Below are 57,671 nucleotides of genomic sequence, written 5' to 3'. Positions count from 1 at the left end.
CGAAAAAATCTTACGATGAACCTGTAATGATTGTAACACAGGCAGAAGCAGAAGTTACCGAGAAATCTAAAAGTAAAAATAAAAAAACATGGAAACTGTCTGCACAGATGGTTCGTGATTTTGGTTTTGCAACCTCTCGTAAGTTTTTATGGGATATGATGGCTGTGAAATTAGAAGAAAAAGATGTTATGGCCGTGTCTTTATATTCTAAAGAAGGAAATCCTCTTTGGGAGCAATGGTCAACGAAGTCTGTTGCGAGTACGTTAAGAACATACTCAAGAATGACATTTGATTACCCTTACCATAAAGCAATCTCAGTACATGCGCCAATGGGTATGGAGTACCCGATGATTTGTTTTAATTTTGGTCGTCCTGATAAAGAAGGAAATTATTCAGATAGAACAAAATATGGAATGATTGGAGTTATTATTCATGAGGTTGGGCATAACTGGTTCCCAATGATTGTAAATAGTGATGAGCGCCAATGGACATGGATGGATGAGGGTTTAAATACATTCACACAATATGTTGCCGAACAAGATTTTGGAAAATGGTATCCTGGTGCTTTATCACCTAATGATAAAGCATTTCCATCACGACGAGGGCCTGCTAAAAACATCGTAAGGTATATGGGAGGAGATCAAGACTATATTGCACCTATAATGACCAAAGGTTTAAATACATATCAATTTGGAAATAATGCTTACAGTAAGCCAGCTACAGCCTTAAATATATTGAGAGAAACGGTAATGGGACAGGACCTATTTGATTATTCGTTTAAAGAATACGCAAACCGTTGGAAATTTAAACACCCAACGCCAGAAGACTTCTTTCGAACAATGGAAGATGCATCTGCGGTAGATTTAGATTGGTTCTGGAGAGGTTGGTTCTATACCACAGATTATACAGATATTGGTATAAAAGAAGTAAAGCGTTTTGCTGTAACAGGAACTCCAAATGAAAATGGTAAACGATTAGCTGAACGTTATAATAGAGATCCTAAAAGCTTAGTGTATTTTATTGAAGAAGGTGCTGAAGGATATGAAGATGCTATAAAAACAAATGAATCAATAGACGATTTGCCTACAGTAAAAGAATATATCATGGATAATTTTACGCCAAAAGAACAGAGGGACATAAAAATTGCTCCGAAGTATTTTTATCAAATTACATTTGATAAGCCAGGTGGATTGGTAATGCCGCTAATCGTAGAATTTACGTATGCAGATGGTACTACTTCTAGAGAAACTTATCCTGCGCAAGTATGGAGGTTAAATGACAAAGAAGTTACGAAGGCTATTGCTAGCGATAAAGAAATTGTATCAGTTCAAGTCGATCCAGATTTAGAAACAGCTGATGTCGATACAACTAATAACGCCTGGCCTAAAGAAGTTAAAGAAAGTGATTTCGATAAATTTAAAGAAACGGTAAAGGATTAATAATTAGAATATTATATATTAAAGCCGACTTTATTTGAAGTCGGCTTTTTTTTTATTTTTAATTTGAAGTGTATAATCCACAAACTCACTTTATATTTGCATTGTGATACATCAACTTATAATATTGTTTATCGGAGCTGCCGAAATAATGGTAATACTATTAATAGTGGTATTAGTATTTGGTGCAGATAAATTACCTGAAATTGCGCGTGGTTTAGCTAAGGGTATGCGTCAATTAAAAGATGCAACCAACGATATAAAGCACGAAGTGACTAAAAGTGCTAAGGAAAGTAACATTATAGATTCAGACGTAACTAAAAATATTACCGACGAATTAAAAAAAGTTAAAGACGACCTCGAGGACTTTACGGGATCGTTAAAACGCAATAAGTAATTGTGTACTTCTTACAAATAGACCTCGTTTTTTACAATAACCATAAATTTAAGTCGTTATTTGTGCGTTTTATTTAATATATTTAGAGGATTAATAATCTTCTAAATTTTATTATATGAAAAAAACGTATACCTTAGTAATGCTTCTAATAGCAATTACCACAATATCTTGTTCTAAAGATACGGTTATTGAAAATCAAACAGAAGTCACTGAACCCTCTGAAAACCCTTTAACTATAGAGCAAATTAATCAACGAATTAGCGAGAGTATTAGAACTACGGGAGATTTTGATTGGAATACTGAAAATGCACACTTTTTATGGAGTGCCTTAACCCATGGACGAAATGTACTGACTGTGGGTTACGGAAAGGAAGGTCAGAGTTTTGGTGAAGCAGGTGATACTGATCTTCAAATTAAAAGAAATGATTTAATTGCTACGATTCTTAATAGGGAGGAAGTTACTAAAGGGGACTTAAGATATAAAGCAGATGATGTTTTAACTGTTTTTGATGCAGAAGTAACCAAGCTTGAAACTATTATTGCTCTGAGAGAAAGTGATTATGTCAGATATTTAGAGCCTAATGGTTATAACCATTATACTGATAACGCTGAAGAAAAGTCAAGCTCAGGATGTGATACCAGCGGAGATGCAATTAATTCGACACATTATTCAACAATAGCTCCTAATAATGCACAAGTATCTTGGCACTTTAATGAACACAACATACCGAGTGCTTGGAATTATTCTACAGGATCTGGTGTTACCATTGGTTTAATAGATACAGGGGTTTCAAAAACACAGTCTTTATTAAATTCCACAGGGATCAATGATGGCTATTCCTCTGGTCGTTTTGTTCAGAAATATGGGACCTTTATTGATTCTAATTGGTGGTGGTCTAGCAATTATGATGGACCTGATGATAAATGTGGTCATGGCACTGCAATGGGCTCATTAATGGCATCTCCAAGAAACGATAACGGCATGCCAGTTGGTGTTGCTTATAATGCAAATTTGGTAGCGTACAGAGCAACTGAAGATGTGTTATTAAATGATTATCATGAAAGAAAAGGAGTGTCACAGGCTCTAAAGGATTTAGGTAATAGAAGTGATGTGAAAATTATCTCTATGTCAATAGGTTATGTGTGGTCTATCGGTAATATTAAAGATGCGGTGAAGTATGCTTATAGTAAAGATAAATTGATTTTTGCTGCGGGTGGAACTTCTACAAGTTTTACAAATGGATTTGGAGTTATATTTCCTGCAACCATGAGCGAAACCGTTGCAGTTACAGGTGTAAACGATGGTAGTAGTTATGAGCGTTGTGAGACATGCCATAGCGGTAGTAAAATAGACTTTACCATTATCATGGAAGGAGATAATAATACAAGTAAAGCACCTCCTGTTTTAGGATTCTATGATGGTGAACGACGCTATACAGGTGGTTCTTCTGCAGCTACAGCAACTACAGCTGGTATAGCCGCTTTAATCTGGTCGAGATATCCAAGTTGGAGTAGAACACAAGTTTTAAACAGATTAAAACAATCTGCTGAATTTTATCCAAATAAAAATAGCAGTTTTGGTTATGGTAATATTGATGCTTTGCAAGCAGTACAGTAATTTATTTTTTTTAATTAAAATATAATTTAAAGCCTCATTAAATATAGTGAGGCTTTTATTATATAATGTTAATCTGCGTCTAAAACATATTTTTCAAAAATAGATTGTAATTCAAGTTCTGGATTTTCCGTTAAACCAGAATGTGTTTTTGAACTTTGTATAATAGTGCTACGTGACGCTGCTAACCATCTAAATCGATCTGACAATTCGAATTTAGCAATAGCACCTCCTGAGACCTCTCCTTTAGAAATTAATTCCCAAGATTTTAAATAACAATTTATGGCGTCTAGGTCTAACTCGCAAGAAAAGGCATTCAACTTATCGTCGGCGACTTTAAATTTTACACCTAAAAATTTTTTTCGCTTAGAGAATAAAATCACTCCGATATTGAAAAACTCTTCGCGCTCAACTCTAGGAACAAGTCTAATAATGGCATATTCAAAAGTCACTCTATCTTGCATCTTTAGCTTCTTTTACTAAGGTATCTATTTTTAAAAGTCTTGAATTTAAGTATTCAATATAGGCTTTCCGCATTTGGTCTGGTGTCAGAGTATCGGATTCATTTATGAGCCAGTCTTTGGGTATATTGTAAATGATATCTTCAATTGTCCTTTTGTTAAGTGCGTTAACAATGCTTTTAGAGGCCTCACTCAAAAGTGATGCGCGTTCTAAAAGTACATGATCTTTAATAAGAGGAAAGGTTCTGGTTAAATGATTTTTCCACGTATCCCAATTATGGTGAAAATAGAAACTGGCTCCATTATCTATAACCCATAATTCTTTATTCCAATTTAATAGATTCGTGTTTTTTACGGTTCGGTCAATGTTACTAATGATACTGTCTAAAAGCACAATTTTAGAGGATGTCATAGCATCAGCAACAGAAACTAAAGGATCAAAAGTTATAGAGCTACTTAAGTAATGTAAGCCTAGATTTAAACCAATACTAAATTTAAGTAGGTCTTGTATTTCTTCATCAGGTTCTGTTTTACTAAACGAATCATCTAAGTTCATAAAGACCAATTCTGGCACTTTTAAACCAATGGCTCTTGCTAATTCTCCTCCAATAAATTCTGAGATTAATGCTTTTGTACCTTGTCCGGCTCCTCTGAATTTTAAAACGTAAAGAAAACCATCACTAGCTTCTACAATAGCAGGAAGTGAGCCGCCTTCTCTTAATGGAGTAATGTACTTAACAACATCTACGGTCCTTATATCAATTTCACTCATGTTGGGTAGATTATAATTTTCTACTAATGGTTAAGCCGTCTCTAATCGGTAGCACAACGGTTTCTATTCTTTTGTCTGATTTTAATAATTGATTGTAAACTAAAATAGATTGTGTTGAGGTGTCTTTTTCGCCAACAGGCTCCACTACTTTTCCATGCCACAGTACATTATCTGAAAGTATAATGCCTCCCGCATTTAACTTATCTATGATTAAATGGAAATAATTACTATAGTTGGGTTTATCGGCATCGATAAAAACTAAATCAAACGTTTGGTTTAGTTCTGTGATGATATCTAATGCACTGCCTGTATGCTGAATAATTTGTTTTCCGTAATCGGATTTATCAAAATATTTTCGTTGAAAATCAACTAATTCTTCATTAATATCAATGGTGTGAAGTTGACCATTTTTTTGAAGTCCTTCAGCTAAACATAACGTTGCATAGCCTGTAAAAGTACCTAGTTCTAAAATTGATTGAGGTCTAATTAATTTTGATATCATACTCAAGACACGACCCTGGTAAGGACCACTAAGCATAATAGGTTGTAATATTTTTTGATACGTTTCTCTAGTGAGTTGCTGTAGTAATTCTGGCTCCTGCTCAGAATGGGCAACGATGTAATTATCTAAATCCTCAGGTAAGAAATACATAAATAGTTCTATTGTAAAAGTGCTGAATGAATCAACTTACACTTTTGTAGTTATTATTGTTTGTCAGTTGTGAATTTGTCCATAAAAAAGAGAATTACACCTATGATTATAAGACCAATTTTAATAGTTAAAGCTGTGTTTTGGCCTAATTCATCAATTTTACTTAAAAACATAATTGTAAGATTAAAGTAGGGTAATACGATGAGTAGGATGCCAGCCAAAGCTATGTAAGCGCCAATTCTTTTCATAATTATTAAGGTTGAAGGACTTTTAACATAAATTATTTAAGATAGGATACGTGAAACTAATTTTTGCTTCGAGTCTTCATTATCTCCGCACAACCATTGAATGACGTTATCTTCCCAAATGGCATCACATTCGGTTTCGGTTATAATTTTTCTATCTACCGCTAAATCCAGTATTTTTCCGGGGTAAGACGATTGTTTTTCGCTCTCCATTTCGCCAAGTGGGTAAGGATCATCTAACCCCATTAAGACTTGTTTGGAACCTTGATTTCTAATTAATAGTTCTAGACCACCAGTATCGTGTACTAGCGTATCAAAGAATATATTTTTATGACCAACTGCTTTTCTAGGATGACTTTTACCTTCAAATAAATCTGGTCGCCCGTCAAAACCCTGAATACGTCTACCTAAGTTTATTTGTGCCAATTGTCCTCCGTGTGCAAAACACGTGCGCATATTTGGGTATTTGTCTTGGTAACCATTTAAAGTTAAGAAATGGTACGCATCGGCACATTGTGCCAGCATCCAAATTAAGTGAAACCTCCAAGAGGTATTTTCTAATTTTATGAATTTTTCTCCATCGTAAGGATGAATTTCAACAGCAAGATTGTATTTGTTTGCTAACTCAAAAATAGGTTCGTTTTCTTCATCAAAAATACAACGCCAAGTTCCGATGGTATCCATGTAATGCGTCGGTAAACATAAAAGTTGAAGGCCTAAAACTTCAACACAGCGCTCAATTTCCCAACAAGCCCCACGGACAAACCCAGGATGAACAACAAAACCACACGTAAATTTACTCGGGTGATTGTGTTGAATTTTGGCGTTAAAATCATTTTGAAAACGTAACGCTTGTTTCATTTCTTCAACACGTAACCCGTTACCATAAAGTTGAGACAGGTTTAAAACAACGGCGTGGTCAATATTAAAACGCTCCATCCATGCCAATTTTTCATTTAAGAAAAAACTAGAATCTGTAATGGGGCGATTCCAATCTTTTTGAAGCATGAATTTTCGGTCTTTATCTACCCAAAAAATACCTTTGTCTTGCATAAACTGAGGTATTTCCTCTGGATAAGGAAGTAAATGTGAATGACCGTTTATTCTAAGTTTTCTTTTTGTCATATTTAGTTGTCATGCTGAGTGCAGTCGAAGCATCTCGTTTTATCATTCCTGCGAAAGCAGGAATCTTATTAATTGGAATTCAATTTAATCTTGAATTCTTTTGTAATTATTTTTTACTTCTTGTAAAGGCAATTATCTATTGCTTAATAGTTATTTAAAGCTCACAGATTACTCCTTTCACAGAAATTAGTCTTCAATCTGAACCTTCTTAGGGGGTTCCATTACCGCACCACAATTCGGACACTTACGTTTGTCCTTGTCTCCGTAATATTTGTCGAAAATTACAGGCATATCCGTTTCGATATTTTCAACGGTAAAATCCTCTTCGTACAATTTGGTAGTACAGTTTTCACAGAACCAAAGTAAGGCATCTTGCACTCCTTTTTCTCTCGGGTATTCTATAACCAATCCAACCGTGTTTGCTCCACGTTGCGGTGAATGCGGAACTTTTGGTGGTAAAAGAAATATTTCACCTTCTCTAATGTGAATGTCCTTTGGTGTGCCGTTATCAATGATCTTAAGCACCATATCACCTTCGATTTGGTGAAAAAATTCTGGTGTTTCATTATAATGATAATCCTTTCTGCTATTAGGACCACCAACAACCATGACTATATAATCTCCATCTTTCCAAACCACTTTGTTACCAACTGGTGGCTTTAATAAATGACGATTTTCATCGATCCATGCTTTAAAGTTAATAGGAGGATATATTTTGCTCATGGTTATATTGTTTTGTCGTCATTCCTGCGAAGGCAGGAATCTATGTTATTATTGTTTTTATTTTGGATTCCTGTATTCGCAGGAATGACAAGTCATAAAGTTACAAAGATTTTGTTCGTCCGCCATCAACAGGAAGATTAATTCCATTAATATAAGCAGCGCGTTCACTTGCTAAAAACGTTATTGCATCAGCTAATTCTTCTGGTTTTGCAAAACGTTTTGCAGGCACAGCATTTTTCATGGCATTAGCTGCTGCTTCTTCTGTGCTTCCAGATTTCGCCGATTTGTTTTTAATAATTTGGGTTAATCGCTCAGTACCTGTTGCTCCTGGTAAAACGTTGTTTACTGTAATACCAAATTGCCCTAACTCGTTAGCTAAGGTTTTACTCCAGTTGGCTACCGCTCCACGAATCGTATTACTGACTCCAAGTCCATCTAAAGGCTGTTTTACAGATGTTGAAATCACATTTATTATGCGTCCGTAATTTTCAGTTTTCATAAAAGGAACAACATTTTGAGCCAATACATGGTTACATTTTAAATGCTGTGTAAAAGCCGATTCAAATTCTTCTACGTCAGCAGAAAAAACAGGACCACCTTTTGGACCTCCTGTATTATTCACCAAAATATGAAACCCATGATGTTTAGAAATATAGTCTGAAACTTTGGCTCTCAATTCTGTTGGATTCGAAAAATCAGCCACAATATAATCGTGTGGTCTTTGTTGAGGTAATTCTGAAAGTGTTGCTTTTAACTTGTCTTCATTTCTAGCGATTAAAGTGACCTGAACACCTTCTGCAGCTAAAGCCATTGCTGTTGCTTTTCCTATGCCTGCTGTGCTACCACAAACTAATGCGTATTTGTTATTGAGGTTGAAATTCATTTTCTTTTTCGTTTTTATTATAATTACTTATTTTACTATTTAAAATTATGAGTACTAATACTATCGCTTTAGGTTTGTCTTCAAACCAGAAATGATAAATTAACGCCCCTAAAATAAAAGGAAGTATATAACTTATGATTTTACTGAAGATTTGTAATATCTGTTTAATAGAATCTGGTAGTATTAAATATATTTTATCTCTAATTAATTCTATAAATATGTTTAAAAAGTATATCGAAATGTAAATTAATACCATTAGGATAATTAATTTTCCAATATTTATAAAATTATCGAAATTACCTTCTTTAAAAACATCAATTAGAAAATTGACACAAAAGATTATGGTAAAAATAAATAAGACTGGTCTTAAAAATTTTGTCCAAACAAGTAATAAAAATTCTCTTCTGTTCAAGGTGCTTTTTGGATACGGTTAATACTTTATACAAACATTCTTGGCTTCCGTAAAAAAACGCAAAGCTTCAAATCCACCTTCGCGTCCAACACCAGATGCTTTAACACCCCCAAAGGGTGTTCTTAAATCGCGCATCATCCAAGTGTTCACCCAAACAATTCCGGCTTGTAGCTGGTTACTTAGTTTCAGAGTTCGTTTTAAATCATTCGTCCAAAGTGTTGCTGATAAGCCATATTTTACTTTGTTGGCCATTTCTAAAACGTCATCTTCTGAGTTGAATGGCATTATAGTAACGACAGGTCCAAATATTTCTTCTTGGTTTACTCTGCAATCATCATTTGGTACTTCAATAACTGTAGGTTCTAAATAATAACCATTTTCATATCCATTTACTGTGACTTCGTTTCCACCACATAAAATAGTTCCATTTTCATTTTTAGCGATTTGAATGTAATCTCTTACCTTTTCTAAATGCGATTTAGAAACTAAGGCTCCAATATTGGTATCTGCTTCAGATGGATGTCCAACTTTTAATGCTTTTACTTTTTCAACAAAGTCTTTTTTAAATTTTTCATAGATAGAAGCTTCCACAAAAATGCGACTGCCACACAAGCAAATCTGCCCTTGATTAGCAAAAGACGAACGAACCGTTGTTGCTAACATATCTTCATAATCACAATCTGCAAAAATGATATTTGGGTTTTTCCCACCTAATTCTAAGGATAATTTTTTGAATAGTGGTGCAGCGACTCTCGCAATATGTGCTCCTGTTGCTGTGCCTCCTGTAAAACTTATGGCTTTAATGTCTGGATGCTCAATTATGGCTTGTCCTGTTGAGGTTCCTAATCCGTGAACAATATTTAAAACACCTTTTGGTAAACCTGCTTCGTTACAAATTTCGCCTAGTAAATAGGCCGTCATTGGTGTGATTTCACTTGGTTTGGCAACTACGCAATTTCCTGCCGCTAAAGCTGGTGCAATTTTCCATGTAAATAAATAGAGTGGAAGGTTCCAAGGCGAAATACAACCCACAACTCCAATAGGTTGACGCAAGGTGTAATTAATGGCATTTTGACCTATAGATTCATGACTTTCACTCGCGAATTGTGTAATCGCATTTCCAAAAAATCGAAAATTACTTGCTGCTCTAGGAATATCAACGGCTTTAGCTAATGAAATAGGTTTGCCATTGTCTTTACTTTCGGCTTCTGCAAAACGGTCTAAGTTGGCTTCTAGTAATTCTGAAATTTTAATTAGAATTCTGCTGCGTTCTTCTAAGGTTGCGTGACTCCAGCTATAGAATGCTGATTTTGCACTTTTGTATGCGCTTTCTACATCTTCTTTTGATGAGTTTGGAATTTGTCCATAGATTTCTCCATCAGAAGGGTTGTAGTTATCTATCCAATTGCCTTGAATTGGATTTTGGAATTTTCCGTTTATGTAGTTTTTGATGTTCATGTGTTATCAGATGAAAGAACCAAGAGAAAAGAGGTAGGAAGTATCTGTATATTTCTTGGCTCTTGGTTCTTTAATCTTTCTTCTTATAAGCCATAACCTTAATCTCCACCACCAAATCCGGATGCGGTAACTGATGCACTGCAACTGTTGTTCTGGTTGGTCCTGTTTCTTTTTCAAAGAATTCTCCGTAGGCTTTATTATAGTCAGCAAAGTCATTCATGTTGACTAAAAAAGAGGTCACATCTACCACATCTTTTAAGCTGGCTCCAACTTTTGCTAAGTTCTTTTCTATGTTTTTTAGAACTTCTTGGGTTTGGGTGTATGCGTTTAAACGCTTTGTTTCCATGTCGTCGATGAGGTCAACGCCTGCAATGGTGTTATCTGCGCGTCTAGAACTTGTACCCGAAACGAATATGAAGTCTCCGACTTGTTTTACGTGTGGATAGGCTCCTCTTGGTGTTACACCTGTTCCTTCGGAAGTAGGTTTTGTATTGTTACTCATAATTTTGTATTATCGGTCATTGTGAATCACGTTTTTTCGTGATGTGACAATCTGCTTATTTTTATTATGTTCATTTGCCTTGATGCAAACGAACCAAAAATCACAATCAATCTGAGGAAATTCCTTCGGAACATTCGCTTTCAGAATTCCGTGCTTAAAGCTTCGCTTCGCATCTACATTCCTTCGCTCTTTATTTCTGCAGATTGATGTTCAATTCTTTGAATTGATTTGGGACATTAGTATTTACTAATTACTGTTTTCAATCCCAAGTTTGTTAGTTGTTTGCTAGCATCTAATGTAACCCAGCAATTCTATCATCTTCTAAAATAGCTTCAGTTTCTGCTTTTACTTTTTTTAGAATATCTTTTAAACCGTCTTCGGGTGAAATAATTTTATCCGTTAACATATTTAAAATCGCTTTATCCTGAGCTCTTCCTCTTAACATGGCTTCTCTGTAGCCTACCGCGGCGTTGAAAGTTACTAAACTATATTTAGAATCGTATTCCGTTGGAAACTCTTTTTCTAGAGCCATTTCTATTTTTCGTTTTTCTTGAAAAATAGGATTTGATACGTGACCTTTCATTTCGTGGAAATTATCTATCGCTAAATCGGCAATAGCATCTGTGTCTTTCTTTCTATTTTTTTCGTAAGCTGTAAAAGTAGCTTCCCAGTTTTCTAAATTTTCGTCTAAAACTTTATCAAATTCAACCACATCTTCAAAAGAGGCATTCATACCTTGACCATAAAAAGGCACAATAGCATGTGCAGAATCTCCCATCAGTAGTGTGTTTCCTTTATAATGCCAAGGTGAACATTTTACGGTTCCTAATGCAGCTGTGGGGTTTTCGAAAAAATCGTCCACTAAATTGGGCATAATTGCTAAAGCATCTGGAAATTCTTTTTGGAAGAATTCCGTAACTAATTCTGGTGTCGTTAAATTATTGAAATTGTATTCGCCTTCAGCATAACTTAAAAATAGTGTGACTGTAAAACTACCATCTAAATTTGGTAAGGCAATTAGCATAAAACTACTTCTAGGCCAAATATGTAATGCATTTTTGTAGGTTTTATAGTCGCCGTTTTCTGTTGGTAGAATGCTTAATTCTTTATAACCATGACTTAAATAATCTTGCGAAAAGCTGAATAGAAATTTCTTTCCAAGGTAATAACTTTTTCTAAGTGCAGAACCTGCTCCGTCTGTTGCTATGATACAATCCGCATCTTCTATGAATTCTTCTTTAGAATTGTAATCTTCAAATAAAGCAGTAGTTTTTTCAAAATCTACAGATTTACATTTTCTGTTGAAATAAATTTTTACATTGTCATGCTTTTCGGCTTCATTTAAAAGTAATGCGTTTAATTCCCCTCTCGAAATTGAATTAATATATTGATGCTCGCGTCCACTATAATTTGATAAAAAAGTGTTGCCGTCTTTATCATGAATCATTCTGCCATTCATTGGTATGCAAAGTTCCTTTACTTTGTCTTCAATGCCAACAAGTTTCATGGCTTTGTTACCTCTGTCTGAAAATGCTAAATTTATAGAACGACCTGCAGAGATATCTGTTTTTCTTAAGTCTGGACGCATTTCGTAAACAGTAACGTTGTAGCCTCTTTGTCCTAATCTTAAGGCTAGTAGGCTTCCGCAGAGTCCTGCGCCGATAATTAATATGTTTTGTTTTTTGTTAATCATATATTTATTTTTCTGTTCATTTGCCTTGATGCAAACGAACCAAAAATCACAATCAATCTGAGGAAATTCCTTCGAAACATTCGCTTTCAAAGCTTCATGCTTGAAGCTTTGCTTCGCAGTTCCGCTTTTTCGCTCTCTATTTCTGCAAATTGATGTTCAATTATCCGAATTGATTTAGGACTTGATAGTTTAATTATTCCGTTCTTAATTCAATCAGTATTCTATTTGTGTTAATAAATCCATTCCAGTTCCTTTTTTGCTAAATAACTAAGATGGGCTTTTTAATATTGTTTTCATTTTTTCAACCATCAAATACACATCTTCAAATGAATTGTACAACGGAATTGGTGCACATCTAATCACATCAGGTTCTCGCCAATCGCTAATAACTCCAGCTTCGGTTAATTTGTCGTGTAATGATTTATCTGCATTTAATACTTGAATAGATAATTGGCAACCGCGTTCATCGGGATTTTCTGGAGTGATAATTCTAATGGTATCTTCGCCTAATTGCTTCAGTAAAAACTCGAAATAACCAGTTAGTTTTTTCGATTTTTTTAGAATTTTATCAAATCCGACTTCATGAAACATATCTAAAGAAGCTTTTATAGCTGCCATGGATAAAATTGGTGGATTACTGAGTTGCCAACCTTCGGCTCCTGGTAACACATCAAACTCATGTCGCATATTAAAACGTGTATCTTTATTGTGGCTCCACCAACCTGTAAATCGGTTTAAGGTTTTATCATAGGCATGTCTCTCATGAACAAAACAACCCGATAAACTTCCTGGTCCAGAATTCATGTATTTATACGTACACCAAACGGCAAAATCGGCTCCGGAATTATGTAAATCTAAATCGACGTTTCCGGCTCCATGTGCGCAATCAAATCCAACTTTACAACCGTAACTGTGACCAAGCTTTGTAATCCGTTTAAAATCGAAAAATTGACCGGTGTAATAATTGACGCCTCCAACCATAATAAGTGCAATTTCATTTCCGTGCGCTTTGAGAATGGTTTCTAAATCTTCATAATTTAGTAATTCTTCGCCTTCTCTTGGTTTCCATAAGATTAAACCTTCTTTATCATCGTAACCATGATGACGTAATTGTGACTCTACAGCATATTTATCGGAAGGAAAAGCATCACTCTCTATGAGAATTTTATAACGTTCCTTTGTTGGTTTATAAAAGGAAGCCATCATAAAATGCAAATTTGCAGTTAAAGAGTTCATAGTGACCACTTCAATAGGTTTTGCGCCAACAAGCTTTGCTGTAGCCTCCGTTAAAAATTCATGATAAGGTAACCAAGGATTTTTAGCATCAGTATGACCTTCTACTCCGAGATTTGCCCAATCTTCTAATTCTTGATCGATATAAGCCTTGGTTGATTTTGGCTGTAGGCCTAATGAGTTGCCACATAGGTATATAAGATCGTTTCCGTATTTGTCTTTTGGAATATGAAATTGTGCTCTGTAGCTAGATAATTCGTCTAATTCGTCTTGTTTTTTTGCATAGTCAAGACCTAATTTGTAGTTGGACAATTTGAAAGGTTTTTCGGTTTGTAACAAAAATAGCATAATTATATGATATTTCCTTTAATCGATTAATGTAGAAAGTAGTAGGGAATTAAAAAGAATTAAATAGTTTTACGTATCTTTTTCAGACTAAATTTATAGTTATTAATTATTTTATAGATGCTAAAAAAACTTTGGTTGTCCTATCGCCAATGGTATATTAAATATAGTGGTTTTTCTAATGATCAAAAAGAAAGAGACGACTTATCATATTTTAGAGATAAATTGTTTATTTCAATTTTAATATTAACACTTGCGTTAAGCTTAATTTCTTATATCCCTAGTGCAGGTATGGCTATTGCATTAGAAAAATGGTTTGTTTTTGTCATAGATACTGTAGCTGTTTTGGTTATGATGTTTTTGATTTTGAATAAGCACATGCGGCTAACCACAAAGAAAACTATATTTTCTATTAATCTCTTTGTGTTGTCTTTTGCTTTAATCATTGATTTAGGACTAAATGGTAATGGAACTATTTTATTATTTATGCTAAGTGTTTTAATAACGCTTTACAGTGGAAAAAAAGCGGGTGTTAATTCTGTTTTGTTATCTGCTGTATTTTATATTATTGTATTATTCATTGATTTAACTAAGTGGATCGATATTCGGTTTTTTTCAGAATCTCCAATAGAAATATTATTTGTTGTTTTTATTAATAATATAGTTTTTGGACTACTTACTGTACTTTCCGTTTCGTTTTTAATAGATCGTTTGCATAATGCCTTGTTAAAAGAAAATGAATTACAAGAAGAGCTTCTTGAGAAACATAAAAATGTGGTCATTGCAAAAGAGCGTGCAGAGCAATCGGATCAACTGAAATCTGCTTTTTTGACGAATATGAGTCATGAAATCAGAACACCAATGTATGGCATTTTGGGGTGTGCAGAGCTTTTAAAGGAATACCATCAAGAGGACAGTGAGTACCAAGAATATGTTAAAGTAATAGAAGGTAGTGGTAACGAATTATTAGATGTTATTACAGATATTTTAAATATATCTAAGATTGAAACCGGACTTATGACGATCAAAAAAACATTATTCAATGTTAATAATCTTATTGAAGAGGTTTATAAAATGTTTGCACCAGAAGCAGAATTAAAGAATGTTGAGTTTATTTTAAATAATTTCATTTCAGAAAAGGACAGTCAAATATATTCAGATAGCGATAAATTCTCCACTATATTAAAGCATTTAATAGAAAATGCTATAAAATATACTTCAAGAGGAGATAGTATAATATTTAGCTGTAGTTTAGATAGGACGACCTCCCAATTAGAGATTTTTATCCAAGATACAGGGGTTGGTATTCCTAGAGATAAAAAAGACACAATTTTTAATCCTTTCTATCAAGTTGATGTCGGTAATGAAAAAGCGCTTCATGGATCTGGTATTGGCTTGTCTATATCAAAGGCTTATATTGAGATGTTAGGAGGAGGTTTAATTTTAGAAAGTGATATTGGTGTAGGCACATCTTTTAGGTTTTATATATCAGTTGATACGTAAACATTAGATTTTATTTCAAAAAAAAAGCACCCTAACATAATTGTTAAAGTGCTTTATATATAATAGACGCCAAAAGGCGGAAAATGTAAGCTATGCGCTTTAAGTTAAAACTTAGAGCACGAATCTTACATTATAGGATGCAAAAATACAGTGTTATTTCTCATCATCCAAAGCAATACTTATATCTGTGAACTTCAGATTCCAATTGCTACTTTCTTGTTTGTGATCTGTCGCAATCTTAATACCGTTGTAATCTTTATAATTTTCAAAAGTGGTTATTAGCGTAGGTTCTTTTGAATTTCCATTTCTGTAAATCCATTCTTTAATTATAAAGTCATCATCATAAAAAATATCATAAGCATCTCCAGGGGTGTAGCCACCTTCGTCAGAGTAGGTAAGAGTTATCATATGTAATTCTTTTTTGCTAATTGGAGCATGTGCTTTTGTTGATTCAGAAATTGTCGCAGAGGTATCCCATACCAATTGAAAAGGAACGAAGAGCCAGAATTTATCATTAATAAAACCGCGGTCATTGGCCATTTGCGTACTGTCCATATTGTTTCTTGAATATCTCTTTTCTCCATATAAAGATTCAAAGAGGACTTCGTTGCTCTTAGGAAACCAAGACCAAGACCTTCCTTTGCCGTTTAAAGCATCGGTATTTACTTGAAATGTAAATTTGACTTCAGATACATTTTCCCAATGGCCAAAACCATGGGCGTTTGCAATTTTTTCAGCTATGGATAATAGTTGCTTATTAACTTTTAAGGTCGTCTGTTCTGGGTCAGATTTACAGCTTGAGACGATTAACAGACTGATTAAGCCAATATATAATGATTTCATAATAAAAGTTGTTTTAAATTACATGCTAAATTAATCAACCATGAAAGATGAGGCCAATTATTTTAAAGTTAATAAAGAGACTTGGAATAAGAAAGTAGGTATACATGCACAAAGTGACATGTATAATATTGATGCTTTTAGGAAAGGAAAAAGCTCTTTAATGCCTTATGAATTAAATGCTTTAGGAAATGTAAAAGGGAAGAAGTTATTGCATTTACAATGTCATTTTGGTCAAGACACGTTAAGTTGGAGTCGAATGAGGGCGAAGTGTGTAGGTGTAGACCTGAGCGATGAAGGTGTTAAATTAGCAAAGCAATTAAATACCGAATTACAACGCGATGCAGAATTTGTGTGTTGTAATGTTTTAGAGACCTCTAAGCATATTTCTGAAACCTTTGATATCGTATTTACGAGTTATGGCACTATTGGTTGGTTGCCCGATTTAAAGCCTTGGGCTAAAATGATTTCAGAACGCTTAAATGTAGGAGGAACGTTTTACATTGTAGAATTTCATCCTATTGCATGGATGTTTGATTATTTGGATGGGCAACCAAAAATGACATATCATTACAGCCAAGAGGACGCAATTTATGACGAATATGAAGGGACTTATGCCTGCCAAGATTCAAAAATGGTGAGTAAGGAGTATGGGTGGAATCACGGCTTAAGCGAGGTTGTTAATTCACTTATTGAAGCTGGATTGCAAATTGATTATCTTAATGAGCATGATGAAAGTCCTTATGATGTATTTCCAGATTTGATAAAGACAGAATCAGGAATGTATAAAATGAAAAATCAATTGTTTCCTATGATTTTTGAATTGAAGGCGACGAAAATTTAGTTAGAGATTGTTTTGGCCTTTTAAGTTTAAAACAATTAATATTCAAGGAATTATAAATTAAAAAAAACAAATTTGAAAATAATCACACTTTTAGTCGTTCTGTTTAATCTTAGTATTGGTAATGCTCAAGCCATTAATGGTGTTGTAAAAGATTCTTTGTCTGGGGAAGTCATAGCGTATGCGAATATCGTTTTAAAGAACGGGAAAGGAACTTACTCAGATGAATCTGGAAGCTTTAAATTGAATATAAAAAACACTAATACTGACACTATAAAGGTTTCTACAATGGGTTATGAATCTAAAATGATATCAGTCAATTTGTTAAAAGATAATTTGGTTTATGATATCTTATTAGTCCCTAAAACTGAAGGTCTAGATGAGGTACTTATATCTAGTAGAAAACTAAAATATGGTGAAAAGGAAATTTTAGGTGAACAGCGCGAGGGCAATCAGAGTGTTACGTCTTTAATAGGATATGAAACCGCAGTTCTAATTGAGAATCGTAAGAACAAAACAGGAAAAGTAAATAGGGTTTACATCAACCTAAAAAAAAGAAATGATGCCGAATATATAGCCACTTTTAATGTGAAATTTTATCAATTTGACTCTATAGCTAATGCACCAGGGAAATTATTGTATAATGAAAATATATACATTCAACCTAAAAATAAAAAATACAGATTATGGGTTAATGTTTCAGATTTAGGTATTCTGTTTCCTGAAAATGGAATATGTGTCGGAGTAGAAATGGTTAACACACATGGTAAGGTTAAAAAGTACGCTTATTTTGGTCCCATGTATAGATATACATTTACAGAGAATAAGATGTTGCAGACTTGGTCTAATTATCACAATTCAGGTTGGAGAGAAGGATTTATTGAGTATAAAAATCCAAAACGTACTAAAGAGGGAGTTTTAAATCCAATGATTGGTATTGAAGTGGAGTATATTTCGGAATAAGTTTTTCATAATATTTTAAGACCTATCAGATTTTCAAAACCTGATAGGTCTTAAATGTTAATGCTTTCCACCATCTTTTAATAACTCAGGAAATTTAGCTTTAAACTTATTCAAACGAGGAACAGATACATTTCTTATATAACCTTGATTGGGGTGGAGTCGTTCATAATTTTGATGATAATCTTCAGCTATCCAAAATTTTTGAAATGGATAAACCTCGGCTGCTATAGGTGCATCTAATGTTTTTGACAACGCCGCTTTTTTATCTTCTATGATTTTCTTTTGTTCATCGTTTTGGTAAAAGATTATAGAACGATATTGCGAACCATGATCAGGTCCTTGTCCATTAGCCTGAGTTGGATTTTGTGATCCAAAATAGACATCGACCAAAGTTGCAAAACTTATAACTTCAGGATTGTAAATTATTTCAACAGCTTCTGCATGTCCGGTTTTTCCCGTGTTACTTTCTTCGTAAGTTGGGTTGTCTGTATGTCCTCCAGCATAACCAGAAATGGATTCGTCAACCCCTTTTACACTTTCAAAAACGGCTTCGACACACCAAAAACATCCACTTGCAAAATAAGCTTTGGCTTTGTCATTTTCTAAAGGTACAACTACGGGGTCGGCCTCTATTACGGCTTTTTGTTTAGAATTTGTCTGTGCTTGGTTATGACAACTGAATAGTATTGTAATAGCTAAAATGCTTAGTAACTTTTTCATATTTTAATTTTTCTATATTTAAGTAGTCGTATAAAGTTACATTTCCTTAAGTAAAATAGTTTTAAAATTATATTAAAAGAAAGCTGCTTAAACCAATTTAAATAAGAAAAGCCTTTGCGATTGCAAAGGCTTAGATATGTTATGTAATGAATGTTTACTTGCTAAGTTTAGCAAATAATTTATTCATTTTTACTTTTTCTTCATCAGCTAATGCAGCATCAACCAAGATACGTCCACTATGCTCATCAGTAATTACCTTCTTACGAGAAGCAATTTCTACTTGTACTTGCGGTGGAATTGTAAAGAAAGATCCTCCAGATGCACCACGTTCTATAGCAACAACAGCTAAACCGTTCTTAACGTTGTTTCTAATTCTTTGGTAAGCATTTACTAAACGTTCGTCAATTTTCTTTTTAAAATCTTCAGACTTACTGTTAAGAGCCTCTTCTTCTTTTTCAGTTTCCTTCAAAATTTCATTAAGCTCTCCTTTTTTGTGCTTTAAATGCGCAACACGGTCTTTTAAACGATCTTTAGTTTCAGAAATAACTTCTTTTTTCTGCTCTATCTGAACTTTAAATTCTTTAATGTGCTTTTCTGCCAATTGAATTTCTAATTCTTGAAATTCAATTTCTTTAGTCAGTGAGTTGTATTCTCTGTTATTTCTAACATTTTTCTGCTGCTCACTATATTTTTTAATTAAAGTCTTAGCTTCTTCGATTAAGTTTTTCTTAGATTTAATCTCATCATCAATAATAGTTAGGCTATCATTTAGCTTTTCCATTCTTAAGTTAAGTCCTTCAACTTCGTCTTCTAAATCTCTAACTTCTAAAGGAAGTTCTCCTCTGACATTTCTTATTTCGTCTACTCTAGAGTCAATTAATTGTAAATCATATAGTGCTCTTAACCGCTCTTCAACAGAAACTTCAGCTTTTTTTGCCATAATTATAGATACTTTATCGGATTTGTATTTGTCTTTGATAAAATGATTGCAAAATTAGTGATTTTTTTCGAGAGATAGTCTACTAAAAATGATTTTGTGAACTGTTCACTTTCATAATGTCCAATATCTGCCAATACAATTGCATTTTCTGCACTGAAAAAATCGTGATATTTGAGGTCTGAAGTGATTAAAAGATCAGCATTGGCAGCTTTTGCGGCGGATATAGCAAAACTTCCTGAGCCCCCTAAAACAGCTATTCGCTTTATGGGTTGATTCAACGATTTAGAATATCTAATGCATTCTGTTTGCATTTTGTTTTTTATGAAATTTAGACAATCTTCCGTTTCCATGGCGTTTTCTAACTCTCCAACCATGCCAATACCTATATGTTGATTTGTGTTTTCTAAGGTTAAAATTTCATAAGCAACTTCTTCATAAGGATGAACTTCAAAAAGGGTTTTTAGTACTTTGGATTCTAAATGCTTTGTGAAAGTTAAAGAAATTGCTACTTCCTCTTCTGTATGTAATTCACCTTTTTTACCAATTACAGGATGAGAATTTTCATTTCCTAAATACGTGCCTTTTCCTTCAACATTAAAACTACACGATTCGTAATTACCAATACTTCCTGCGCCAACACTAAATAAAGCAGTTCTCAACGCTTCTGCATTTGCTTTTGGAACATAAGTCTGTAGCTTCTTAATAGTGCCAGATTGCGGTATTAAAACCTTTTTATTAGTTAATCCCAATTGGTCACAAATGATAGAGTTAACACCTTGAAATGCATTGTCTAATGCCGTATGAATAGAAAATATAGCAATATTATGCTGTATGGCTTTTATAACGACACGCTCTACATAGGTTTTACCTGTTAGTTTTTTTAAACCCGAAAATATGATAGGATGGAAACTTACAATAAGGTTGCAATTGTTTTCTATAGCTTCGTCAACGACTGCTTCAAGCGTATCCAATGTAACGAGAATACCAGAAACATTTCGATTTTTATCCCCAACTAGAAGTCCTACATTGTCAAAATCTTCGGCATAAGCTAACGGAGCTAAGTTGTGCAGGTGATTAATTACATCTTGTATAATCATAAGTGTATATTTGTTTCAAAAATAATATAATTTAGCTGTTGTGAAGTTTATACGCATCATATTGTTCCCTATTGTTCCGTTTTATTACCTAATTACTTGGTTGCGTAATTGGTTGTTTAATGTTGGTTTTAAATCTTCTAAATCTTATGAGTTTCCTGTGATTTGTGTGGGGAATCTCAGTACAGGTGGAACTGGTAAAACTCCTATGATAGAGTATTTAATTCGGCTTTTAAAAGATGAAAAGTCGCTTGCCACATTAAGTAGAGGTTACAGACGAAAAACTGACGGTTTTATTTTAGCAGATGAAAACGCTAATGCAGATACTATTGGAGACGAGCCTTTTCAGTTTTATAGAAAATTTAATAATATTAGTGTTGCGGTTGACGCAGACCGGCAAGCTGGTATTTCTAAACTTAGAAGCATAAATCCGCAACCCGAGGTCATCTTGTTAGATGATGCCTTTCAGCATAGAAAAGTAAATGCAGGTTTTAATATTCTTTTAACGGCATACCATAATCTTTATTTCAATGATATTGTTTTGCCAACAGGCAATTTACGAGAGCCGAGGTCTGGGGCTAATCGCGCAGATTTAATCGTGGTTACTAAGTGTAATAAAGATATTTCGGAAGGGGAAAAGAAAAAAATCACTTCTAAATTAAAAATTAAAAGTAATCAGCAGTTATTTTTTAGCTATGTGGATTATGCTATGGATGTATTGTCAGAATCAGATTCAAAGGAGTTGAGTAAACTTCCAAAATTTACTTTAGTTACAGGTATTGCCAACGCCAAACCACTTGTTGATTTTTTAGTTGAAAAAGGATTGAAATTTGATCATCTAGAATTTAGTGATCATTATGATTTTAGAGCTTCTGATATCGAAAATTTAGAATCAAAGAGTTTAATACTTACAACTGAAAAGGACTATGTAAGATTAGGCGATTATAAAAGCTTGGAAGGTAAACTGTATTACTTGCCTATTGAAATAAAAATAGATAATGCAGTGCAATTTAATGCGGCTGTTAGGGGCTTTATTAACTAAAGAAACTAGATATTATTTTTTCTCCAGAGAGTGCGGCATGCAATTTATCTTCAAAATCGTCTTGTTTAAATGGTTTTGAAATAATATCATCAAAACCTGCATCTCCAAACTCGTGCATTTTATCTTCTAAAGTTACAGCTGTTAATGCAAAAATGGTAAGTTCTTTGTCAAAAGTTCTAATGATTTTAGTTGCTTCTAACCCGCTAATACCTGGCATGTGGATATCCATTAAAACAACGTCGTATGTGGTATGCTTTACCTGTTCTACTGCAGCTTCTCCATTATCAACAACATCACAATAAAGATTCATTTTATTAAGAATTTTTTTAGTAATCATTTGATTGATTTTATTGTCCTCTACAATTAGAATCTTAACGTTGCTTAAATCCAATCCTTCCATTTTATTTTCTTTTTTAACTTCTACTACCTCTGGTTTGTCGACATTTTTATCATATTCTAAAGGAATTTCAAAAAAGAATGTGGTGCCCTTACCAAGCTCACTCTTTAAGTAGATTTTACCTTTCAGAATCTGAATTAGTCCTTTTACAATTGATAAACCTAAACCAGTACCTCCATACTTTCTGTTAATTTGTACCGAGCCTTGAGAGAAACTCTCAAACATATGATTTTGTTTTTCTTTTGTAATACCAATACCATTATCTTCAATTTCGAAACGAAGGTTGTATGTGCTATCTTTTATATCGATTTTGTACGCTCTCACCCAAATGTCTCCATCTTTTGTAAATTTAATAGCATTTCCAAGTAGGTTAATTAAGATTTGGGAAATCTTTAACTGGTCACCGATAAATGTTTCCGGTAATCCTTTTTCATAATTAAAATGAATTTGAGTTTCTTGATCTTTAGCCGAGTTACTCAGCGCCGAGATTACATTTTCTAACTTGTTTTTAAGATTAAAATGTTCAGGATCTATTTCAACTTTATTTGCCTCAATTTTATTAATTTGAAGAATATCATTGATAAAAGTTAAAAGATAGTCTCCTGAAAATTTTAAAGATTTTAAATGTTGAATTTGATGCTCTTTTGGATCTTCATCTAATAACATGTTAGTAAGGCCTGTTACCGCATATAATGGTGTACGTAATTCATGTGTGACGGTAGATAAGAAATTAGCTTTCGTTTTAGAAGCTAACTCTGCTTTCTCTTTTGCAACAATAAGCTCATCATTTTTTTTATGAAGCATAGTGTTGGTATTCAGTCTTATATTGTTGTTTTTATATAGTGATAAGGTTAGCAATGACAAGATGGTTATTAATGCAATACTTAATATTGTTGTTATCTTAGTAAATGCACTATCTGCTGTTACTTCATCAATTTGTGCTTTTAATTGAGCGTTTTTAGCATCATTATAATTGCTAATATTTAGACCAGATATGCCTGGTACTAAATTTTCGCGTTTAATGTTTAATATGGAATCTGATAGATGGATGTGTTTTTTAATAAAATAATGAGAGTTTTTAAAGTCACCATTTTTTTCGTGGATATCACTTAGCGTTAAATACGCCTCGTTTACATTCTCTATATTATTTAGTGATTGCGCAATGGTTAAACCTTCATCGGTTTGCGATAAGGCCATTTTTGGATTATTTAGTGCACTATATACTTTTCCACTCTGAATTAATGCACTACTAAGGCGACGCTTCTGATCGTATTTTTTTGCTATAATGATTGTAGTCTCGAGCTTTTCCTTGGCTTCTTCGTAGCGTCTAAGAGATATAAAAACTTTAGCCTCATTTAAAGTAACTTCAGACGTGTATTCTTCTAAACTTTCTTGCTCAAAGAGATTTTTTGCAGAATTAAAATATTCTAATGCAATATCGTAATCTTCTTCGGTACTATGAATTACACCTTTTATATTATAAGTTATGGCAAGACTAGCTAAATCATCGTTTTCGCGTTGGATTTGAATGGCTTTATTAATAGAAATATTAGCTTGATCTTTTTCGCTAACTAAAAACTGAACTTTAGCAATTTTGGTGTGAATTCTACCTTGACTAGTTTTATCGTCAATTTTTTCTGCAATATCTAATGCTTTGTCTAAGTTGTCTTTAGCGTTGTAGTAATTGCCTCGATCATTGTCATATTTTGCTTGGTCTAAACGATTTTGAAGTCTTAAAACAAGTACGTCTTTATCTTCTATACCACCTTGTTGTGCGAAAATTACACAACAAAAACACGCTAAAAAAACAAATATGTAGTATTTGATCTGGGACATTCAGCTCAGTTTGATTTGAACAAATATAATTATTTATTCGATAAAAGTGATTGTTTGTCGGTTAAATTGCAGATTAAATCGAGGATTCTTGAACTATAGCCAGTCTCGTTATCATACCAGCCTACTATTTTTACCATATTGCCTATGACAGAAGTCATCTGAGAATCAAAAATACAGGAGTGCGGATTACCAACAATATCAATAGATACAATAGGGTCTTCAGTGTATTCTAAGATACCTTTTAATGCATTTTCTGCAGCGCTTTTAAAGATTTCATTAACCTCTTCTATCGAGGTAGGTTTGTTAACATTTATAGTTATATCGGTTAATGAACCATTTGCAACAGGAACTCTAATGCCACAGCCTCCAATTACATCTGATAGCTCCGGAAAAATTTTAGTCAGAGCTTTTGCGGCCCCTGTAGTTGTTGGTACAATAGATTGACCAGCAGCTCTTGCGCGTCTCAAATCGTTATGAGGCTGATCGTGTAAACTTTGATCTGTAGTGTAAGAATGTATGGTAGTTATGTAAGCTTGTTTTATACCGAGATGCTCTTTTATTAAAGAAATCATCGGTGCAGCATTATTAGTTGTACAAGATGCGTTAGATAAAATAGTTTCTGAGCCATCTATGCTATAATCATTTACTCCTAAAACAATTGTTTTAATGTCATCTTCTAATGCAGGAACCGACAAAATAACGTGTTTAGCTCCATTTGTAATATGATGTTGAAGTTCTACCTTTGTTTTAAATTTTCCTGTAGATTCTACAACAAAATCGGGTTGAACTTTTAACCAATTAATGTCTTTTGGATGTGATTGTTGATACAATGGAATTGAAATACCATTCACAATAATGTGATCTTCATTAGAAGAAACGGTATCTTTTAATACCCCATGGATACTATCATATTTTAATAAATGACTTAAAGTTCTAGCATCAGCGAGGTCATTTATTCCAACGACTTGTACTTGCGGATGCTCCATAGCTAGCCTAAAAACACGACGACCAATTCTACCAAAACCGTTAATGGCTATAGTAATCATTAGTTAATATGTTTTTGAGCCTTGTACGAAGATCTAACTAGCGCACTACTTTCTACATGTCTAAAACCTAACTCTAATCCAATCTCTTCATATTCTTTAAATTGATCTGGATTAATAAATTGTTTTACAGGTAAATGCTTTTTACTTGGTTGTAAATATTGACCAATTGTAACAACATCAACGTCATTATCTCTTAAGTCGTGTAATGTTTGGATGACTTCTTCGCGTTGCTCACCTAAACCGAGCATAATACCAGATTTGGTTCTGCGCTGTCCTTGTGATTTTAAATATTTTAATACTCCAAGACTACGGTCATATTTTGCTTGTATTCTAACTTCTCGTGTTAAACGTCTTACAGTTTCTATGTTATGTGAAACGACTTCTGGCGCAACGTCAATAATACGATCAATATGTTTTTCGATGCCCTGAAAATCTGGTATAAGTGTTTCTAAAGTGGTTTCAGGATTCATGCGGCGCACAGCTTTTACAGTTTCACCCCACATAATGCTTCCCATATCTTTAAGGTCATCGCGATCTACACTTGTTAAAACGGCGTGCTTAATTTGCATTAGTTTAATAGAACGTGCTACTTTTTCTGGCTCATCCCAATCAACCGTTTCTGGTCGTCCAGTTTTAACACCACAAAATCCACAAGAACGTGTGCAAACGTTTCCTAAAATCATAAAAGTCGCTGTGCCTTCTCCCCAACATTCTCCCATGTTTGGACAGCTTCCAGACGTACAGATAGTATTCAGTTTATACTTGTCTACTAAACTTCTAAGTTCGGTGTATTTTTTGCCTGTAGGTAATTTTACTCTTAACCATTTAGGTTTTCGTTCTGGTAAAATATTTGAAGCAACTTTAGTTTCCATGCAATTATAAATTTCAGGAAACAAAGATACAAAGTAAATAATTAAAATAGTCTTCTGAAATAGAGAGAGGGAGATAAGAGACACAAATAAATTATGTCTTAAAATTGGTAAATTATTCTAACTGTTTATGTGTTTTAAGTCTTAGCTTTTTGTAATAATAGCAGCTAATAATTTTTTAGCTCTCAAGAGTTTTACTTTTACATTATTAATTGGCTCGTTGAGTTCTTCTGAAATCTCTTTATAACTTAATTCTCTAAAATATCTTAAGTTTATAACTTCTTGATAATGCGGTTTTAACTTTTTTATGTCTCGTAAAAGATTAGCAAGATTTTGTTCTGTAATAATCTTATCTTCAGGTGTGGGCGAATTATCAATTATATCAAAATAATGATCTTCGTTATCTTTGGAGGTATTATTAATTGTTTTCTTCTGTTTTCTAACTAAATCAATATGAATATTCTTAGAAATTGTAATTAGCCATGTTTTAAATTTGTAATCGTCGTTATAAGTGTCAATTTTATCAAAAGCTTTTGAAAATGTCTGAATTGTAATGTCTTCAGCGTCATTTTCATTCATGGTACGTTTAAGTTGAAACGTGTAAACATCATTCCAATACGTGTCTAGGAGGAAATTGAATGCTATTTGGTTATTGTTTTTTGCTTTGTTTATGGCTTCTTTTACTTCCAATGTTTTGGCTTAGATATAAGATTAGCTATAAAGATACTTAATTGTGTAGTAATAAGAAATAATTCTAAAATTGGCATTAAGATAATAAGGTCTGTCTCTTCAAACTTTTTAGCTGTAAATCCGAAACATAACCACTGAATTATAATGCGTAAGCCTATTAATAATAGAATTAATGGCCATGAAAAGCCTATGATTAAAAGTGAAATTCCAAAAATCCAGAATAATAATTGTGTAATATAAAATAAGCTTAATAAGGCTTTATGACTCAATTTATAAAAATTAGCCGTGCTAATATGTCTTCTTTTTTGGAGAATCCATGCTTTAAACGTGGTTTTGGGTTCCGAAATAGTAAAGCTTTCTGTTGTATAGCAAAGTGCGGTGTTTGATGCGTTAGCGACTTCATTAATAAACAAATCATCGTCGCCAGATTTAATTGACATATGGTTGCTAAAACCACAGTTATTAAAGAAGAGATCTTTTCTATACGCCATATTACGACCAACACCCATGTAAGGCAATGCCATATTAGCGTATGAAAAATACTGTAATGCCGTCATTACAGTTTCAAATCGTATAAGTTTATTTAAAAATGAAAATTTCTTCTTTGCGTAAGCTCCATAACCTAAAACAATAGTTTTCTCGTCAGAAAAATTACTTCCTATCTGCTCTAGCCACTGCTTAGAGTTCGGAGTACAATCAGCATCTGTAAACACCAAAAAGTCATGCTTAGAGACTTTTATACCTAGGGTTAATGCGTACTTTTTGTTTCCCCAAAAGGCCTCATTCACTTTTACATCAACTAGTTTTATGTTATTGTTTTCTGCCTCAAACGCCTTCATGATTTCTAATGTGTCGTCAAACGAACAATCGTTAACTAAAACAACTTCGAAATTTGAATACTCCTGATTTAATATTAAAGGAATATTTTTCTTTAAATTCTCAGCTTCATTTTTAGCACAGATTATAACAGAAATTGGGATGTGCTTTTTAAGCCGCGTTTCGGCACGTTTAATACTGAAAGCGAAAAGAAAACTAAGATAATATGCAACTTGAATACTAACAACTGCAATAAATGCATAGCATAGTATTGAGGGAATGGTCATTAATGCCTAAGAATGTTGAGGTTCGCTACAATCTTTATATTCCTCAGGTGATTTACCACAAAAACCACAAGCTTCACCATCTTTATTTAACATTGGGTTTTGGCTCGCGCAAGTACCTGCAAATTTACCATCTTTTTTTGCCCATATTTTTATTGCGATTCCTCCTACTGCTAACGCTAATAATCCTAATGTAAGTAATAATAATTTCATCTGTTGAGATCTAATATTTAATAATTTCCAGATGGAACATCCTTAACGATTCCAGTTTAGTTCTTAATCTGAAATTAAAGATGCTACACTTCAATGTTTCAATTTAGTGCAAAGATAAAGCTTTTACATTTATTCTGTACTTATTTAAGAGTGACTTAACGTGTTGATTGTGTGTCTTATCAGTAAATAAGAATTATTTATAAACTAATTAAACTAAAAATTATGAAAAAATTATTCGCTGAGTTCCTCGGAACATTTTGGCTTGTATTTGGTGGTTGTGGTAGTGCTATATTTGCTGCTGCCTTCCCAGAATTAGGAATTGGGTTTCTAGGTGTAGCTTTGGCATTTGGACTTACAGTGTTAACAATGGCTTTTGCTGTTGGTCATATTTCAGGAGGTCATTTTAATCCTGCGGTTTCAATAGGTCTTTGGGTAGGAGGAAAATTTGATGCTAAAAATGTTTTGGGTTATGTAATTGCTCAGATTATTGGAGCTATTGCTGCCGCTAGTGTTTTATACCTTATTGTATCGGGTAAATCTGGTTTTGATGGAGTAGGTGGTTTTGCAGCAAATGGTTACGACGAGTTATCGCCAAGTGGTTTTACTATGATGTCTGCTTTAATTGTAGAGGTTGTTTTAACAGCATTCTTTTTAATTGTTATTTTAGGAAGCACGAACTTTAGAGTTCCAAAAGGTTTTGCTCCAATTGCTATTGGATTGGCTCTAACGTTAATTCACTTAATAAGTATTCCTATAACGAATACTTCTGTAAATCCGGCAAGATCATTAAGTCAGGCTATATTTGCAGAAGGGGCTTACTTTTCGCAAGTCTGGTTGTTCTGTGTAGCTCCGATTTTGGGTGCTGTAATTGGTGGCGTAATTCACAAAACCTTATTTGAAAAAGAGTAATCTGTTAAAATAAAAAAAAGAGGAGCAATTATCAATTGCTCCTCTTTTTTTGGATTAATTAATTTAATTTTCTTTTAAAGAAATTTCAGCTACTTCAGTGTCGTTTTCACTTGTGTCATCTCCTTTAGTACCAATTTTAATACTAAGAGCTAATGCATCTTCCATATATGGAATTTGTTTTAACTTACGATCGGATTCATCTAAAATACCTAAGTTAACCATGCGGTCTTGTAGCTCAGCCCAAATTTGGTATTGTTGCTCTTTTGGTAACTGTGGTAATGTAATAACATCAATCATAGATGTTTTTTCAACCGAATTAATGTATGCCACAGTCTTTAAATTTTTGGCGCGATCATTACCATTAATAACATACTTTCTAGAATCTGGATTGTTAAGTTTCAATAATTCTCTAGATAGCTCGTCTAATTTAGAATTGTTGCTTTCAATATCACTTCTTAAGTCATAAATTTCTTCAACAACAACATTGTTTTCACTATTTAGTTGTATGTTTTTTTGATAAAGCATAAACGAAGTTGCTGCAAATAATATAGCCGCTGCACTAGCTGCAATACTATACCAAGCTGTTTTTCGCTTTTGTACCAATGGAATTACCTTAGTCTCTTCAATTTTAGTCTCATTAGGTTCTTCAATGGATTCTAAAATATCTGAGAAAATGTTTTTAGGAATTTCAACAGCTCCTGCTTTTGTTACAATTTCTAAATTATCTTGAAGTTTTTCGTATGCTAGAGCGACCTCTGGATAAGTAGAAATAAAGTGTTCAGCTTCTTTAGATTCTTCTAAAGAAGTGTCTCCAACCAAATACTTATTGAGTAGGTTAGATTTTAAAAAGTTGTGTGATTTGTTTTCCATGATCAAATAATTTATGGATTATAAACTTTTTTCAGTTCTCGCAATCCTATTTTTAATCTAGATTTAATAGTACCAAGTGGAATATCTAATTCGTCACTTGCTTCTTGTTGCGTCATCCCCTGAAAAAACAAGGCGTCCAACACAATTTGATATTTTTCTTCTAGTTTTCCAACATGTTCTTTGATGTCCATGACATCTTGATTAAAATTTGTTGTTGGTAAGATATATACGTTAGATGTTTCGATTTGGACTTCTTTATGAAATCTATTATTGAAACTTCGTAATTTATCTATAGCTGTATTCCTTGCAATACGAAACAACCAAGTAAAGAGTTTTGCTTTGGACGCGTCATATTTAGAAGCATTTTTCCATACTTTAATGAAGGTTTCTTGTAAAGCGTCTTGAGCAACTTCTTCGTTAATTGTAATTTTTAATATAACACCATAAAGACTATTGGAATAGTTTTCATAAAGTAAATTTAAGGCACGCTTATCTCCTTTCTGAAGATAATCGATAATAGTTTGTTCTGTGGCTGTAATACTCAAAGTGTTAAAGTCTTAATTCTTAGGTGTTTTAAACGTCCAAATCAAATTTCTGAACGTAAATATAAATAAATACACCATATAGGTGCTCAATATAAACTATTAGAATAATTTTATCTTCTTAAGGTTTTGATTAATAGCATTTTCAATTAAAAAATTATTCTAAATTCAAAAGTCGCAATTTTAATTGTGACTTTTAATTTATATGATATTCACTTCGGTCTCGATTTGAATATTAAATAATCGCTTTACTGTTTTTTGAATTAATTGCGCTAATTCAAAAATTTCTTTCCCTGTTGCATTGCCATAATTAACTAAAACCAAGGCTTGCTTACTATGAACTCCATAATCATTGAAGCGTTTACCTTTAAACCCCGCTTTTTCAATAAGCCATCCCGCAGGTACTTTTATAGTTTCATCTGATACTTTATAAGAAGGCACATCGGGAAAATTACGTTCGAGCTCAATAAACGCTTTAGCCGAAATAATAGGGTTTTTAAAAAAACTTCCGCTGTTACCGATGATTTTCGGATCGGGTAATTTACTTTGTCTAATAGCAATAACGGCATTTGAAACATCTTGAATTGATGGTTTTGTTATACCATTGGTGTCTAATTCATTTTTAATAACACCATAATCTGTTCGTAATACATGCTCAGTTTTCTTAAGCTCAAGATTGACACTTGTAATGATGTATTGTCCTTTTAGATCTTGCTTAAAAACAGATTCTCTATAGCCAAAATTGCAATCAGATTTTGAGAATGTTTTTATAGATTGGTCGTCTATTTTTAGAGCTTCGCAACTCACAAAGACATCTTTGAGTTCCACACCATAAGCACCAATATTTTGAATCGGTGCAGTACCAATATTCCCTGGAATTAAAGATAGGTTTTCTATACCACCAAAATTGTGATTTAAACACCAAAGTACAAAATTATGCCAGTTTTCGCCAGCCATTGCTTTAATTACAACTGAGTTTTTAGTTTCACTTACGACTTCAATACCTTTTAAATTGATATGAAGCACTAACGCATCAATATCTTTAGTTAACAACATGTTGCTTCCCCCGCCTAAAATAAATAATGGTACATCACCATAGTTTTTTAGAATAGTACTTAAATCTTCTATAGTACTAATGTCACAATAAGATTGTGCTTTAGCATCTATGCCAAAAGTATTAAAGGATTTTAAAGAAGCATTGTTAATAATAGTCATTAGTCTTTATATGCTTTTAAGGCTTCTTCTAAGATTTTAACTGCAATTTTTAGACTTTCGCTATTTAAAACATAAGCAATACGGATTTGATTTAGACCAACTCCAGGCGTGGAATAAAAACCTGCTGCAGGCGCTACCATTACAGTATCGTTATTATAATCAAAGGATTCTAAAAGCCACTTCGCAAAATTATCAGAATTTTTTACAGGCAATTCTGCTATGCAATAAAAAGCACCACTTGGCGTAGCTACTTTAACGCCTTCAATTTTTTCTAACGCCTCAATTAACGTATTTCTTCGTTTTACATATTCTTCTTTTACATCATCAAAATAACTTTGAGGAGTGTCTAAAGCTGCCTCACTTGCAATTTGTGCTAAAGTTGGTGGACTCAACCTTGCTTGAGCAAACTTTAAAGCTGTTTTTATAAATTCCTTGTTTTTTGAAACTAAATAGCCAATACGTGCACCACACATACTGTAGCGTTTAGAAACTGAATCGATTACAATAGCATGTTCTTCTAGACCTGGTTCTTGTAAAATTGAATAATGCTCTACACCATCGTAAACAAATTCTCTATAAACTTCGTCAGCAATCAAGAATAAATCGTGCTTTTTCACAATAGCAGCAAGTTGTTTTATTTCTTCTTTAGAATATAAATAACCTGTAGGATTACCAGGATTGCAGATTAATATAGCTTTGGTTTTTGATGTAATTAATTTTTCAAACTCTTCTATTGGAGGCAACGCAAAATTATCTTCAATTTTTGAAATTACAGGAACAACATTTACTCCCGATGCTGTTGAAAAGCCATTGTAATTAGCGTAAAATGGCTCTGGGATAATGATTTCATCACCTTCGTCCATAATGCTACCAAAGGCAAATAAAAGGGCTTCACTTCCTCCCGTAGTTACAATGATATCATTATGCGAAACCACAATGGAATTGCGTTTGTAATAGTCGGCAATCTTTATTCTGTAGCTCTCAGCACCTTCAGATCTGCTGTAGGCTAAAGTCTCAATTGTAGTGCTCTTTATAGCATCTAATGCGACTTGTGGAGTTTTTATATCTGGTTGACCTATATTAAGGTAGTATATGTTTTTTCCTTTTTTCTGAGCTTCTTCAGCGAAAGGCACCAATTTTCTAATTGGCGATTCTGGCATGTGGATGCCCTTATTTGATATTGATGGCATTGTGTATTGTTTTTAAAATGCTAAGTTCTGAAAATTCTTAAGGTTTAAAGATAAAAAAAGCATAAAAAAAGAGCTTTCAATTTGAAAGCTCTTTTCTTTAAAATTTATAAATGGATGCGCGATTATTGCTCAAGCATACTTTTACTTTTCTTTTCTAAAACGCTAGTCTTATTAGAATCTACGACTAGTCCTTTTATCTTTAAGGCTACTGTTGGTGTTTCTGCGTTAGAAAAAACAGTAATTGTCTTCCTTATTGGGTTCACTCTTTTCGTATCGTATTTTACTTCTATCTCCCCAGTTTCACCTGGCATAATAGGTTCTTTAGGTTTTTTTGGCACTGTACAACCACAAGTAGATTTTACATTAGAAATTACTAAAGGAGCATCTCCTGTATTGGTGAATTCGAAAATTCTCACTCCGTCTGCACCTTTTTCTATGGTACCATAATCTATAACATCGGTCTTAAATTCAATTTTTGCTATTTTTTCTTGTGCAAAAGAACCTAGACTCATTAACCCTACAAATAATACTGCTATTAAATTTTTCATCATTATAATTTTGATTAGTCAAACTTAGTTACTTTTTCATTCCTAACAAAATTTATTAGATGTAATACACTGCATTTAACAGATTTTTTGGCTTTAAAACCCATATTCTTACACTAATAATTTTTCGAAAAAGGAATTATAAGTACTTTTGGCAGTTATATTACAAAAACAATACCAAACATGGAAATTCCTTCTAAATATAATGCGTCTTCAATTGAGAATAAGTGGTACGACTACTGGATGGAGCACAAGTACTTTCATTCTAAACCAGACGAAAGAGAACCTTATACCATTGTAATTCCTCCACCAAATGTTACGGGAATATTACATATGGGGCATATGTTGAACAATACAATTCAAGATGTCTTAATTCGTCGTGCACGTTTATTAGGTAAAAATGCGTGCTGGGTACCTGGTACAGATCATGCCTCAATAGCAACAGAAGCTAAAGTTGTAGCCAAGCTTAAGGAGCAAGGCATTGATAAAAATGATTTATCACGTGAAGAATTTTTAGAACATGCTTGGGAATGGACCGAAGAATACGGTGGAGTCATCTTAGAGCAACTTAAAAAATTAGGCTGTTCTTGCGATTGGGATAGAACTAAGTTTACAATGGATGACGATATGTCTGAAGCTGTAATTAAAGTATTTGTGGATTTATACAGTAAAGGTCTTATTTATAGAGGATACCGTATGGTGAATTGGGATCCGGAAGCAAAAACAACATTGTCTGATGAAGAAGTAATCCATGTTGAAAAACAAGGTCTGCTTTATTATTTAGAATATAAAGTCGAAGGTAGCGACGAAAAGTTAACTATTGCAACCACAAGACCTGAAACTATTTTTGGAGATACAGCTATTTGTATCAACCCAAATGACGAGCGTTTTACGCATTTAAAAGGTAGGAAAGCTGTTGTTCCTATTTGTGGACGCGTCATTCCTATTATCGAAGATGAGTATGTTGATGTAGAGTTTGGTACAGGATGTTTAAAAGTAACACCTGCTCATGATGAAAATGATAAAGTTTTAGGAGATAAGCATCAATTAGAAGTTGTAGATATTTTTAATGCGGATGCGAGTTTAAATAGCTTTGGAATGCATTATGAAGGTCAAGATCGTTTTGTAGTTAGAAAAGCGATTACTAAAGAACTTGAAGAGGCTGGTATTTTAGTAAAAACTGAAAACCACATTAATAAAGTCGGTACGTCAGAACGGACCAAAGCGGTAATAGAACCTAGATTAAGCGATCAATGGTTCTTAAAAATGGAAGATTTGGTACAGCCTGCTATTGATGCGGTTTTAAAAAATGGTGATGTTAAGTTATTTCCAAAGAAGTTTGAAAACACGTATCGTCATTGGATGGAGAATATTCGCGATTGGAATATTTCACGTCAGCTACTTTGGGGGCAGCAGATTCCTGCGTATTTCTATGGCGACGGCAAAGAAGACTTCGTGGTTGCTGAAAGCATAGAGGATGCTTTAGTTTTAGCTAAAGAAAAAACGAACAATCAAGAACTAACCACTAACGACCTGATCCAAGATACTGATGCACTAGATACATGGTTCTCATCATGGCTTTGGCCAATGAGCGTGTTTGATGGTATTCGTAACCCTGAAAACGAAGAAATAAAATATTATTATCCAACCAATGATTTGGTCACAGGTCCAGATATTTTATTCTTTTGGGTAGCACGTATGATTATTGCAGGTTATGAATATAGAGATGAAAAACCTTTTGAGAACGTTTACTTAACGGGATTAGTTAGAGACAAACAACGACGTAAAATGTCGAAGTCTTTAGGTAATTCTCCAGATGCTTTAAAGTTAATTGAAGATTATGGGGCAGATGGAGTTAGAGTAGGACTCTTATTAAGTTCAGCAGCTGGAAATGATTTAATGTTTGACGAAGATTTGTGTCAGCAAGGAAAGCAGTTTGCTAACAAGATTTGGAATGCCTTTAGATTAGTACAAGGTTGGGAAGTTGATAATACAATAAGTCAGCCAGAATCGAGCAAAATTGCTTTAGAATGGTTTGAGTCTAAATTTCAGAAAACCATTTTAGAAATTGAAGATCATTTTAGTAAGTATAGATTAAGTGATGCGTTAATGTCCACTTACAAATTAATTTGGGATGATTTTGCTTCATGGTTATTGGAAATTATAAAACCAGCATATCAACAACCGATTGATGCTAAAACATTAGAAAGTGTTAATGCTATTTTTGAAGATATTTTAAAGATTTTACATCCATTTATGCCATTCTTAACAGAAGAGATCTGGCATTATATTAAGGAGCGTTCTCCAGAAGAAGCCTTAATCATTGCAAAATGGCCAGAAGCAAAACCAGTTAATGAAACTTTGATTTCTGAATTTGAATTTGCTTCAGAAGTTATTTCTGGACTAAGAAACATTAGAAAGCAAAAGAATATTGCGTTCAAAGATGCTATTGGTTTTTCTGTAGTGAATAGTGAAAATGTAAATCCTACGTTTGATGAAGTGATTTCAAAATTAGGAAATCTAGAGAGCTTCGATTATGTAACAGAAGCTGTTGAAGGGGCGTTGACATACAGAGTAAAATCGAATGAGTACTTTATTCCTATGGAAGGAAGTATTGATATAGAAGCTGAAATTGAAAAGCTGACAGAAGAATTAAAATATACCGAAGGCTTTTTAAAATCTGTTCAAAAGAAATTATCTAACGAACGTTTTGTTGCTGGTGCACCTGAGCAAGTAGTTGCTTCAGAAAAACAAAAAGAAGCTGATGCTTTGGCTAAAATTGAAACTATAAAATCTAGCTTGGCTAGTTTAAAGTAATGTTTACAACCTATAAATTTTATAAAACTTTGTAGGTTTCTATTTTGAAGATTATATAAAAAAGACGACTGTAAAAAGTGGTCTTTTTTTATTACCACTCATTAATCTTATTACTGTCCAATTTTACAAAAATAAACAGTAAAATAGTAAAACCCCAAAGTCCTGAGCCTCCATAACTAAAAAAGGGTAATGGAATACCGACAGTGGGTATTAGGCCCATTACCATCCCTATATTTATAGTGAAATGTATGAATAAAATAGATGCTACTCCATAACCATAAACACGACTAAATTGAGATTTTTGAGCTTCAGCCAAGTACAAAACCCTAACGATAAGCAATACAAATAATAAGACTACAGCACTAGTACCAACGAAACCCCATTCTTCACCAACGGTGCTAAATATATAATCGGTGTGTTGTTCTGGTACAAATTTACCCGTGGTTCTTGTACCTTGTAGAAAGCCTTTACCTGAAACACCACCAGAGCTTATAGCTTGTTCGGACTGAATGAGGTTGTAAGCTTCTACCTTTTTCATACGCTCTAACTTGCTAGGATCTTTTTCTAAGCGTAACCAAAGGCTAATTCTATTTTGTTGATGTGCTTTTAAGCCGTGTTCATAAAAGAGTTTTACACCATAGGAGAAAGTAACAGAAACTATCAGCACAACCAAGTATTGTAAAAGAGAACCTCTTTTTTTCTTTCTAATAAAATAGACTAAAGTTAGAACCGTGGTTGCAGCAATTGCCGTTATTACAACTCCAAATTTTAATCCTAAAACGGCTAAAATTATTAAAGATAAAGCGATAACTAAATACACTTGTTGTAAGCCTTCACGATAAAAAACAAAGAAAAAGGCTAAATAAACAATTGTGCTTCCGGCATCATTTTGAAGCAAAATTAATAAAGCAGGAATAAATATTATAGCTGCAACCCGGAGCTGGTCCTTTATAGTCGTCATATTAGTCTGAAGGTCGCTGATGTACTTCGCCACCGCCAAAGCAGTTGCGAATTTAGCAAATTCACTAGGCTGAATAGTCATACTTCCTATACCATACCATGATCTTGCCCCGTTAACGTCTTTTCCAAAAATAAACAATCCAATTAATGCTAGCATGGCTACCAGGTAAATCACACTGGCAAATTGTTCATAGAACTTGGCTTCAAACGAGAGTATGAGAACAATAAGGAAAAAGGTAAGACCAATAAATACGAGATGTTTACCGTAAAGCTGATCAGTATCGAAATAGCTAGTAATTTCTCCAACATGAGAGGCTGACATGATATTGAAATACCCAAAGCCAAGTAATAGTAAAAATAGAATGATTGTAATCCAATCGAATTTAAAATGTCTTTGATTTTCTCTTAACATGAAAGATTACAATTTTACGTCGCTTTGATTTTGATTTTTTATTGGATAATTTTCTTCAGTAGCATAGTTTTCGATGACCTGAAGTGTGCTCTCTCCATTAATTTTGAAGGGTTCGCCAGAGTATGGTTTTTTATACTCGTCCTCTAAACTGTGGGTTAAAATCCATTTTTCTAAATCGGTTCTTGTAATATGACCTTTAATATGTTTTTCTATCATTAAACTTGCCATTCGTCCAGCAAAGCGACCTCCCCAATACCCATTTTCAACAAAAACAGCAATTGCAATTTTCGGGTTATCTTTAGGTGCAAATGCCACAAATATAGAATGATCTGTAAGTTGCGTTTTAACACTATCTATTTTCATGAAGTTTTCTGCGGTTCCTGTTTTTCCGCAAATATCAATACCAGGAATTCTGATGTGCTTTGCGGTACCTTCGTTATAAACATCAAACATACCTTGTACCACAGGTTCAAAATGTTCCTTGTCTATGGTTGTATATTTTGGTGTTGTATATTTACTATCTATTGTTTCTCCCTCTATATTTTTTATGATGTGTGGAGTATAGTAATAGCCACGATTACCAATAGCAGCTACCATATTGGCTAATTGTATAGGTGTTGCTTCAACTTCACCTTGTCCAATAGCATTAGAAACAATATAGGTAGAACCCCATCGATTATCTCCGTATTGTCTGTCGTAATAATCCCCATCAGGAATACGACCGGGTTGCCCAACGGATAAATCATTATTCAAAAAATTTCCTAAGCCGAAGCTTTTAGCGTGATTTGCCCAAATATTCATGCCTTTTCCGGCATCATCATATTTATCTACAATACGACGATATACATTTACGAAATAGGCGTTACAAGATTGTGCAATACCTCCATTCATATCAATTGGACTTCTGTGGTGGTGACAGCCTGTTAATCGTCTGCTCCCGTAATAATAGCCCATTCGACAAGTAAAACGTTCATCAACGGTAACCACATTTTCTTGCAATCCTATGAGGGCATTGATTACTTTAAAAGGAGAACCAGGAGCATATTGCGCTTGTAAACCTCTATCAAAAGTCGGTTTATTAACCTTGTCTAAGAATAAACCAGAAAAATTCTTGTTACGCTCTCTTCCGACTAACAAATTTGGATTGTAACTAGGGCCCGTCACCATAGCTAGTATTTCACCACTGCTTGGATCTATAGCAACTATACCACCTCGTTTGTGTTTCATTAATAGCTCTCCGTAAGCTTGTAAATCTGAATCAATGGTAATAGTTACATCCTTTCCTGGTTGTGGTAAAGTATCTAAAGTTCCTTCTTTAAAAGGGCCTATGTTCTTATTGAAACGGTCTTTTTGAATAAATTTTATGCCTTTAACACCTCTTAAGGTTTCTTCATAGGTTTTTTCTATACCTTGTTTTCCTGCAAGGTCACCTAATGTATAGTAAGGGTCATTTTCAATTGTTTTTCTATTAACCTCACCGAGGTCACCAAGCACGTTAGCTCCAATATTTGTTTGATAAGAACGAAGGGAACGTTTAAGAATGTAGAAGCCTTCAAATTTTCTTATTTTCTCTTGAAGAACAGCATAATCTTTTTTTGAAAGTTGTGGAACAAAAGGAGATGGTAGCCGCGGCGAATAATGCGTTGCTTTCTCAAGTTTTTTATCGTAATCCTCTCGAGTAATTTTTAAAAGTTGACAGAATTCTTCAATTTCTAGAGAATCCAAAGGGGCTACTTCTCTAGGGATAACCATAACATCATATGACGGCTGGTTAGCAACTAATAATTTTCCATTACGGTCATAAACATACCCACGTTTAGGATAATTATAGACTTTTCGAATCGCGTTGTCTTCAAAGATGTTGTAGGCTGTGTTATCATACACCTGTAGGTAAAATAGGCGTGCAATGAAAACGAGACCAACAAGGATCACAGTAGTTAAAAGTAGTAATTTTCTCATTTTCGGTTTCGGCTAAAAAGAATTATAATCAGTACACTTAGTATTATAGTGAAAATACTAGAGAATAACGTCTTTTCTAAAACTAAAAGTATGCTAGAGATGTTAAATATTTCTAATGAGAATAATATGGAATGATGAATTAGAGTTCCTAATGAAATATAAGTGATTAAACTACCAATGTCTGTAGTACTAAATTTAATGCTTTGATGCTCGTAAAGCATACCAAATGAACTTTTTAGTAGGATTGGTCTTATGTATGCTAAACTAACAGCTGCTGCTGCATGAACTCCTCCTGAATCAGAAAATAGATCTACTAACATGCCTAAGACAAAACTGATTAGTAATAGTGCTAATCGTTCTTCTCGTATCGGAAATAGAAAAATAAATATAATGTAGATATATGGGTTAATGTAACCTAGGAAATCGATTTGGTTACATATCAAAACTTGTACTAATAGTAGTAGTATAAATCTAACGATATTTAGGCCTACTACACTATTCATTATTGCTTTTTTCTAATAAATTAATTTCGGTACGATCTACATTTTCTAAAATATAAACGGTTCCGATATTGGTCATGTCGTTAAATAATTGCACTTGTATTGTATACGTATCTCCACTAATATCGCTTTCAAAACTGGTAATAGTTCCTATGCCAATTCCTTTAGGGAAAATCGAGGATTCACCACCTGTCTGAATCGTATCGCCAACCTTTACAGGTGCAAATTGCGATACATCTTCTAACTGTACATAAACGGGTGATTTACCGTTCCAGGTTAAAGAACCAATGTGATTAGTAGATTTGATTTTCGCGTTAATTTTACTTTTTACATTTAGAATGGATAATGCTCTGGAATAATTTTTAGATGTATTATCAATAATCCCTATAATTCCGTTAGAAGTAATGACTCCAAAATCGCGTTTTATACTATCGTTTGCTCCTTTGTTTAAGGTAAGATAATTGTTCGTTGAGGAATAACTATTTTTGTAAACATCGGCTACAGTCACTCTATATTTTTCTGTTGCATACGTACTACTGTCAATGAAAGTAGAGTCTACAGAGGTGTTTGTGTTAAGCAGTTGTTCTCGCAAACGTTGATTTTCTTCCGCGAGAATATCATTTTTAGTTTTTAAATCAAAATACTGGTCAACAGAATTCATGGTACCATAAACACCGCCAGTTAGAAAATTGGCTGAATTTATGAATTTACTCCTATGATAAGAATGCGATTGAATGGTTAAAGCTAAGGCAATACTAAACAGCAATAAAAACAACAGAAATGTTTTGTTTCGTATAACAAAATTAAAAATTTGTTGCATTATTTACGTCTTATTTAATCAATACGCTTTTGTATTTAGGTAAGTTTTTAAGTACAATACCTGTACCTCTTACTACGGCTCTTAAGGGGTCTTCTGCAATATAAACAGGTAAGTCTGTTTTTTGAGATAATCGCTTATCTAAACCTCTTAGCATAGATCCTCCACCTGCTAAATAAATTCCGGTATTGTAAATATCTGCCGCTAATTCTGGAGGGGTTTGAGATAAAGTCTCCATTACAGAATCTTCAATACGTAAAATAGATTTATCTAAAGCCTTTGCAATTTCACGAAATGAAATCTGAACTTGTTTAGGTTTTCCTGTTAATAAATCACGACCTTGAACACTCATGTCTTCTGGAGGTAATTCTAAATCTTCGGTTGCTGCACCAATTTGAATTTTAATTTTTTCAGCAGTTCTATCTCCAACGTATAAATTATGTTGTGTTCTCATGTAGTAGATAATATCATTTGTAAAGACATCACCTGCAACTTTTACAGATTTATCACATACAATACCGCCAAGAGCAATAACTGCAATCTCTGTGGTACCACCACCGATATCTACAATCATGTTTCCCTTTGGTTGCATAATATCTACACCAATACCAATAGCTGCAGCCATTGGTTCGTGAATTAAGTATACTTCTTTTCCGTTAACACGCTCACAAGATTCTTTTACTGCGCGCATTTCTACTTCTGTAATTCCTGAGGGAATACATACAACCATACGTAAAGCTGGGTTAAACCAACGCTTCTTTAATGCAGGAATGTTTTTAATAAACATGCTAATCATTTGCTCAGAAGCATCAAAATCAGCAATAACTCCATCTTTTAAGGGGCGGATTGTTTTGATGTTTTCGTGCGTTTTTCCCTGCATCATGTTGGCTTCTTTACCAACTGCTATAATTTTTCCGCTAATGCGGTCTCTTGCTACTATCGATGGATTGTCAACAACAACTTTATCGTTGTGGATTATCAGTGTATTTGCGGTTCCTAAATCTATGGCTATTTCTTCCGTTAGGAAATCAAAAAATCCCATGTGCTATTCTTAATTATTTGGGTTATTTGTATCTTATTCTAGAGACTATCTGTAAAAGTAGTAAAATATACGTTATTTATAGGTTTAAAGATGTTTATTGCTAAACTTTTTTTGTTTTTTCTTTCAGTTGACTAATAAAATAAATTAGATGAGGGTTTTGGTAAAAAAAAAGAACCCAATATTGAGATGCGTTACATCTCTTTTTTGGGTTCTTAAAAGAAATTTTTAATGTTTAAAATGACGTGTTCCTGTCATTACCATAGCAATATTATTGTCATTACAATAATCAATGCTCAATTGATCTTTGATAGAACCACCTGGTTGTATTACAGCTGTAATACCAGCGTTGTCTGCAATCTCTACACAATCTGGAAATGGAAAAAAAGCATCACTCGCCATTACTGATCCTTTTAAATCAAATTTAAAGGATTGTGCTTTGTGAATTGCTTGATTTAAGGCATCAACACGACTGGTTTGACCTGTTCCACTAGCACATAGTTGCTTGTTTTTTACAAGAACGATAGTGTTAGACTTTGTGTGTTTACAAATTTTTGAAGCAAATATTAAATCGTCTAGCTCATTTGAAGTCGCCGTTGTTTTTGTAACTGGGTTTAAACCTTCAAGTGTATCCGTAATATTATTTCTATCTTGAACCAAAACGCCGTTTAAACAACTTCTAACATTGGTTTGTGGCATCTCTATATCTTTTAGGATTAATAGGATTCTGTTTTTCTTTCCTTTCAAGATTTCTAAAGCTTCAGATGAAAATGACGGTGCAATAACAACTTCACAGAATAATTTATGAATCTCTTCAGCTGTAGTTAAATCAATTTCAGAATTACTGATTAAAACTCCTCCAAATGCTGAAACAGGATCGCCAGCTAATGCGTCTACATAGGCCTGGTGTAAAGTCTCGCGCTGTGCTAAACCGCAAGCGTTATTATGTTTTAAAACGGCAAATGTTGGTGCGTCGTTTTTAAATTCTAGCATTAAGTTTACGGCGGCATCAACATCTAAAAGATTGTTGTAGCTTAATTCTTTACCATGTAGCTTTGTGAAAATTTCATCAAAATCACCAAAAAAGAACCCTTTTTGATGTGGATTCTCACCATATCTTAAAACTTTACCGTTATTTTCAGAAATTTTTAAAGTTGGAATTTCTTGGTTTTTATTGAAGTAATTAAAAATAGCAGAATCGTAATGAGATGATACATTAAAAGCTTTTGCAGCAAATTGTTTTCTGTCATCTTCAGAAGTTTCTCCATTTTTAGTTTCTAATAACTCTAAAAACTCAGCATAATCATCTACTGAAGACACGCAAGTGACATCTGCATAATTTTTAGCAGCTGCTCTAATTAAAGAAATACCTCCGATATCAATTTTTTCAATAATATCTTGGTTGCTCGCCCCGGAAGCTACAGTTTTTTCAAAAGGATATAAGTCTACAATGACAACGTCAATTTGCGGAATGTCAAATTCTTTTAATTCAGCAACATCTCCTTCGTGGTTTTGACGGTTTAAGATACCTCCAAAAACCTTAGGGTGTAATGTTTTTACACGTCCACCAAGGATAGACGGATACGAAGTTACATCTTCTACGGGAACCACGTCGATACCTAAATCTTTGATGAATTTTTCTGTGCCTCCTGTGGAATAAATCGTAACGTTGAGGTCATTTAGTTTTTTTACGATTGGTGCTAATCCATCTTTACTAAATACTGAGATTAGTGCTGATGAAATGGTTTTGTTACTCATAATGTTGTGTTGTGTTTTAGATGCTGCAAAAGTACGTATATTCAAAAAGAAAATCTCGATGCAAAAACTAGTTTCTTTAAGTTTTTTGTAACAATATAGTGTTGAAAACGTCCTATCTTTAAAATGTTTTAAAACAAACCCTGCATGCTGGTCTATTTACGTTTATTAAAAGAGAGTTTTTCATTCGCTATAAATGCACTTCGTACTAATAAACTCAGGACATTTTTGTCGCTTTTAGGGGTTACAGTTGGGATATTTTCTATTATAGCTGTTTTGGCAGCTGTAGATTCACTCGATAAGACCATTCAAGGGCAATTAAGTTCATTGGATAGTAATACAATGTATTTGGCAAATATGTCTTTTGGCCCAACCGATGTACCACGTTGGCAAAGAGAAACCTTTGATGAAGTGTCTTACAATGAATATAAAACTATAAAATCTTCTATTGCTGATGCAGAGCATGTGGCTTTGCAGTTATTTGTGAAACGCGAAAATATTAGATACGAATCAGAATTGGTAAGTAGTGTTAATACCGTGGTCGTATCACATGAGTTTATTGATATTCAAGTTATGGAATTTGAAAAAGGCCGTTTTTACAACGAATCTGAATCTAATTCAGGCAGACCGGTTGTCGTTATTGGTTCAGAAATTTCAAAATCACTTTTTGGAGAACTTGAGCCAATTGGTAAAAAAGTGCGTCTTTACGGTCAGAAATTTACGGTTATCGGAGTTGTTAAAAAAGAAGGTTCTGGTTTGTTTGGTGATAGTAATGATGTTTCTATTTTTCTACCAGCAAATTATGTGAGAAACCGATATGGAGATAATAACCCATTTATGAAGTATATCGTTATAATTAAGCCGAAAAAAGATTCTGATATTGAAGGTGTAAAAGCTGAAGTGACTCAGGTAATGCGTAATAATAGAGGCTTAAAACCAGATGAAATAGATACCTTTTTTCTGAGTGTTATTTCTGGTTTTCAAGATGCTATCGATGAAATCTTAGGGTATATGAATTTAATAGGTTGGATAATAAGTGGTTTTTCACTTTTAGTTGGTGGTTTTGGAATTGCCAATATTATGTTTGTAAGCGTTAAAGAACGAACCAATCTTATTGGAATTCAAAAATCATTAGGTGCTAAAAATAAATTTATACTGTTTCAGTTTTTGTTTGAAGCTGTAATCCTTGCCGTTGTTGGTGGGTTAGTAGGTTTGTTTTTGGTTTGGATTGGAACCTTAATAGGAAGCAGTCTTACTGAAGATTTTGAATTTGTTCTTTCTATTCAGAATATGCTTCTAGGTTTTTTTATATCTTCTATAATCGGGTTAATTTCTGGAGTGATTCCTGCATTGTCGGCATCACGATTAGACCCTGTTGAGGCTATACGAACAGGGATGTAATTTATTTGTAATCTTATCAAATTTATTAGCGTCTTTATAAGGTAATGTTTATGCCATGTAATTTTTGTAAATAAGATTTTAATTGGGGTTTTGTTTTATTAAAGTAGAAACTTCTTTACAAACAAACTCTAAAAACCGCTCGTCTGCTTCTGTAAATGGGTCTGGAGTATTAGAGTCAATATCTATTTGACCTACATTTTCGTTATTGATAAAAATAGGAATTACTATTTCGGCCTTAACTGTAATACTGCAAGCAATATAATTATCTTGAGCAGCTACATCTGGAACTACAAAATTTTGATTACTTATCGCAACTTGCCCACAAATACCTTTTCCAAATGGTATTATAATATGATCCGTTGGCTCACCGACATATGGCCCTAACTTTAGCTCGTCTTTATCTCCATTTTTAAAGTAAAAACCAACCCAATTATAATAACTTATATTAGTTTCTAGAGTTTCGCAAATCTTTAGTAGGCGTTGATCAACACTAAGATTGTCTTGTGTGATGATTGATTTTATTTCTGGTTTTAAATCGTGTAAATTCATAGGTGTAAAAAACTTTTTGCAAAAGTATCTAAAATACACTGTTTTGAAATACGGTTTTTATAAATTTAACATCTAACTAACATTAGGAGTTTTTGAAGTCACTTTTAGTAAAATATAAATCTGTAATTCGTTTTATTGTCACTTTTTTGGCAGTATACGCTGTTTTAACTATCGGCTACAATCTGTACTTAAATATTTCTAACGGTTCTAAATTTTACCCGGATTATTTAACCCATCTGGTAGCGGAACAAACGAATACTTTATTAAACGGTTTGGGGTATGAGGCGCGTATTGCAGCGCATCCTAATGAACCTTCAATGAAAATAATTATCAATGGAAAGTATGTGGCGCGAGTTATTGAAGGCTGTAATGCTATAAGTGTTATTGTTTTATTTCTCTCTTTTTTAGTCGCTTTTGCAGGAAAGTTTAAAACGACCATTTTATATGGATTAGCAGGCAGCATTATTATTTACGCTTTCAATTTAATTCGAATCGTAATTTTATCGGTAGGATTATATCATTATCCTTGGAGAAGAGAAATTTTGCATACCGTTATTTTTCCGATGTTAATTTATGGTACTGTATTTATACTTTGGATGGTTTGGGTGAATCGATTTTCTAAAAAAGTTAAGCCAAATGCATAAGTTAATTACCTATAGTTTAGTTGGAGTATTGTTACTGCTCTTAATATTAATTAGAGCTTATGAAGGTGTTTTGTTTTACGATCCTTATTTAACCTTTTTTAAAAATGATTATTTGTATTTGGATAGTCCAAGACGGGAAATAGCAAAGTTAGTTTTATTTACAACATTACGTTTTCTTTTAAATACTGTAATTTCTTTAGGAGTTTTATTTCTTATTTTTAAGGATAAAAGTATAGTTAAATTTTCGGTGTTTATTTTTGCCGTGGCATACGTGTTACTACTATTGCCATTTTTATATTTCGTTATAAACCCTAAGCAAGAAGATTACTATCTCTTTTTTAATATTAGGCGCTTTTTAATTCAGCCAATTGGCCTAATTCTGTTGTTTCCAGCTTTCTATTACTATAAGTTAAATCGTTAATAATCTGCCTAAGGCCTATTATAATTTAATAATTTTGTAGCTTTGCACAGTGAAATTTTCATACACATATAAAACGTTTTCTGTAGCTCTATCGTTGTTAGTGCTGTTTTCTACATTGTCATTAACGATAGAGAAACATTTTTGTGGGGACAAGCTAATCGATGTCGCGATATTTAGTAAAACAGAGAAGTGTTCAGATGATCGCGTTGAAATAGGTGATGACAACATTGATGCTACAGTAATGAGCTGCTGTAAAGATGAGATTGATGTTATTGAAGGCTTATCTGTAACAACGCTTAATTCGTTTGAAGATCTAGATATCATTCATCAACACGTTTTAATAGCATACACTTATTCATATATAAATCTCTTTGAGGGTGTACCAAATTTGGCTAATCCTCATAGCTATTATTTTCCACCAACTTTAGTGAAAGATATTCATCTCTTAGATGAAGTTTATCTCATTTGATTCAGTTATAACCCTTAGTAAAAAGGCAGCACATATGTGTGCTGTGAGTTATATCTGAAATTCAAGCAAATGAAAAAATATTTAGTAGTAAAATTTATATTCTTGTCGCTAATGTTATCTGCACAAGAGCAATTAAAAGGCGTTGTTTTAGAAACAAGCAGCGGAAAAGAAATGCCATTATCTGGCGCAAATGTGTATTGGTTAGATTCTTCGATAGGGGCAATAACGGCTGAAGATGGCACCTTTACATTACCATACAAGTTTTCTTACAACGAATTAGTTATTAGTTATGTAGGTTTTAAAACGGATACAATAATTGTGGATGAAAACAAGTTTGTTAAGCATGTTCTACAGGCTAGTGATGAATTAGATACTGTAGAAATTACATCTCGAAAACAAGCCACACGGAAATCATATTTGCAGGCTTCAAATACTTTTACGGTTACAAGCGGTGAATTATTAAAAGCAGCTTGTTGTAATTTGGCAGAAAGTTTTGAAACTAATCCGTCAATCGACGTTAATTTTGCGGATGCTGTAACAGGTACGCGACAAATTAAAATGTTAGGTTTAACCTCGCCTTACATTTTAATCGCAACAGAAAATATTCCGGCTATTAGAGGAGCTTCTCAAGCTTATGGTCTAAGTTTTATACCTGGGACTTGGGTAGAAAGTATTCAGATCACCAAAGGTACAGGTAGTGTAGTTAATGGTTTTGAAAGTATTGCAGGGCAGATAAATGCAGAATTGGTAAAACCAACCACGGATGATAACTTATTTGTAAATCTCTATGGTGGATCTAATGAGCGCTTAGAACTCAATACGCATTTTAATACTAAGGTATCTGAGAAGTGGAGTACAGGCTTATATTTACATGGCAATACACATCAAAAAAAGCACGATGTTAATGATGATGGTTTTATGGATATGCCCATCTATAATCAAATTAATGTTATGAACCGCTGGCAGTATACTGATCCAGAGAAAGGCTTTGTTACCTTTATTAACTTGAAATACTTAAATGATGAAAAACAAGCTGGTCAAGTAGATTTTAATCCTGAGACAGATAAAGGAACAACTAATTTTTGGGGAAGTGAAATTAACTCTGAACGGTTTGAGGTAACCACCAAATTAGGATATGTAAACCCAGAAATTCCATATCAAAATCTTGGATTTCAAATGGCATTTAGTCATCATAATCAAGACTCTTATTTTGGACAGAATCTTTATGATATTAAACATAATAGTTTTTATTCTAATTTAATTTATAGTTCTATTATTTCAGATTCACGTCACAAGATAAAAACAGGGGTGAGCCTTACTTACGATCATTTTGATGAATTGGTGAATTTAGATACATATGAGCGTACCGAAAACTCTGTTGGAGGATTTTTTGAATACGCTTATGATAATTTAGATAAGCTAACTATGACGGCTGGTGTACGTGTCGATCAGCATAATAGATTAGGCTTTTTCGTCACCCCTCGTTTTCACTTACGATACACACCATGGGAGAAGTCAGCATTGCGATTCTCTGTAGGAAGAGGAAAGCGAAGTGCTAATATTTTTGCGGAAAATCAAAATATGTTTGCGAGTTCGAGGCAGGTTAATATCTTAAATTCAGGCGGTAAAATTTATGGATTGGATCCAGAAATTGCATGGAATTACGGGGTAAGCTATTTACAAGGTTTTAACTTGTTTGATAGAAAAGCGGATGTAACTTTTGATTTTTATAGAACTGATTTTCAAAACCAAGTAGTTGTAGATTGGGAAAATCCTTATGAGGTTAATTTTTATAATCTTGAAGGAGATAGTTATGCTAATAGTTTTCAATTTGAGTTTAATTATAACGTTTTTGAACATTTTGATTTGCGAATGGCTTATAAGTATTACGATATTCAAACCGATTATAAAAATTCAGGACAATTAGAGAAGCCACTAGTCCCAAAGCATCGATTATTTGCAAATGCATCATATGAAACTGAAGTTGAAAATAACAGCCAATGGAAGTTTGATGCGACGTATAATTGGCTAAGTGCACAACGCTTTCCAAGCACAGATTTGAGTCCTTCTCAATTTCAAATGCAAAATAAAACACCAACAGTGGCAACATTAAACTTACAAGTAACTAAAGTGTTCTCACCAAAATTTGAAGTATATTTAGGAGGAGAAAATGTAACGAATGTGAGACAAGATAATCCTGTAATTAGCGCAGACAATCCCTTTGGTTCAAATTTTGATAGTAATTTTGTGTATGGTCCAATTTATGGAAGTCTATATTATGCAGGATTACGATTTAGAATTAATTAGTAAATTATATTGCGAAAATAGTCTCGGAAATTCGAGGCATAAATAGAAACTAAATTTAATACATTCCTGCTTTTGCAGGAGTAAAAAAAACTAATCAAGATGAAAAAGATAATATTAATATTTACATTGTTTGTTACAACATTGGCCTTTGCTCAAGACAAAAACAAAAAAGCAAATATAGAAGTTGATGGTGTTTGTGGTATGTGTAAAGAACGTATAGAAAAAGCTGCTATTAGAACTAAAGGGGTTAAATCTGCGGTATGGAGTGTTGATACACACGAGTTAAAGTTAATCTTCGATGAACGCAAAACAGATTTAACAAAAATTTCTAAAAGTGTAGCCACTGTTGGTCATGACACTAAAGAGATTAAAGCTACGGAAGAGCAATACAATGAAATTCATGACTGTTGTAAGTACCGTAATGAAGAGGTTCGAAAAGACCATGAAAAGGAAAAAGAAGACGGGAAATAAAATAGAAGCCTGAATTTCGATTCAGGCTTTTTTTATTTAGGGGAATCACTAGGCTTTTTTTGATGGCTTAAACGTTATTAAAAAAAACCTTAAGGCATTTATAGCCCTATAATTAATTGTTTTTTAACCGACACATTTAAAGTTTAATTTGAAATCAACTGTAAAAACATAAGCAATGAATTGGATACTATTAATAATAGCAGGATTTTTTGAAGTGGCCTTTGCAGCTTGCTTAGGAAAAGCAAAAGAAGCAACAGGAACTGAATCAACGTATTGGTATATCGGTTTCTTAGTTTGTATAGTAATTAGTATGTTACTTCTCATAAAAGCAACACAAGTATTGCCTATTGGTACTGCGTATGCCGTTTGGACAGGGATTGGTGCGGTAGGTACTGTATTGGTCGGTATTTTTATATTTAAAGAACCAGCAACATTGTGGCGACTTTTTTTTATTACAACATTAATTGCCTCAATTATTGGTCTGAAAGTAGTTTCGCATTAAACGTATAAGTATGAATTCTTACGGATGATATTTTACTAAAAGCCATAAAAAGATTTTTTTTAGAATTAATGACGCTATGTTTTAAGTTTATTTTAAAACTGAATCAATCTCAATAATGAGTAATGTTACAGTTTTCTATCCAAGAATTGTGGCATCTTTATTTTCATAAAAAGGATAATCAAGCACTGTGAAAATTTTTAAAATGTACCTATCATACCAATAGTACCTGCGCCTGCGCTTACGCGCCAACTTATAGTTTTAGGTTTAGAATCAGTATAAAATTTATTTTTATTCATAAAATTGTCAATACCGTCTACAACGACTACACTTAGAGCCATCCCTAATCCAACATCGCTCAGCCAGTGAGCGTTTGCCCATAATCTTGAAATAGGAGCAATAGAGCCTACGGTATAAATCCCTGCTTTAGCCCAAAAATTATCAAATTGCTTGGCTACGGCGTGTGCCATGGTAAAAGATAAAACACTATGACCTGAAGGGAAGGAGTGAAAACCAGCTTCTTTACTAAAGGGCTCAAATTTGTTATAGTTACCACTGTTAGGTCTTGCTCTTCCTACGACGGTTTTAGATATCGATTGAATGACTCCTGTTGTTATCGCTGAAGAAAATATTAATATGCCCGTATGACGTACTTTTTCATTATCGGTGAATAGTCCAAAACCATAAATACCAGTCGATACTAAAAAGAAGTTTTGAGGGCTTCCAAAATAACGACCAAAGTCTTTTAGAACCTTTGGCGCTCCACTTCCTTGTTTTAAAAAGATCCCATTAGCTTCTTGATCACTTAAATACAATAAACCTGTTCCTGCAAAAATACCTCCTGCAGTTAAAAAATCATCGCTTTTCCAGTGTATTGGGCTCGTAAAAGAGTGCCCAACGCTTTTAAGAGTAACCCCGGTGTCATACTTTAGGTTATTCCAAACGTTATTTGCTTTGGTGGATGTGGAGTCTGTTTGCGAAAAAAGGGATATCGATACTAATGATAGTAGATAAAGTGTTATAATGTTTTTCATTTCAATTGCTGTAAAATATAAATATAGTACATAATAAAGCCTCTGACTCTCATCAAAGGCTTTAAATTTATGATATGTATTTTACCACTATTACTCATAGTAGTAAATTCTTTGCATGTAGAGGCTCTCGACCTACATCATGCCTGGCATTCCGCCTCCACCCATTGGCATGGCTGGTGCATCTTCTTTAATATCTACTAAAGCACATTCTGTCGTTAAGATCATACCAGCTACAGAAGCGGCATTTTCTAAAGCAATACGTGTTACTTTCTTAGGATCAATAATTCCTGCTTTAAGCATATCTACATAAGTTTCAGATTTAGCATCATAACCGAAGTCTTTTTTGCCTTCTAAAACTTTATTGATTACTACAGAACCTTCACCACCTGCATTTTCTACGATAGTGCGTAAAGGAGCTTCAATCGCTCTATTCACGATTTGTACACCTGTAGTTTCATCTAAGTTGTCCGTTGTGATTTTTTCTAAAGTTTTCTTAGCTCTCACTAAAGCAACTCCACCTCCAGCAACAATACCTTCTTCTACAGCAGCACGTGTTGCATGTAAAGCATCATCAACTCTGTCTTTCTTTTCTTTCATTTCAACTTCAGAAGCAGCACCTACATAAAGTACAGCAACTCCACCAGCTAACTTAGCTAAGCGTTCCTGTAGTTTTTCTTTATCGTAATCAGAAGTCGTTGTTTCAATCTGTGCCTTAATTTGGTTAACTCTCGCTTTGATGTCAGCAGCTTTTCCACTTCCATTAACAATAGTAGTATTATCTTTATCAATTGTTACAGTTTCAGCTGTACCTAACATCGTAAGATCTGCATTCTCTAAGGAGAATCCTCTTTCTTCAGAAATAACAACTCCACCCGTAAGAATAGCGATATCCTCTAACATTGCTTTACGTCTGTCTCCAAAACCTGGTGCTTTTACAGCAGCAATTTTAAGTCCGCCACGTAATTTGTTAACTACTAAAGTTGCTAATGCTTGTCCATCAACATCTTCTGCAATAATTAATAATGGACGGCCAGATTGTGCAACTGGTTCTAGTATTGGAAGAATCTCTTGCAAGTTAGAAATTTTCTTATCAAATAATAAAATGTATGGATTCTCTAAATCAGCAATCATCTTATCAGCATCTGTAACAAAGTAAGGAGATAAGTAACCTCTATCAAACTGCATACCTTCAACAACGTCAACGTAAGTTTCCATGCCTTTAGCTTCCTCAACAGTAATTACTCCTTCTTTGCCAACTTTTGCGAATGCTTTAGCGATTAAATCACCAATAGTATCATCGTTGTTAGCTGAAATTGCAGCAACTTGCTTAATCTTGTCAGAATCGCTACCTACTTTTTGAGCTTGTTTTTCTAAATCTTTTACAATTGCCTCAACAGCTTTGTCAATACCACGTTTTAAATCCATTGGATTTGCACCAGCAGCAACGTTTTTAAGTCCTTCTTTTACAATTGCTTGAGCCAAAACGGTTGCTGTTGTTGTTCCATCACCAGCTAAATCGTTAGTTTTAGAAGCAACTTCCTTTACCATTTGCGCGCCCATGTTTTCAAGCTCATCTTCAAGCTCAATCTCTTTTGCTACAGAAACACCATCTTTAGTCACCTGTGGTGCACCAAATGATCTTCCGATAATTACATTACGGCCTTTAGGCCCTAACGTTACTTTTACTGCGTTTGCTAAAGCATCAACACCACGTTTTAATCCGTCGCGCGCTTCAATATCAAATTTTATATGTTTTGCCATTTCTATTTTATGTTTTAGCCATAGGCGAATTGCTTTTGGCCGAGTTTTAATTTATTTTTTTTACTAATAGCGAAAGGCTAGTAGCTAGAAGCAATTTTAGATAATCGCCAAGATATCACTCTCACGCATCATTAAATAATCTTTACCTTCAAGTTTAAGCTCAGTACCACCATATTTTCCGTACAGTACAGTGTCACCAACTTTTACCGTTAAAGGCTCGTCTTTTGTTCCATTACCAATGGCTACAACAGTTCCTTTTTGAGGTTTTTCCTTTGCATTATCTGGGATAATAATACCTGAAGCTGTTTTTGTTTCAGCTTCCTTTGGTTCTACAAGAACTCGGTCTGCTAAAGGTTTAATGTTTAAACTCATTTTGTTATATGTTTTTTTAGTTACTTAATTAATTACGCTTTAGCGTATTTCGAAAATTATGCCAATAGCGAAAATCTGACAAAGTTTCAGACCTATCTGCCGAATTTGTGGGTACAAAAAAAGCCAACTTAAAAAGCTGGCTTAATGTATTTGGTATGAATAAGTTTTGAATTATTCGTCAGTTGCAGTACCTGTTGCAGGTGCAGCTGGTGTTACTGGCATCTCAGTAGTTTCATCTGCATCATAAGCTTTAGATTCTGCAGAACCTCCAGAATTAATGGTTAAATTAGACGCTAAGATTAAAATAATTAATCCGGTAGCTAAGAACCATGTACTTTTATCTAAAAAGTCTCCGGTTTTCTTAACACCTCCCATTTGTTGGGTGCCACCACCACCAAAAGATGATGATAACCCTCCGCCTTTAGGGTTTTGTACCATAATTACTACAACAAGTAAAAAAGCTACGATTACGATTAGGACTAAAAATATTGAAAATGCACTCATTTTATATGGTATTATTATCTTTTAATTCTTTCACCAATTTTATTTGGTGTGCAAAGAAACTACTTTTTTCTGGATATTTCAAACTTAAAATTTTGTAAGATTGAATTGCTTTATCATAATTTTTCTGTTCTAGATAAATTCGTGCCAAAGTTTCAGTCATTAAACTATCTGAAACAGGGTTGTCATTGTTAACTAACTTGGGTTTTGGTGAATTGCTAGAGACGGGTTTAATTTTTGGGTTTTCGCTTATAAATTTATCTATAATGGCGAATTTTTTCTGAAGAGGAGACTGACTTTCGTGTTTAGATTGCTCTATTTCAATGTTGTTTTTAATTTCTGTTTCAGCTCCTTTAGATTCTGTTTCAACGTCGTCGCGGATAATAGGTTTAAAACTTGTAATTTTTAACCATTCTGTAAACGAATGGTTTTCGGTTTTATCAAATTCTAGTGGCGTCCCAATTTTCAGCTCTTTTTCTGCTTTAATATTTTTAACGTCAACAGCGATAATAGAATCTTTTACTTCTAACCTGGGCTTTGGCATAGGTTTTACCTCAAATAAACCTGGATCTAAAACACCTTCTGTCGCTTTGATATGTTCTTTTAAAGCATCATCAATAGTAACACTTTTATTGACTGAAATATCATCGACGGCATTAACCTCAATAGATTTTATATATTCTGTGTTTTGTTTAATCTGCTCAGATATTTCATTTTGATTGAAAATATCTGAGGTAATATAATCAAATAATACACTCCGGTCTGTGGTGTGTGCAGCTGCGATTTTTAAAGCATTATTGTACTTATAGCTTTCTTTTTGTTTTAATCCTTTAAGGTATAAAGCTCTTAAGGATTGAAAATAAGGATACGCTTTAATTGCAGAAGAAAGCATTTCGGTTTGAGAGGCTGTAACCGCTTCTGGGTGTTGTAATAAATATGTTAAATCTTGACGCTGCATAGTTTACCAGTCTGCTAAAGAAGCATTAAGAATATCTTGTGTTAAACGTTCTAATATTTCGTCAAAGGCGGTATCCTTTATACTACCTGAAAGTTGTTCGCTAGCTCCATAATCGTAAAAGAATGAAAATGTTCTTTCAAAATCTTTTTCTTCATCCTTTGTGTTAATATAACGTACCCTAACTCCAATAGTTAATCTGTTTTGTGCTGCGGTATTTTCAGCCGTAGCGGTCATAGGGGAAATGCGGTACTCTATAATCTCACCTTCGTAAATAACTTCTCCTCCCGTGTTAACCAATTGAGCACTTGTTTGATTTACGATAAGATCTTGTAGTGCATTTGTAAATAATAGATCCAAACCTGGTTCTACCAAATCTGCATTATTCTGAAAGAAATTAACTTGAAATGTCTCTGGAGTATCTGTAATTCCTGTAAACGAATAATTAACCTTACAGCCATAGCATGTAAGAAAAATAACAGCTATGAAAAAATATTTTAATGAACTCATTTGATACGGATTTGTTTTTTATTGATGCGGTTTTTAGCGTCTTAATTTGTTTTTAGTAAACGACTTACGGAGTAATTATATTTCTTTACCCCTCATAAAATTATCTTAAAGATCAAATTGTTTGATTTTTCTGTAAAGTGTTCGCTCGCTTATACCTAATTCGGCTGCCGCTAATTTGCGTTTTCCGCCATGACGTTCTAAGGATTTTTTAATTAACTCTAGTTCCTTGTCATGTAATGATAATGTTTCCTCTTCTTCAATTTCCTCCGCAAAATGATATTTATCTTCAGTTTCTGAAACAATATCTTCATCGGCATCAGTGTGTTCTGCAAGAGATAAAACCTCTAAGTCTTCTACAGCAGCTTCAAACTCTTCGTCTTTATCGTCACCATAAATTTTCTGAATCAAATGCTCGTTATCTTTTTGAACATCAGAATCACTTCCTTTCTTCATGAGTTCCATGGTAAGCTTTTTAAGATCGTTTAAATCACTCTTCATGTCAAATAAGACTTTGTATAAAATCTCACGCTCACTACTAAAATCACTTTCTGATTTAGAATTTTTAACAATAGCTGGTAAGTTGCTACCTGTATTTGGTAAATAATTTTGAATGGTATTACCGTTTATAGTGCGGTTTTGCTCTAAAACAGAAACTTGTTCAGCTACATTTCGCAATTGCCTAATATTTCCATTCCATCTGTATTTTACTAACAAGTTAATAGCGTCGTCCGTTAGTTTTATTGTTGGCATTTTATATTTTAATGCAAAATCACTAGCGAATTTTCTGAATAATAAATGAATATCTTCCTTACGGTCTCTTAAAGGCGGTAAATTGATTTCTACAGTACTTAATCTATAATATAAATCTTCTCTAAATTTCTCTTTCTTAATGGCGTCAAACATATTAACGTTTGTAGCCGCTACTATTCTTACGTTAGTTTTTTGTACTTTACTAGAACCTACTTTGATGAATTCACCATTTTCTAAGACACGCAATAAACGTACTTGTGTTGTTAATGGTAATTCTCCAACTTCATCTAAAAAAATAGTCCCTTCATCTGCGACTTCAAAATAGCCTGAACGTGTTGATGTGGCACCTGTAAAAGCTCCTTTTTCGTGTCCGAATAGTTCACTATCAATAGTACCTTCTGGGATAGCGCCACAGTTAACCGCAATATATTTACCGTGTTTTCTATGCGATAATTGATGAATTATTTTAGGAATACTTTCTTTACCCACACCACTTTCTCCAGTCACTAAAACTGAAATGTCAGTAGGAGACACTTGAATTGCTTTTTCAATGGAGCGATTAAGTTTAGGATCATTTCCTATAATACCGAAGCGTTGTTTTATGGCTTGAATTGATTCCATAATTAATTTACGTATGAAAATCTTTCGTTGAATTCAAATGACAGTTCAGGTCCAAAATCATAAGCGATATCTCTACTTACTATTCGTCCTGCTGAATTATATTCTAAATCAAAATTGAAAGCAGTGCCATCGAAAGAGGCGCCATTCCAATTGTTTGTAGACAAGAATTGTGCAATCTGACCTCCAATTTCGTCTGAATAATCATCTTTTAAGAAGGTTAAAATATAGTTGTCTTCGTAAATAACTTGCAATGGATTTGTTTGGTCATCAAACTGATAAGTGGTATTGCTTTGTGTTTCACCTGTTGTTGTACTGCTAGTAATATTACCTGCTGCATCATAAGCAACTGTTTCGGACTGAATAGAAAAATCACCATCAAAGGATTCCTTCTTAATAACACGGTCAGAACCATCTACGGTAAATTGCGTAGAAATAGTAGAACCAACTTCTGTTCTTGTAATAATGTTTCCGTCGTAAGTGAAATTGTAGTTATAATCGTCTTCGTCATCTCCGTAATACTCATAAGTGATATTAGATACTACGCCATTTGTATAGGTTATTACAGTTTCGTTGGTAGTTACCCCTGATGAATTCACAGATTTATCGTTAATAATTTGTCCAGAGTTATTACGTGTAATGATTAGATTTTCGGTTTCAAACGGACTGCCTTCAGCAGATAATACATTAGTGCCAGATATAATTTTATCATTAGCAATGTTAAAATCAGAATTGGTGATTGTTTCAATTGGAATACCAAAAAACACTAAATTAATCTGCGTGTCTAGCTCGTAAGTAGACATCGTCAAGTCTGCACTCTCACTGCCACTGCC

Annotated in this window: 57 protein-coding genes (2 of these 57 running past the window's edge); 16 read left to right on the top strand and 41 right to left on the bottom strand. The window is 33.6% G+C overall.

Annotated features, from left to right (window positions below; translation table 11 throughout):
* From HM986_RS01785 to HM986_RS01775, 3 genes are all read left to right on the top strand, one after another.
* Window positions 1-1,439, top strand: partial view of a M1 family metallopeptidase gene (locus tag HM986_RS01785; protein ID WP_179333370.1) — the 3' portion only. The gene continues 859 nt to the left of window position 1, outside the view; the window shows 1,439 of its 2,298 coding nt (coding positions 860-2,298); its start codon lies off the left edge, out of view; its stop codon occupies window positions 1,437-1,439.
* A 103-nt stretch (window positions 1,440-1,542) separates the two neighbouring features.
* Window positions 1,543-1,833, top strand: coding sequence for a Sec-independent protein translocase subunit TatA/TatB (locus HM986_RS01780; protein ID WP_394354216.1), 291 nt, complete (start codon window positions 1,543-1,545; stop codon window positions 1,831-1,833).
* A 115-nt stretch (window positions 1,834-1,948) separates the two neighbouring features.
* Window positions 1,949-3,451, top strand: a complete 1,503-nt coding sequence (locus HM986_RS01775; RefSeq protein WP_179333369.1) for a S8 family peptidase — start codon at window positions 1,949-1,951, stop codon at window positions 3,449-3,451.
* 68 nt (window positions 3,452-3,519) lie between these two features.
* On the opposite strand, the gene HM986_RS01770 is transcribed toward HM986_RS01775, so the two are convergent.
* The 11 genes from HM986_RS01770 to kynU form a co-directional block, all read right to left on the bottom strand.
* Window positions 3,520-3,912 carry a DUF3037 domain-containing protein gene (locus HM986_RS01770; RefSeq protein WP_179333368.1) on the bottom strand — a complete coding sequence of 131 codons (393 nt, stop codon included), beginning with the start codon at window positions 3,910-3,912 and terminating at the stop codon, window positions 3,520-3,522.
* Window positions 3,902-4,681: a HipA family kinase gene (locus HM986_RS01765; protein ID WP_179333367.1), complete on the bottom strand. Its 780-nt coding sequence runs from the start codon at window positions 4,679-4,681 to the stop codon at window positions 3,902-3,904. The genes HM986_RS01770 and HM986_RS01765 overlap by 11 nt, the downstream gene beginning before the upstream one ends.
* Before the next feature lie 10 nt (window positions 4,682-4,691).
* Complete coding sequence (locus HM986_RS01760; protein ID WP_179333366.1) at window positions 4,692-5,333, bottom strand: O-methyltransferase; 642 nt, start codon at window positions 5,331-5,333, stop codon at window positions 4,692-4,694.
* 53 nt (window positions 5,334-5,386) lie between these two features.
* The gene (locus tag HM986_RS01755; protein WP_179333365.1) at window positions 5,387-5,581 is read right to left on the bottom strand and encodes a hypothetical protein; all 195 of its coding nucleotides are present in this window, start codon (window positions 5,579-5,581) and stop codon (window positions 5,387-5,389) included.
* A gap of 36 nt (window positions 5,582-5,617) precedes the next feature.
* A complete protein-coding gene (locus HM986_RS01750) occupies window positions 5,618-6,703 on the bottom strand; it encodes an amidohydrolase family protein (protein ID WP_179333364.1) in 1,086 nt (361 codons plus the stop codon).
* Window positions 6,704-6,889: 186 nt separating this feature from the next.
* Window positions 6,890-7,426, bottom strand: coding sequence for a 3-hydroxyanthranilate 3,4-dioxygenase (locus HM986_RS01745; RefSeq protein ID WP_179333363.1), 537 nt, complete (start codon window positions 7,424-7,426; stop codon window positions 6,890-6,892).
* A gap of 100 nt (window positions 7,427-7,526) precedes the next feature.
* Window positions 7,527-8,309 carry an SDR family oxidoreductase gene (locus HM986_RS01740; protein WP_179333362.1) on the bottom strand — a complete coding sequence of 261 codons (783 nt, stop codon included), beginning with the start codon at window positions 8,307-8,309 and terminating at the stop codon, window positions 7,527-7,529.
* A gap of 430 nt (window positions 8,310-8,739) precedes the next feature.
* Complete coding sequence (locus HM986_RS01735) at window positions 8,740-10,179, bottom strand: aldehyde dehydrogenase (RefSeq protein WP_179333361.1); 1,440 nt, start codon at window positions 10,177-10,179, stop codon at window positions 8,740-8,742.
* A 70-nt stretch (window positions 10,180-10,249) separates the two neighbouring features.
* On the bottom strand, window positions 10,250-10,681 hold the full coding sequence (locus HM986_RS01730; protein ID WP_179333360.1) for a RidA family protein: 432 nt from the start codon (window positions 10,679-10,681) through the stop codon (window positions 10,250-10,252).
* A 292-nt stretch (window positions 10,682-10,973) separates the two neighbouring features.
* Entirely contained in the window at window positions 10,974-12,374 is a 1,401-nt protein-coding gene (locus tag HM986_RS01725; RefSeq protein WP_218841376.1) for an FAD-dependent oxidoreductase, read from the bottom strand.
* 267 nt (window positions 12,375-12,641) lie between these two features.
* Complete coding sequence (gene kynU, locus HM986_RS01720; protein WP_179333359.1) at window positions 12,642-13,919, bottom strand: kynureninase; 1,278 nt, start codon at window positions 13,917-13,919, stop codon at window positions 12,642-12,644.
* Window positions 13,920-14,072: 153 nt separating this feature from the next.
* On the opposite strand from kynU, the gene HM986_RS01715 reads away from it, so the two are divergent.
* A complete protein-coding gene (locus HM986_RS01715) occupies window positions 14,073-15,455 on the top strand; it encodes a sensor histidine kinase (protein WP_179333358.1) in 1,383 nt (460 codons plus the stop codon).
* 153 nt (window positions 15,456-15,608) lie between these two features.
* Here the strand turns inward: HM986_RS01715 and HM986_RS01710 are convergent, their stop codons facing one another.
* Entirely contained in the window at window positions 15,609-16,298 is a 690-nt protein-coding gene (locus tag HM986_RS01710) for a hypothetical protein (protein ID WP_179333357.1), read from the bottom strand.
* A gap of 40 nt (window positions 16,299-16,338) precedes the next feature.
* Between HM986_RS01710 and HM986_RS01705 the strand changes: the two genes are divergently transcribed.
* Both HM986_RS01705 and HM986_RS01700 read left to right on the top strand, forming a co-directional pair.
* Window positions 16,339-17,139 carry a class I SAM-dependent methyltransferase gene (locus HM986_RS01705; protein ID WP_179333356.1) on the top strand — a complete coding sequence of 267 codons (801 nt, stop codon included), beginning with the start codon at window positions 16,339-16,341 and terminating at the stop codon, window positions 17,137-17,139.
* Between the two features lie 72 nt (window positions 17,140-17,211).
* Window positions 17,212-18,099 carry a carboxypeptidase-like regulatory domain-containing protein gene (locus tag HM986_RS01700; RefSeq protein ID WP_179333355.1) on the top strand — a complete coding sequence of 296 codons (888 nt, stop codon included), beginning with the start codon at window positions 17,212-17,214 and terminating at the stop codon, window positions 18,097-18,099.
* A 57-nt stretch (window positions 18,100-18,156) separates the two neighbouring features.
* Here HM986_RS01700 and msrA read toward each other — a convergent pair whose 3' ends face one another.
* From msrA to HM986_RS01685, 3 genes are all read right to left on the bottom strand, one after another.
* Entirely contained in the window at window positions 18,157-18,819 is a 663-nt protein-coding gene (msrA, locus tag HM986_RS01695; protein ID WP_179333354.1) for a peptide-methionine (S)-S-oxide reductase MsrA, read from the bottom strand.
* Between the two features lie 154 nt (window positions 18,820-18,973).
* Window positions 18,974-19,759 carry a zinc ribbon domain-containing protein gene (locus tag HM986_RS01690; protein ID WP_179333353.1) on the bottom strand — a complete coding sequence of 262 codons (786 nt, stop codon included), beginning with the start codon at window positions 19,757-19,759 and terminating at the stop codon, window positions 18,974-18,976.
* A 2-nt stretch (window positions 19,760-19,761) separates the two neighbouring features.
* Entirely contained in the window at window positions 19,762-20,856 is a 1,095-nt protein-coding gene (locus HM986_RS01685; protein WP_179333352.1) for a Nif3-like dinuclear metal center hexameric protein, read from the bottom strand.
* Between the two features lie 40 nt (window positions 20,857-20,896).
* Here HM986_RS01685 and lpxK point away from each other — a divergent pair, with 40 nt between their 5' ends.
* Entirely contained in the window at window positions 20,897-21,895 is a 999-nt protein-coding gene (gene lpxK / locus HM986_RS01680) for a tetraacyldisaccharide 4'-kinase (protein WP_179333351.1), read from the top strand.
* On the opposite strand, the gene HM986_RS01675 is transcribed toward lpxK, so the two are convergent.
* The 6 genes from HM986_RS01675 to HM986_RS01650 all read right to left on the bottom strand — a co-directional run bounded on the left by HM986_RS01675 (window position 21,888) and on the right by HM986_RS01650 (window position 28,046).
* Window positions 21,888-24,128 carry an ATP-binding protein gene (locus tag HM986_RS01675; protein ID WP_179333350.1) on the bottom strand — a complete coding sequence of 747 codons (2,241 nt, stop codon included), beginning with the start codon at window positions 24,126-24,128 and terminating at the stop codon, window positions 21,888-21,890. The genes lpxK and HM986_RS01675 overlap by 8 nt on opposite strands.
* Before the next feature lie 29 nt (window positions 24,129-24,157).
* A complete protein-coding gene (gene gap, locus HM986_RS01670; protein ID WP_179333349.1) occupies window positions 24,158-25,174 on the bottom strand; it encodes a type I glyceraldehyde-3-phosphate dehydrogenase in 1,017 nt (338 codons plus the stop codon).
* Window positions 25,174-26,046, bottom strand: coding sequence for a lipoyl synthase (gene lipA, locus HM986_RS01665; RefSeq protein WP_179333348.1), 873 nt, complete (start codon window positions 26,044-26,046; stop codon window positions 25,174-25,176). Before lipA ends, gap begins: the two co-directional genes overlap by 1 nt.
* 141 nt (window positions 26,047-26,187) lie before the next feature.
* Entirely contained in the window at window positions 26,188-26,733 is a 546-nt protein-coding gene (locus tag HM986_RS01660; protein ID WP_179333347.1) for an RNA polymerase sigma factor, read from the bottom strand.
* Window positions 26,724-27,836, bottom strand: a complete 1,113-nt coding sequence (locus HM986_RS01655; protein ID WP_179333346.1) for a glycosyltransferase — start codon at window positions 27,834-27,836, stop codon at window positions 26,724-26,726. The genes HM986_RS01660 and HM986_RS01655 overlap by 10 nt, the downstream gene beginning before the upstream one ends.
* 6 nt (window positions 27,837-27,842) lie before the next feature.
* The gene (locus tag HM986_RS01650) at window positions 27,843-28,046 is read right to left on the bottom strand and encodes a membrane or secreted protein (protein WP_179333345.1); all 204 of its coding nucleotides are present in this window, start codon (window positions 28,044-28,046) and stop codon (window positions 27,843-27,845) included.
* A gap of 222 nt (window positions 28,047-28,268) precedes the next feature.
* Here HM986_RS01650 and aqpZ point away from each other — a divergent pair, with 222 nt between their 5' ends.
* Window positions 28,269-28,955 (top strand): aquaporin Z, encoded by a 687-nt coding sequence (aqpZ, locus tag HM986_RS01645; RefSeq protein WP_179333344.1) that lies wholly within the window; start codon window positions 28,269-28,271, stop codon window positions 28,953-28,955.
* A 63-nt stretch (window positions 28,956-29,018) separates the two neighbouring features.
* On the opposite strand, the gene HM986_RS01640 is transcribed toward aqpZ, so the two are convergent.
* The 5 genes from HM986_RS01640 to HM986_RS01620 all read right to left on the bottom strand — a co-directional run bounded on the left by HM986_RS01640 (window position 29,019) and on the right by HM986_RS01620 (window position 33,320).
* Window positions 29,019-29,825 (bottom strand): anti-sigma factor domain-containing protein, encoded by an 807-nt coding sequence (locus HM986_RS01640; RefSeq protein WP_179333343.1) that lies wholly within the window; start codon window positions 29,823-29,825, stop codon window positions 29,019-29,021.
* An 11-nt stretch (window positions 29,826-29,836) separates the two neighbouring features.
* Window positions 29,837-30,370 (bottom strand): RNA polymerase sigma factor, encoded by a 534-nt coding sequence (locus HM986_RS01635; protein ID WP_179333342.1) that lies wholly within the window; start codon window positions 30,368-30,370, stop codon window positions 29,837-29,839.
* 198 nt (window positions 30,371-30,568) lie between these two features.
* Window positions 30,569-31,582 (bottom strand): UDP-N-acetylmuramate dehydrogenase, encoded by a 1,014-nt coding sequence (gene murB, locus HM986_RS01630; RefSeq protein ID WP_179333341.1) that lies wholly within the window; start codon window positions 31,580-31,582, stop codon window positions 30,569-30,571.
* A complete protein-coding gene (locus HM986_RS01625; RefSeq protein WP_179333340.1) occupies window positions 31,582-32,772 on the bottom strand; it encodes a pyridoxal phosphate-dependent aminotransferase in 1,191 nt (396 codons plus the stop codon). The genes murB and HM986_RS01625 overlap by 1 nt, the downstream gene beginning before the upstream one ends.
* A 122-nt stretch (window positions 32,773-32,894) precedes the next feature.
* Entirely contained in the window at window positions 32,895-33,320 is a 426-nt protein-coding gene (locus HM986_RS01620; protein ID WP_179333339.1) for a DUF1573 domain-containing protein, read from the bottom strand.
* Between the two features lie 180 nt (window positions 33,321-33,500).
* Between HM986_RS01620 and HM986_RS01615 the strand changes: the two genes are divergently transcribed.
* Window positions 33,501-36,134, top strand: a complete 2,634-nt coding sequence (locus HM986_RS01615) for a valine--tRNA ligase (RefSeq protein WP_179333338.1) — start codon at window positions 33,501-33,503, stop codon at window positions 36,132-36,134.
* A gap of 91 nt (window positions 36,135-36,225) precedes the next feature.
* On the opposite strand, the gene rodA is transcribed toward HM986_RS01615, so the two are convergent.
* From rodA to purH, 6 genes are all read right to left on the bottom strand, one after another.
* Window positions 36,226-37,506, bottom strand: a complete 1,281-nt coding sequence (gene rodA / locus HM986_RS01610; protein ID WP_179333337.1) for a rod shape-determining protein RodA — start codon at window positions 37,504-37,506, stop codon at window positions 36,226-36,228.
* A 6-nt stretch (window positions 37,507-37,512) separates the two neighbouring features.
* Entirely contained in the window at window positions 37,513-39,465 is a 1,953-nt protein-coding gene (locus HM986_RS01605) for a peptidoglycan D,D-transpeptidase FtsI family protein (RefSeq protein ID WP_179333336.1), read from the bottom strand.
* On the bottom strand, window positions 39,462-39,968 hold the full coding sequence (mreD, locus tag HM986_RS01600; RefSeq protein ID WP_179333335.1) for a rod shape-determining protein MreD: 507 nt from the start codon (window positions 39,966-39,968) through the stop codon (window positions 39,462-39,464). Before mreD ends, HM986_RS01605 begins: the two co-directional genes overlap by 4 nt.
* Window positions 39,961-40,785: a rod shape-determining protein MreC gene (gene mreC / locus HM986_RS01595; protein WP_179333334.1), complete on the bottom strand. Its 825-nt coding sequence runs from the start codon at window positions 40,783-40,785 to the stop codon at window positions 39,961-39,963. The genes mreD and mreC overlap by 8 nt, the downstream gene beginning before the upstream one ends.
* 10 nt (window positions 40,786-40,795) lie before the next feature.
* Complete coding sequence (locus tag HM986_RS01590; RefSeq protein ID WP_115807697.1) at window positions 40,796-41,824, bottom strand: rod shape-determining protein; 1,029 nt, start codon at window positions 41,822-41,824, stop codon at window positions 40,796-40,798.
* A 225-nt stretch (window positions 41,825-42,049) separates the two neighbouring features.
* Entirely contained in the window at window positions 42,050-43,579 is a 1,530-nt protein-coding gene (gene purH / locus HM986_RS01585; protein WP_179333333.1) for a bifunctional phosphoribosylaminoimidazolecarboxamide formyltransferase/IMP cyclohydrolase, read from the bottom strand.
* Between the two features lie 144 nt (window positions 43,580-43,723).
* Here purH and HM986_RS01580 point away from each other — a divergent pair, with 144 nt between their 5' ends.
* Window positions 43,724-44,977 (top strand): ABC transporter permease, encoded by a 1,254-nt coding sequence (locus HM986_RS01580; protein ID WP_179333332.1) that lies wholly within the window; start codon window positions 43,724-43,726, stop codon window positions 44,975-44,977.
* Between the two features lie 78 nt (window positions 44,978-45,055).
* Here HM986_RS01580 and HM986_RS01575 read toward each other — a convergent pair whose 3' ends face one another.
* Window positions 45,056-45,526, bottom strand: a complete 471-nt coding sequence (locus HM986_RS01575; protein ID WP_179333331.1) for a GAF domain-containing protein — start codon at window positions 45,524-45,526, stop codon at window positions 45,056-45,058.
* Window positions 45,527-45,618: 92 nt separating this feature from the next.
* Between HM986_RS01575 and xrtF the strand changes: the two genes are divergently transcribed.
* The 6 genes from xrtF to HM986_RS01545 all read left to right on the top strand — a co-directional run bounded on the left by xrtF (window position 45,619) and on the right by HM986_RS01545 (window position 50,340).
* The gene (gene xrtF, locus HM986_RS01570; RefSeq protein ID WP_179333330.1) at window positions 45,619-46,170 is read left to right on the top strand and encodes an exosortase family protein XrtF; all 552 of its coding nucleotides are present in this window, start codon (window positions 45,619-45,621) and stop codon (window positions 46,168-46,170) included.
* The gene (locus HM986_RS01565; RefSeq protein WP_179333329.1) at window positions 46,163-46,591 is read left to right on the top strand and encodes an exosortase F system-associated membrane protein; all 429 of its coding nucleotides are present in this window, start codon (window positions 46,163-46,165) and stop codon (window positions 46,589-46,591) included. Before xrtF ends, HM986_RS01565 begins: the two co-directional genes overlap by 8 nt.
* A 49-nt stretch (window positions 46,592-46,640) precedes the next feature.
* Window positions 46,641-47,060, top strand: coding sequence for an HYC_CC_PP family protein (locus HM986_RS01560; protein ID WP_179333328.1), 420 nt, complete (start codon window positions 46,641-46,643; stop codon window positions 47,058-47,060).
* A gap of 69 nt (window positions 47,061-47,129) precedes the next feature.
* Window positions 47,130-49,367, top strand: coding sequence for a TonB-dependent receptor (locus tag HM986_RS01555; protein ID WP_179333327.1), 2,238 nt, complete (start codon window positions 47,130-47,132; stop codon window positions 49,365-49,367).
* A gap of 99 nt (window positions 49,368-49,466) precedes the next feature.
* Window positions 49,467-49,838 (top strand): heavy-metal-associated domain-containing protein, encoded by a 372-nt coding sequence (locus HM986_RS01550; RefSeq protein WP_179333326.1) that lies wholly within the window; start codon window positions 49,467-49,469, stop codon window positions 49,836-49,838.
* Window positions 49,839-50,013: 175 nt separating this feature from the next.
* Entirely contained in the window at window positions 50,014-50,340 is a 327-nt protein-coding gene (locus tag HM986_RS01545) for a DMT family transporter (protein ID WP_179333325.1), read from the top strand.
* A gap of 197 nt (window positions 50,341-50,537) precedes the next feature.
* Here HM986_RS01545 and HM986_RS01540 read toward each other — a convergent pair whose 3' ends face one another.
* The 8 genes from HM986_RS01540 to HM986_RS01505 all read right to left on the bottom strand — a co-directional run.
* Window positions 50,538-51,371: a phosphatase PAP2 family protein gene (locus tag HM986_RS01540; RefSeq protein WP_179333324.1), complete on the bottom strand. Its 834-nt coding sequence runs from the start codon at window positions 51,369-51,371 to the stop codon at window positions 50,538-50,540.
* Between the two features lie 132 nt (window positions 51,372-51,503).
* On the bottom strand, window positions 51,504-53,132 hold the full coding sequence (gene groL, locus HM986_RS01535) for a chaperonin GroEL (protein WP_179333323.1): 1,629 nt from the start codon (window positions 53,130-53,132) through the stop codon (window positions 51,504-51,506).
* A 96-nt stretch (window positions 53,133-53,228) separates the two neighbouring features.
* Window positions 53,229-53,504 carry a co-chaperone GroES gene (locus HM986_RS01530; RefSeq protein ID WP_020896485.1) on the bottom strand — a complete coding sequence of 92 codons (276 nt, stop codon included), beginning with the start codon at window positions 53,502-53,504 and terminating at the stop codon, window positions 53,229-53,231.
* 171 nt (window positions 53,505-53,675) lie between these two features.
* Window positions 53,676-54,008, bottom strand: a complete 333-nt coding sequence (gene secG / locus HM986_RS01525; RefSeq protein ID WP_179333322.1) for a preprotein translocase subunit SecG — start codon at window positions 54,006-54,008, stop codon at window positions 53,676-53,678.
* A gap of 1 nt (window position 54,009) precedes the next feature.
* The gene (locus HM986_RS01520) at window positions 54,010-54,963 is read right to left on the bottom strand and encodes a hypothetical protein (RefSeq protein ID WP_179333321.1); all 954 of its coding nucleotides are present in this window, start codon (window positions 54,961-54,963) and stop codon (window positions 54,010-54,012) included.
* 3 nt (window positions 54,964-54,966) lie between these two features.
* Window positions 54,967-55,470, bottom strand: a complete 504-nt coding sequence (locus HM986_RS01515) for an LptE family protein (RefSeq protein WP_179333320.1) — start codon at window positions 55,468-55,470, stop codon at window positions 54,967-54,969.
* A gap of 105 nt (window positions 55,471-55,575) precedes the next feature.
* The gene (locus HM986_RS01510) at window positions 55,576-56,841 is read right to left on the bottom strand and encodes a sigma-54 interaction domain-containing protein (RefSeq protein ID WP_179333319.1); all 1,266 of its coding nucleotides are present in this window, start codon (window positions 56,839-56,841) and stop codon (window positions 55,576-55,578) included.
* 2 nt (window positions 56,842-56,843) lie between these two features.
* Window positions 56,844-57,671: the 3' portion of a hypothetical protein gene (locus HM986_RS01505; RefSeq protein ID WP_179333318.1), read on the bottom strand. The gene runs 105 nt beyond the window's last position; only the last 828 of its 933 coding nucleotides appear in the window; its start codon lies off the right edge, out of view; its stop codon occupies window positions 56,844-56,846.

The organism is Winogradskyella costae (assembly GCF_013403865.1).
Classification (GTDB): domain Bacteria; phylum Bacteroidota; class Bacteroidia; order Flavobacteriales; family Flavobacteriaceae; genus Winogradskyella; species Winogradskyella costae.
This window is presented reverse-complemented; position numbering and strand designations above follow the sequence as displayed.

What these genes read in the sequence shown, in the direction of transcription:
- lipA (WP_179333348.1), bottom strand. Translation starts at nt 26,046, where the DNA reads ATGGAAACTAAAGTTGCTTCAAATATTTTACCAGAACGAAAACCTAAA.
- purH (WP_179333333.1), bottom strand. Translation starts at nt 43,579, where the DNA reads ATGAGTAACAAAACCATTTCATCAGCACTAATCTCAGTATTTAGTAAA.
- murB (WP_179333341.1), bottom strand. Translation starts at nt 31,582, where the DNA reads ATGACTATTATTAACAATGCTTCTTTAAAATCCTTTAATACTTTTGGC.
- HM986_RS01710 (WP_179333357.1), bottom strand. Translation starts at nt 16,298, where the DNA reads ATGAAATCATTATATATTGGCTTAATCAGTCTGTTAATCGTCTCAAGC.
- HM986_RS01705 (WP_179333356.1), top strand. Translation starts at nt 16,339, where the DNA reads ATGAAAGATGAGGCCAATTATTTTAAAGTTAATAAAGAGACTTGGAAT.
- gap (WP_179333349.1), bottom strand. Translation starts at nt 25,174, where the DNA reads ATGATTACTATAGCCATTAACGGTTTTGGTAGAATTGGTCGTCGTGTT.
- HM986_RS01575 (WP_179333331.1), bottom strand. Translation starts at nt 45,526, where the DNA reads ATGAATTTACACGATTTAAAACCAGAAATAAAATCAATCATCACACAA.
- HM986_RS01540 (WP_179333324.1), bottom strand. Translation starts at nt 51,371, where the DNA reads ATGAAAAACATTATAACACTTTATCTACTATCATTAGTATCGATATCC.
- HM986_RS01685 (WP_179333352.1), bottom strand. Translation starts at nt 20,856, where the DNA reads ATGATTATACAAGATGTAATTAATCACCTGCACAACTTAGCTCCGTTA.
- HM986_RS01730 (WP_179333360.1), bottom strand. Translation starts at nt 10,681, where the DNA reads ATGAGTAACAATACAAAACCTACTTCCGAAGGAACAGGTGTAACACCA.
- HM986_RS01590 (WP_115807697.1), bottom strand. Translation starts at nt 41,824, where the DNA reads ATGGGATTTTTTGATTTCCTAACGGAAGAAATAGCCATAGATTTAGGA.
- HM986_RS01580 (WP_179333332.1), top strand. Translation starts at nt 43,724, where the DNA reads ATGCTGGTCTATTTACGTTTATTAAAAGAGAGTTTTTCATTCGCTATA.
- HM986_RS01745 (WP_179333363.1), bottom strand. Translation starts at nt 7,426, where the DNA reads ATGAGCAAAATATATCCTCCTATTAACTTTAAAGCATGGATCGATGAA.
- HM986_RS01615 (WP_179333338.1), top strand. Translation starts at nt 33,501, where the DNA reads ATGGAAATTCCTTCTAAATATAATGCGTCTTCAATTGAGAATAAGTGG.
- HM986_RS01520 (WP_179333321.1), bottom strand. Translation starts at nt 54,963, where the DNA reads ATGCAGCGTCAAGATTTAACATATTTATTACAACACCCAGAAGCGGTT.
- HM986_RS01555 (WP_179333327.1), top strand. Translation starts at nt 47,130, where the DNA reads ATGAAAAAATATTTAGTAGTAAAATTTATATTCTTGTCGCTAATGTTA.
- HM986_RS01775 (WP_179333369.1), top strand. Translation starts at nt 1,949, where the DNA reads ATGAAAAAAACGTATACCTTAGTAATGCTTCTAATAGCAATTACCACA.
- HM986_RS01620 (WP_179333339.1), bottom strand. Translation starts at nt 33,320, where the DNA reads ATGAAAAATTTAATAGCAGTATTATTTGTAGGGTTAATGAGTCTAGGT.
- msrA (WP_179333354.1), bottom strand. Translation starts at nt 18,819, where the DNA reads ATGAAAAAGTTACTAAGCATTTTAGCTATTACAATACTATTCAGTTGT.
- HM986_RS01510 (WP_179333319.1), bottom strand. Translation starts at nt 56,841, where the DNA reads ATGGAATCAATTCAAGCCATAAAACAACGCTTCGGTATTATAGGAAAT.
- HM986_RS01690 (WP_179333353.1), bottom strand. Translation starts at nt 19,759, where the DNA reads ATGGCAAAAAAAGCTGAAGTTTCTGTTGAAGAGCGGTTAAGAGCACTA.
- HM986_RS01755 (WP_179333365.1), bottom strand. Translation starts at nt 5,581, where the DNA reads ATGAAAAGAATTGGCGCTTACATAGCTTTGGCTGGCATCCTACTCATC.
- HM986_RS01640 (WP_179333343.1), bottom strand. Translation starts at nt 29,825, where the DNA reads ATGGAAAACAAATCACACAACTTTTTAAAATCTAACCTACTCAATAAG.
- HM986_RS01650 (WP_179333345.1), bottom strand. Translation starts at nt 28,046, where the DNA reads ATGAAATTATTATTACTTACATTAGGATTATTAGCGTTAGCAGTAGGA.
- HM986_RS01515 (WP_179333320.1), bottom strand. Translation starts at nt 55,470, where the DNA reads ATGAGTTCATTAAAATATTTTTTCATAGCTGTTATTTTTCTTACATGC.
- HM986_RS01605 (WP_179333336.1), bottom strand. Translation starts at nt 39,465, where the DNA reads ATGAGAAAATTACTACTTTTAACTACTGTGATCCTTGTTGGTCTCGTT.
- HM986_RS01750 (WP_179333364.1), bottom strand. Translation starts at nt 6,703, where the DNA reads ATGACAAAAAGAAAACTTAGAATAAACGGTCATTCACATTTACTTCCT.
- HM986_RS01760 (WP_179333366.1), bottom strand. Translation starts at nt 5,333, where the DNA reads ATGTATTTCTTACCTGAGGATTTAGATAATTACATCGTTGCCCATTCT.
- mreC (WP_179333334.1), bottom strand. Translation starts at nt 40,785, where the DNA reads ATGCAACAAATTTTTAATTTTGTTATACGAAACAAAACATTTCTGTTG.
- HM986_RS01740 (WP_179333362.1), bottom strand. Translation starts at nt 8,309, where the DNA reads ATGAATTTCAACCTCAATAACAAATACGCATTAGTTTGTGGTAGCACA.
- groL (WP_179333323.1), bottom strand. Translation starts at nt 53,132, where the DNA reads ATGGCAAAACATATAAAATTTGATATTGAAGCGCGCGACGGATTAAAA.
- secG (WP_179333322.1), bottom strand. Translation starts at nt 54,008, where the DNA reads ATGAGTGCATTTTCAATATTTTTAGTCCTAATCGTAATCGTAGCTTTT.
- rodA (WP_179333337.1), bottom strand. Translation starts at nt 37,506, where the DNA reads ATGTTAAGAGAAAATCAAAGACATTTTAAATTCGATTGGATTACAATC.
- HM986_RS01725 (WP_218841376.1), bottom strand. Translation starts at nt 12,374, where the DNA reads ATGATTAACAAAAAACAAAACATATTAATTATCGGCGCAGGACTCTGC.
- HM986_RS01655 (WP_179333346.1), bottom strand. Translation starts at nt 27,836, where the DNA reads ATGACCATTCCCTCAATACTATGCTATGCATTTATTGCAGTTGTTAGT.
- HM986_RS01530 (WP_020896485.1), bottom strand. Translation starts at nt 53,504, where the DNA reads ATGAGTTTAAACATTAAACCTTTAGCAGACCGAGTTCTTGTAGAACCA.
- HM986_RS01735 (WP_179333361.1), bottom strand. Translation starts at nt 10,179, where the DNA reads ATGAACATCAAAAACTACATAAACGGAAAATTCCAAAATCCAATTCAA.
- aqpZ (WP_179333344.1), top strand. Translation starts at nt 28,269, where the DNA reads ATGAAAAAATTATTCGCTGAGTTCCTCGGAACATTTTGGCTTGTATTT.
- HM986_RS01625 (WP_179333340.1), bottom strand. Translation starts at nt 32,772, where the DNA reads ATGCCATCAATATCAAATAAGGGCATCCACATGCCAGAATCGCCAATT.
- mreD (WP_179333335.1), bottom strand. Translation starts at nt 39,968, where the DNA reads ATGAATAGTGTAGTAGGCCTAAATATCGTTAGATTTATACTACTACTA.
- HM986_RS01675 (WP_179333350.1), bottom strand. Translation starts at nt 24,128, where the DNA reads ATGTCCCAGATCAAATACTACATATTTGTTTTTTTAGCGTGTTTTTGT.
- HM986_RS01715 (WP_179333358.1), top strand. Translation starts at nt 14,073, where the DNA reads ATGCTAAAAAAACTTTGGTTGTCCTATCGCCAATGGTATATTAAATAT.
- HM986_RS01550 (WP_179333326.1), top strand. Translation starts at nt 49,467, where the DNA reads ATGAAAAAGATAATATTAATATTTACATTGTTTGTTACAACATTGGCC.
- HM986_RS01765 (WP_179333367.1), bottom strand. Translation starts at nt 4,681, where the DNA reads ATGAGTGAAATTGATATAAGGACCGTAGATGTTGTTAAGTACATTACT.
- HM986_RS01545 (WP_179333325.1), top strand. Translation starts at nt 50,014, where the DNA reads ATGAATTGGATACTATTAATAATAGCAGGATTTTTTGAAGTGGCCTTT.
- HM986_RS01565 (WP_179333329.1), top strand. Translation starts at nt 46,163, where the DNA reads ATGCATAAGTTAATTACCTATAGTTTAGTTGGAGTATTGTTACTGCTC.
- HM986_RS01770 (WP_179333368.1), bottom strand. Translation starts at nt 3,912, where the DNA reads ATGCAAGATAGAGTGACTTTTGAATATGCCATTATTAGACTTGTTCCT.